The organism is Agrobacterium sp. BT-220-3, assembly GCF_025910175.1.
Classification (GTDB): domain Bacteria; phylum Pseudomonadota; class Alphaproteobacteria; order Rhizobiales; family Rhizobiaceae; genus Agrobacterium; species Agrobacterium oryzihabitans.
Genome location: NZ_JAPAIX010000010.1, coordinates 1 through 53,839, shown reverse-complemented (window position 1 = coordinate 53,839; position 53,839 = coordinate 1). Strand labels below are relative to the sequence as shown.

The 53,839-nt window shown below is 59.5% G+C and carries 65 protein-coding genes and 1 riboswitch (1 of these 66 cut by a window edge); of the genes, 18 read left to right on the top strand and 47 right to left on the bottom strand.

Annotated elements, in window-relative coordinates; translation table 11 throughout:
* Both alaS and recA read right to left on the bottom strand, forming a co-directional pair.
* Positions 1–1,243 carry the 5' portion of an alanine--tRNA ligase gene (alaS, locus tag OK142_RS20435; protein ID WP_498684829.1) on the bottom strand. It extends 1,421 nt beyond the left edge of the window, so the window shows 1,243 of its 2,664 coding nt (coding positions 1–1,243); its start codon is at positions 1,241–1,243; its stop codon lies off the left edge, out of view.
* A gap of 232 nt (positions 1,244–1,475) precedes the next feature.
* Positions 1,476–2,567, bottom strand: coding sequence for a recombinase RecA (recA, locus tag OK142_RS20430; RefSeq protein WP_003495306.1), 1,092 nt, complete (start codon positions 2,565–2,567; stop codon positions 1,476–1,478).
* A gap of 246 nt (positions 2,568–2,813) precedes the next feature.
* Here recA and OK142_RS20425 point away from each other — a divergent pair, with 246 nt between their 5' ends.
* Both OK142_RS20425 and OK142_RS20420 read left to right on the top strand, forming a co-directional pair.
* Entirely contained in the window at positions 2,814–3,755 is a 942-nt protein-coding gene (locus OK142_RS20425) for a carbohydrate kinase family protein (protein ID WP_498684828.1), read from the top strand.
* A gap of 29 nt (positions 3,756–3,784) precedes the next feature.
* Positions 3,785–4,708: a pseudouridine-5'-phosphate glycosidase gene (locus OK142_RS20420; protein WP_082182542.1), complete on the top strand. Its 924-nt coding sequence runs from the start codon at positions 3,785–3,787 to the stop codon at positions 4,706–4,708.
* A gap of 126 nt (positions 4,709–4,834) precedes the next feature.
* Here OK142_RS20420 and OK142_RS20415 read toward each other — a convergent pair whose 3' ends face one another.
* The gene (locus OK142_RS20415; protein WP_498684827.1) at positions 4,835–7,108 is read right to left on the bottom strand and encodes an OmpA family protein; all 2,274 of its coding nucleotides are present in this window, start codon (positions 7,106–7,108) and stop codon (positions 4,835–4,837) included.
* 346 nt (positions 7,109–7,454) lie between these two features.
* On the opposite strand from OK142_RS20415, the gene OK142_RS20410 reads away from it, so the two are divergent.
* From OK142_RS20410 to OK142_RS20390, 5 genes are all read left to right on the top strand, one after another.
* Positions 7,455–8,228 (top strand): ABC transporter substrate-binding protein, encoded by a 774-nt coding sequence (locus OK142_RS20410; protein WP_003495294.1) that lies wholly within the window; start codon positions 7,455–7,457, stop codon positions 8,226–8,228.
* Positions 8,229–8,341: 113 nt separating this feature from the next.
* Positions 8,342–9,145 (top strand): ABC transporter permease, encoded by an 804-nt coding sequence (locus tag OK142_RS20405; RefSeq protein ID WP_003495292.1) that lies wholly within the window; start codon positions 8,342–8,344, stop codon positions 9,143–9,145.
* On the top strand, positions 9,142–9,972 hold the full coding sequence (locus tag OK142_RS20400) for an ABC transporter permease (RefSeq protein WP_003495290.1): 831 nt from the start codon (positions 9,142–9,144) through the stop codon (positions 9,970–9,972). Before OK142_RS20405 ends, OK142_RS20400 begins: the two co-directional genes overlap by 4 nt.
* A 177-nt stretch (positions 9,973–10,149) precedes the next feature.
* Positions 10,150–10,416, top strand: coding sequence for an usg protein (locus OK142_RS20395; protein ID WP_035224318.1), 267 nt, complete (start codon positions 10,150–10,152; stop codon positions 10,414–10,416).
* An 84-nt stretch (positions 10,417–10,500) separates the two neighbouring features.
* Positions 10,501–11,325 (top strand): class I SAM-dependent methyltransferase, encoded by an 825-nt coding sequence (locus OK142_RS20390; RefSeq protein WP_082182544.1) that lies wholly within the window; start codon positions 10,501–10,503, stop codon positions 11,323–11,325.
* Between the two features lie 269 nt (positions 11,326–11,594).
* Here the strand turns inward: OK142_RS20390 and OK142_RS20385 are convergent, their stop codons facing one another.
* The 4 genes from OK142_RS20385 to OK142_RS20370 form a co-directional block, all read right to left on the bottom strand.
* A complete protein-coding gene (locus OK142_RS20385) occupies positions 11,595–12,491 on the bottom strand; it encodes an aliphatic sulfonate ABC transporter substrate-binding protein (protein WP_498684826.1) in 897 nt (298 codons plus the stop codon).
* 290 nt (positions 12,492–12,781) lie between these two features.
* The gene (locus OK142_RS20380) at positions 12,782–13,270 is read right to left on the bottom strand and encodes an Lrp/AsnC family transcriptional regulator (RefSeq protein ID WP_003507846.1); all 489 of its coding nucleotides are present in this window, start codon (positions 13,268–13,270) and stop codon (positions 12,782–12,784) included.
* Positions 13,271–13,340: 70 nt separating this feature from the next.
* Complete coding sequence (locus OK142_RS20375; RefSeq protein ID WP_498684825.1) at positions 13,341–13,994, bottom strand: uracil-DNA glycosylase family protein; 654 nt, start codon at positions 13,992–13,994, stop codon at positions 13,341–13,343.
* Positions 13,987–14,580: a thermonuclease family protein gene (locus OK142_RS20370; RefSeq protein WP_498684824.1), complete on the bottom strand. Its 594-nt coding sequence runs from the start codon at positions 14,578–14,580 to the stop codon at positions 13,987–13,989. The genes OK142_RS20375 and OK142_RS20370 overlap by 8 nt, the downstream gene beginning before the upstream one ends.
* Before the next feature lie 108 nt (positions 14,581–14,688).
* Between OK142_RS20370 and pdhS2 the strand changes: the two genes are divergently transcribed.
* On the top strand, positions 14,689–16,224 hold the full coding sequence (gene pdhS2, locus OK142_RS20365) for a two-component system sensor histidine kinase PdhS2 (RefSeq protein WP_003495275.1): 1,536 nt from the start codon (positions 14,689–14,691) through the stop codon (positions 16,222–16,224).
* Positions 16,225–16,230: 6 nt separating this feature from the next.
* Here pdhS2 and OK142_RS20360 read toward each other — a convergent pair whose 3' ends face one another.
* Positions 16,231–16,635 carry a diacylglycerol kinase gene (locus OK142_RS20360; RefSeq protein WP_003495273.1) on the bottom strand — a complete coding sequence of 135 codons (405 nt, stop codon included), beginning with the start codon at positions 16,633–16,635 and terminating at the stop codon, positions 16,231–16,233.
* 8 nt (positions 16,636–16,643) lie between these two features.
* Positions 16,644–17,666 (bottom strand): nicotinate-nucleotide--dimethylbenzimidazole phosphoribosyltransferase, encoded by a 1,023-nt coding sequence (cobT, locus tag OK142_RS20355; RefSeq protein WP_498684822.1) that lies wholly within the window; start codon positions 17,664–17,666, stop codon positions 16,644–16,646.
* Positions 17,667–17,819: 153 nt separating this feature from the next.
* Between cobT and OK142_RS20350 the strand changes: the two genes are divergently transcribed.
* The 4 genes from OK142_RS20350 (at position 17,820) to ribB (ending at position 20,594) form a co-directional block, all read left to right on the top strand.
* On the top strand, positions 17,820–18,605 hold the full coding sequence (locus OK142_RS20350) for an adenosylcobinamide-GDP ribazoletransferase (RefSeq protein WP_498684821.1): 786 nt from the start codon (positions 17,820–17,822) through the stop codon (positions 18,603–18,605).
* A gap of 19 nt (positions 18,606–18,624) precedes the next feature.
* Positions 18,625–18,819, top strand: coding sequence for a DUF1289 domain-containing protein (locus OK142_RS20345; RefSeq protein ID WP_498684819.1), 195 nt, complete (start codon positions 18,625–18,627; stop codon positions 18,817–18,819).
* Positions 18,816–19,523 carry a TIGR02281 family clan AA aspartic protease gene (locus tag OK142_RS20340; protein ID WP_498684817.1) on the top strand — a complete coding sequence of 236 codons (708 nt, stop codon included), beginning with the start codon at positions 18,816–18,818 and terminating at the stop codon, positions 19,521–19,523. The genes OK142_RS20345 and OK142_RS20340 overlap by 4 nt, the downstream gene beginning before the upstream one ends.
* A 160-nt stretch (positions 19,524–19,683) precedes the next feature.
* Positions 19,684–19,833, top strand: a riboswitch (FMN riboswitch).
* A gap of 119 nt (positions 19,834–19,952) precedes the next feature.
* Positions 19,953–20,594 (top strand): 3,4-dihydroxy-2-butanone-4-phosphate synthase, encoded by a 642-nt coding sequence (gene ribB, locus OK142_RS20335; RefSeq protein WP_498684815.1) that lies wholly within the window; start codon positions 19,953–19,955, stop codon positions 20,592–20,594.
* 200 nt (positions 20,595–20,794) lie between these two features.
* Here the strand turns inward: ribB and OK142_RS20330 are convergent, their stop codons facing one another.
* From OK142_RS20330 to OK142_RS20315, 4 genes are all read right to left on the bottom strand, one after another.
* Complete coding sequence (locus OK142_RS20330; RefSeq protein ID WP_313608538.1) at positions 20,795–21,556, bottom strand: ABC transporter permease; 762 nt, start codon at positions 21,554–21,556, stop codon at positions 20,795–20,797.
* Positions 21,553–22,479, bottom strand: a complete 927-nt coding sequence (locus OK142_RS20325; protein WP_498684813.1) for an ABC transporter ATP-binding protein — start codon at positions 22,477–22,479, stop codon at positions 21,553–21,555. Before OK142_RS20325 ends, OK142_RS20330 begins: the two co-directional genes overlap by 4 nt.
* A gap of 115 nt (positions 22,480–22,594) precedes the next feature.
* Positions 22,595–23,416, bottom strand: coding sequence for a sulfite exporter TauE/SafE family protein (locus OK142_RS20320; protein WP_216329919.1), 822 nt, complete (start codon positions 23,414–23,416; stop codon positions 22,595–22,597).
* A gap of 494 nt (positions 23,417–23,910) precedes the next feature.
* Positions 23,911–25,179, bottom strand: coding sequence for an extensin-like domain-containing protein (locus OK142_RS20315; RefSeq protein WP_498684811.1), 1,269 nt, complete (start codon positions 25,177–25,179; stop codon positions 23,911–23,913).
* A gap of 100 nt (positions 25,180–25,279) precedes the next feature.
* Here OK142_RS20315 and OK142_RS20310 point away from each other — a divergent pair, with 100 nt between their 5' ends.
* A complete protein-coding gene (locus OK142_RS20310; RefSeq protein ID WP_158001523.1) occupies positions 25,280–25,438 on the top strand; it encodes a hypothetical protein in 159 nt (52 codons plus the stop codon).
* 96 nt (positions 25,439–25,534) lie between these two features.
* Here the strand turns inward: OK142_RS20310 and OK142_RS20305 are convergent, their stop codons facing one another.
* Entirely contained in the window at positions 25,535–27,349 is a 1,815-nt protein-coding gene (locus OK142_RS20305; RefSeq protein WP_498684809.1) for a methyl-accepting chemotaxis protein, read from the bottom strand.
* Positions 27,350–27,602: 253 nt separating this feature from the next.
* On the opposite strand from OK142_RS20305, the gene OK142_RS20300 reads away from it, so the two are divergent.
* Positions 27,603–27,917: a DUF1883 domain-containing protein gene (locus tag OK142_RS20300; protein ID WP_082182554.1), complete on the top strand. Its 315-nt coding sequence runs from the start codon at positions 27,603–27,605 to the stop codon at positions 27,915–27,917.
* An 80-nt stretch (positions 27,918–27,997) separates the two neighbouring features.
* Here OK142_RS20300 and OK142_RS20295 read toward each other — a convergent pair whose 3' ends face one another.
* On the bottom strand, positions 27,998–29,314 hold the full coding sequence (locus tag OK142_RS20295; RefSeq protein ID WP_444561963.1) for a replication-associated recombination protein A: 1,317 nt from the start codon (positions 29,312–29,314) through the stop codon (positions 27,998–28,000).
* On the bottom strand, positions 29,311–30,717 hold the full coding sequence (locus OK142_RS20290; protein WP_035242340.1) for a DegQ family serine endoprotease: 1,407 nt from the start codon (positions 30,715–30,717) through the stop codon (positions 29,311–29,313). Before OK142_RS20290 ends, OK142_RS20295 begins: the two co-directional genes overlap by 4 nt.
* Positions 30,718–30,888: 171 nt before the next feature.
* On the opposite strand from OK142_RS20290, the gene OK142_RS20285 reads away from it, so the two are divergent.
* Positions 30,889–31,242: a lysozyme inhibitor LprI family protein gene (locus OK142_RS20285; protein ID WP_082182557.1), complete on the top strand. Its 354-nt coding sequence runs from the start codon at positions 30,889–30,891 to the stop codon at positions 31,240–31,242.
* A 3-nt stretch (positions 31,243–31,245) separates the two neighbouring features.
* Here OK142_RS20285 and OK142_RS20280 read toward each other — a convergent pair whose 3' ends face one another.
* Together OK142_RS20280 and ilvD are read right to left on the bottom strand one after the other, a co-directional pair.
* A complete protein-coding gene (locus tag OK142_RS20280; protein WP_498684804.1) occupies positions 31,246–32,247 on the bottom strand; it encodes a serine hydrolase domain-containing protein in 1,002 nt (333 codons plus the stop codon).
* Between the two features lie 388 nt (positions 32,248–32,635).
* Complete coding sequence (ilvD, locus tag OK142_RS20275; protein ID WP_003495241.1) at positions 32,636–34,471, bottom strand: dihydroxy-acid dehydratase; 1,836 nt, start codon at positions 34,469–34,471, stop codon at positions 32,636–32,638.
* A gap of 311 nt (positions 34,472–34,782) precedes the next feature.
* Between ilvD and msrP the strand changes: the two genes are divergently transcribed.
* Positions 34,783–35,724 carry a protein-methionine-sulfoxide reductase catalytic subunit MsrP gene (msrP, locus tag OK142_RS20270; protein WP_498684802.1) on the top strand — a complete coding sequence of 314 codons (942 nt, stop codon included), beginning with the start codon at positions 34,783–34,785 and terminating at the stop codon, positions 35,722–35,724.
* Positions 35,725–35,726: 2 nt separating this feature from the next.
* On the top strand, positions 35,727–36,374 hold the full coding sequence (gene msrQ, locus OK142_RS20265; protein WP_498684800.1) for a protein-methionine-sulfoxide reductase heme-binding subunit MsrQ: 648 nt from the start codon (positions 35,727–35,729) through the stop codon (positions 36,372–36,374).
* Here the strand turns inward: msrQ and OK142_RS20260 are convergent.
* Positions 36,328–36,756: a ribosomal maturation YjgA family protein gene (locus OK142_RS20260; protein ID WP_498684798.1), complete on the bottom strand. Its 429-nt coding sequence runs from the start codon at positions 36,754–36,756 to the stop codon at positions 36,328–36,330. The genes msrQ and OK142_RS20260 overlap by 47 nt on opposite strands.
* A 55-nt stretch (positions 36,757–36,811) precedes the next feature.
* Between OK142_RS20260 and OK142_RS20255 the strand changes: the two genes are divergently transcribed.
* On the top strand, positions 36,812–37,684 hold the full coding sequence (locus tag OK142_RS20255; protein ID WP_498684796.1) for a DUF817 domain-containing protein: 873 nt from the start codon (positions 36,812–36,814) through the stop codon (positions 37,682–37,684).
* 681 nt (positions 37,685–38,365) lie between these two features.
* Here the strand turns inward: OK142_RS20255 and rplQ are convergent.
* The 28 genes from rplQ to OK142_RS20115 form a co-directional block, all read right to left on the bottom strand.
* Positions 38,366–38,791, bottom strand: a complete 426-nt coding sequence (gene rplQ, locus OK142_RS20250; RefSeq protein ID WP_003495230.1) for a 50S ribosomal protein L17 — start codon at positions 38,789–38,791, stop codon at positions 38,366–38,368.
* Between the two features lie 120 nt (positions 38,792–38,911).
* On the bottom strand, positions 38,912–39,922 hold the full coding sequence (locus OK142_RS20245; protein ID WP_003495228.1) for a DNA-directed RNA polymerase subunit alpha: 1,011 nt from the start codon (positions 39,920–39,922) through the stop codon (positions 38,912–38,914).
* Positions 39,923–40,118: 196 nt separating this feature from the next.
* Positions 40,119–40,508: a 30S ribosomal protein S11 gene (gene rpsK, locus OK142_RS20240; RefSeq protein ID WP_003495225.1), complete on the bottom strand. Its 390-nt coding sequence runs from the start codon at positions 40,506–40,508 to the stop codon at positions 40,119–40,121.
* Positions 40,509–40,646: 138 nt separating this feature from the next.
* The gene (gene rpsM, locus OK142_RS20235; RefSeq protein WP_003495222.1) at positions 40,647–41,015 is read right to left on the bottom strand and encodes a 30S ribosomal protein S13; all 369 of its coding nucleotides are present in this window, start codon (positions 41,013–41,015) and stop codon (positions 40,647–40,649) included.
* A gap of 305 nt (positions 41,016–41,320) precedes the next feature.
* Positions 41,321–41,911 carry an adenylate kinase gene (locus OK142_RS20230; protein ID WP_035242327.1) on the bottom strand — a complete coding sequence of 197 codons (591 nt, stop codon included), beginning with the start codon at positions 41,909–41,911 and terminating at the stop codon, positions 41,321–41,323.
* A complete protein-coding gene (secY, locus tag OK142_RS20225; protein WP_003495216.1) occupies positions 41,908–43,248 on the bottom strand; it encodes a preprotein translocase subunit SecY in 1,341 nt (446 codons plus the stop codon). The genes OK142_RS20230 and secY overlap by 4 nt, the downstream gene beginning before the upstream one ends.
* Before the next feature lie 334 nt (positions 43,249–43,582).
* Positions 43,583–44,062, bottom strand: coding sequence for a 50S ribosomal protein L15 (gene rplO, locus OK142_RS20220; protein ID WP_035224073.1), 480 nt, complete (start codon positions 44,060–44,062; stop codon positions 43,583–43,585).
* Between the two features lie 16 nt (positions 44,063–44,078).
* Complete coding sequence (gene rpmD, locus OK142_RS20215; RefSeq protein ID WP_003495212.1) at positions 44,079–44,285, bottom strand: 50S ribosomal protein L30; 207 nt, start codon at positions 44,283–44,285, stop codon at positions 44,079–44,081.
* 11 nt (positions 44,286–44,296) lie between these two features.
* Positions 44,297–44,866, bottom strand: coding sequence for a 30S ribosomal protein S5 (rpsE, locus tag OK142_RS20210; RefSeq protein ID WP_003495208.1), 570 nt, complete (start codon positions 44,864–44,866; stop codon positions 44,297–44,299).
* A 119-nt stretch (positions 44,867–44,985) separates the two neighbouring features.
* Positions 44,986–45,348 (bottom strand): 50S ribosomal protein L18, encoded by a 363-nt coding sequence (rplR, locus tag OK142_RS20205; protein WP_035224069.1) that lies wholly within the window; start codon positions 45,346–45,348, stop codon positions 44,986–44,988.
* 12 nt (positions 45,349–45,360) lie between these two features.
* Positions 45,361–45,894, bottom strand: coding sequence for a 50S ribosomal protein L6 (rplF, locus tag OK142_RS20200; protein ID WP_003495204.1), 534 nt, complete (start codon positions 45,892–45,894; stop codon positions 45,361–45,363).
* 42 nt (positions 45,895–45,936) lie between these two features.
* Positions 45,937–46,335: a 30S ribosomal protein S8 gene (rpsH, locus tag OK142_RS20195; RefSeq protein WP_004442588.1), complete on the bottom strand. Its 399-nt coding sequence runs from the start codon at positions 46,333–46,335 to the stop codon at positions 45,937–45,939.
* Positions 46,336–46,347: 12 nt separating this feature from the next.
* Positions 46,348–46,653: a 30S ribosomal protein S14 gene (gene rpsN, locus OK142_RS20190; RefSeq protein ID WP_003495202.1), complete on the bottom strand. Its 306-nt coding sequence runs from the start codon at positions 46,651–46,653 to the stop codon at positions 46,348–46,350.
* Between the two features lie 33 nt (positions 46,654–46,686).
* Positions 46,687–47,241 carry a 50S ribosomal protein L5 gene (rplE, locus tag OK142_RS20185; protein WP_003495201.1) on the bottom strand — a complete coding sequence of 185 codons (555 nt, stop codon included), beginning with the start codon at positions 47,239–47,241 and terminating at the stop codon, positions 46,687–46,689.
* On the bottom strand, positions 47,234–47,542 hold the full coding sequence (gene rplX / locus OK142_RS20180; RefSeq protein ID WP_003495200.1) for a 50S ribosomal protein L24: 309 nt from the start codon (positions 47,540–47,542) through the stop codon (positions 47,234–47,236). The genes rplE and rplX overlap by 8 nt, the downstream gene beginning before the upstream one ends.
* 12 nt (positions 47,543–47,554) lie before the next feature.
* Entirely contained in the window at positions 47,555–47,923 is a 369-nt protein-coding gene (rplN, locus tag OK142_RS20175) for a 50S ribosomal protein L14 (protein WP_003495199.1), read from the bottom strand.
* A 235-nt stretch (positions 47,924–48,158) separates the two neighbouring features.
* Positions 48,159–48,395 carry a 30S ribosomal protein S17 gene (gene rpsQ / locus OK142_RS20170; RefSeq protein WP_003495195.1) on the bottom strand — a complete coding sequence of 79 codons (237 nt, stop codon included), beginning with the start codon at positions 48,393–48,395 and terminating at the stop codon, positions 48,159–48,161.
* Positions 48,396–48,406: 11 nt separating this feature from the next.
* Positions 48,407–48,607, bottom strand: coding sequence for a 50S ribosomal protein L29 (gene rpmC / locus OK142_RS20165; protein ID WP_003495193.1), 201 nt, complete (start codon positions 48,605–48,607; stop codon positions 48,407–48,409).
* A 12-nt stretch (positions 48,608–48,619) separates the two neighbouring features.
* Complete coding sequence (rplP, locus tag OK142_RS20160; protein ID WP_003495190.1) at positions 48,620–49,033, bottom strand: 50S ribosomal protein L16; 414 nt, start codon at positions 49,031–49,033, stop codon at positions 48,620–48,622.
* Positions 49,034–49,071: 38 nt separating this feature from the next.
* On the bottom strand, positions 49,072–49,803 hold the full coding sequence (rpsC, locus tag OK142_RS20155; protein WP_003495188.1) for a 30S ribosomal protein S3: 732 nt from the start codon (positions 49,801–49,803) through the stop codon (positions 49,072–49,074).
* Positions 49,803–50,192 carry a 50S ribosomal protein L22 gene (gene rplV / locus OK142_RS20150; RefSeq protein ID WP_003495184.1) on the bottom strand — a complete coding sequence of 130 codons (390 nt, stop codon included), beginning with the start codon at positions 50,190–50,192 and terminating at the stop codon, positions 49,803–49,805. Before rplV ends, rpsC begins: the two co-directional genes overlap by 1 nt.
* Positions 50,193–50,194: 2 nt before the next feature.
* Positions 50,195–50,473 (bottom strand): 30S ribosomal protein S19, encoded by a 279-nt coding sequence (gene rpsS / locus OK142_RS20145; protein WP_003507772.1) that lies wholly within the window; start codon positions 50,471–50,473, stop codon positions 50,195–50,197.
* A gap of 15 nt (positions 50,474–50,488) precedes the next feature.
* Complete coding sequence (gene rplB, locus OK142_RS20140; RefSeq protein WP_003507771.1) at positions 50,489–51,325, bottom strand: 50S ribosomal protein L2; 837 nt, start codon at positions 51,323–51,325, stop codon at positions 50,489–50,491.
* Positions 51,326–51,368: 43 nt separating this feature from the next.
* A complete protein-coding gene (locus OK142_RS20135) occupies positions 51,369–51,662 on the bottom strand; it encodes a 50S ribosomal protein L23 (protein ID WP_003495178.1) in 294 nt (97 codons plus the stop codon).
* Complete coding sequence (gene rplD / locus OK142_RS20130) at positions 51,659–52,279, bottom strand: 50S ribosomal protein L4 (RefSeq protein ID WP_003495173.1); 621 nt, start codon at positions 52,277–52,279, stop codon at positions 51,659–51,661. Before rplD ends, OK142_RS20135 begins: the two co-directional genes overlap by 4 nt.
* A gap of 12 nt (positions 52,280–52,291) precedes the next feature.
* Entirely contained in the window at positions 52,292–52,933 is a 642-nt protein-coding gene (gene rplC / locus OK142_RS20125; protein ID WP_035242322.1) for a 50S ribosomal protein L3, read from the bottom strand.
* A gap of 169 nt (positions 52,934–53,102) precedes the next feature.
* Positions 53,103–53,411 (bottom strand): 30S ribosomal protein S10, encoded by a 309-nt coding sequence (gene rpsJ, locus OK142_RS20120; protein WP_003495158.1) that lies wholly within the window; start codon positions 53,409–53,411, stop codon positions 53,103–53,105.
* Between the two features lie 310 nt (positions 53,412–53,721).
* On the bottom strand, positions 53,722–53,839 hold a 118-nt coding region (locus tag OK142_RS20115), incomplete at its 5' end, for an EF-Tu C-terminal domain-related protein (RefSeq protein WP_498684919.1).

The following is a 53,839-nucleotide window of genomic DNA, read 5'->3' as shown; positions in this document are numbered from 1 at the left end:
TATCGACGCCGATTTCGCGGGCGCGCAGCGCGTCCTGCGTCAGATCGAGCGGGAAACCATAGGTGTCGTAGAGCTTGAAGGCGGTCTCGCCGTCCAGCATGTCGCCCTTGTGCAGGGTCGAGGTCGCGTCGGACAGAAGCGACAGGCCACGCTCCAGCGTCTTGCGGAAACGGGTTTCCTCGAGCTTCAGCGTCTCGGAAATCAGCGCCTCGGCGCGCACCAGTTCCGGATAGGCGCGGCCCATCTGCTGCACCAGCGCCGGCAAAAGCTTGTAGATCAGCGGCTCGCGCGAGCCCAGAAGCTCGGCATGGCGCATGGCGCGGCGCATGATGCGGCGCAGGACATAACCACGGCCTTCATTGGACGGCAGAACGCCATCGGCGATGAGGAAAGCAGACGAGCGTAGGTGATCAGCAATGACGCGATGGCTGGCGCGCTTTTCGCCTTCGGCCGGAACGCCCGTCGCTTCAACGGAGGCCGAAATCAGCGCGCGGAACAGATCGGTGTCGTAATTGTCGTGCTTGCCCTGCAGCAGCGCGGAAATACGCTCGAGACCCATGCCGGTGTCAATCGACGGGCGCGGCAGGTCGATGCGTTCTTCCTTCGTCAGCTGCTCATATTGCATGAAGACGAGGTTCCAGATTTCGATGAACCGGTCGCCATCCTCGTCCGGCGAACCGGGCGGGCCGCCCCAGATATGGTCGCCGTGGTCGTAGAAGATTTCCGAGCAGGGACCGCAGGGACCGGTATCGCCCATGGCCCAGAAATTGTCACTGGTCGGAATGCGGATGATGCGGTCGTCGGAAAAGCCGGCGATCTTCTTCCAGAGATCAAAGGCCTCGTCGTCAGTGTGATAGACCGTGACCAGCAGACGGTTGCGATCGATGCCGAACTCCTTGGTGATCAGGTTCCAGGCGTGGGTGATCGCCTCTTCCTTGAAATAATCGCCGAAGGAGAAATTGCCGAGCATTTCGAAGAAGGTATGGTGGCGTGCCGTATAACCGACATTGTCCAGGTCGTTATGCTTGCCGCCGGCGCGCACGCATTTCTGCGCCGAGGCAGCCGTGGAATAGGGACGGCTTTCAAGACCGGTGAAGACGTTCTTGAACTGCACCATGCCGGCATTGGTGAACATCAGTGTCGGATCGTTGCGCGGCACCAGCGGGCTGGAGGGCACGACCTCGTGTCCGTTTTTCTTGAAGTAGTCGAGAAAGGTCGACCGAATTTCATTCACACCGCTCATGCCCACACACCGCTCACAGCTGGAGTCCATCACCGCCATCGGAAACGATGGCTCTATTGCAAAATCACTGGCTTTTATCGTTCGCATCCTGCCCTGTCCAGCCATGGAGGCGAAGCAAGACATATAGGCAAAGAAAAAGGGCCACGCGAAGAAAAATCGCACGGCCCCTTTTGATCTATACAAGTTCAGGCGAAGTCTCCGGGCGGAGATGCCCGGACCTTCACGAAATGCATCAGCCTTCGTCGCTGCCGTCGTCGCCTTCGCCGGCGTCCGGGCCACCATTCTGCAGGAAGCGGTCGGCGATCAGACCGGCATTCTGGCGCAGCGCCAGTTCGATCTCATTTGCCGTTTCCGGATTGTCGCGCAGGAAGGTCTTGGCGTTTTCACGCCCCTGCCCCAGACGCTGGCTGTTATAGGAGAACCAGGCACCGGATTTCTCGACGATACCGGCCTTCACGCCGAGATCGACCAGCTCACCGGTCTTCGATACGCCTTCGCCATACATGATGTCGAATTCCACCTGCTTGAAGGGCGGCGCCATCTTGTTCTTGACGACCTTGACGCGGGTCTGGTTGCCGACAACCTCTTCGCGCTCCTTGACGGCGCCGATGCGGCGAATGTCGAGGCGCACGGAAGCGTAAAACTTCAGCGCGTTGCCGCCCGTCGTCGTTTCCGGCGAACCGAACATGACGCCGATCTTCATGCGGATCTGGTTGATGAAGATCACCATGCACTTCGACTTGGAGATCGAGGCCGTCAGCTTGCGCAGCGCCTGGCTCATCAAACGCGCTTGAAGACCCGGCAGGCTGTCGCCCATCTCACCTTCGATTTCGGCCCGCGGCGTCAGCGCCGCAACCGAGTCCACGACCAGAATATCGACGGCACCGGAACGCACCAGCGTATCGGTGATTTCGAGGGCCTGCTCGCCTGTATCCGGCTGCGAGATCAGGAGGTTCTGCAAATCCACACCAAGCTTGCGGGCATAGACCGGGTCGAGCGCATGCTCGGCATCCACGAAGGCGCAGATACCGCCCTTCTTCTGGGCTTCCGCAATCGTCTGCAACGCCAGCGTGGTTTTACCGGAGCTTTCAGGACCGTAAATCTCAACGATACGCCCCTTCGGCAGGCCGCCGATACCGAGCGCAATATCCAGGCTGAGCGAACCCGTCGAAACGGTCTCCACCTCAACCACGTTTTCATTGGAACCGAGCTTCATGATCGATCCCTTGCCGAACGACCGTTCGATCTGGGAGAGCGCCGCTTCCAGTGCCTTGCTTTTATCCACCGATTTATCCTCTACGAGACGCAAAGAATTTTGTGCCATCCGAACCACCTTTAGGTTATTGAAGCCGCACAGGCAATGAAGCAGTATGGAAATGGTATGTACTCTATTTGTTCTCATTCCGCAAGGCTGAGCCAGCATATTGAAAACAAATAGGGATAAATCGTTTGTTCTGCTTTCGTTTTTCCGTGCGCGGCCCATCGCCGCAAACGGGATGCGAGGTCAGGAAGACACCATTTTAGGCCGAATCGTCCGGTCTTTCCATCCGCCAGAGAGGGAAACGCAAGCGTGAAGAAAATACTCGTTCTGGGCGGCGCGCACATAGACCGGCGTGGCATGATCGAGGCGGAAACGGCGCCCGGCGCCAGCAATCCCGGCTCCTGGATGGAAGAGGCCGGCGGCGGCGGTTTCAACGCGGCGCGCAATCTCGCCCGGCTCGGTTTTCAGGTCCGCATCATCGCGCCGCGCGGCGGCGACGTCACCGGTGAAGCCGTGGCGGAAGCCGCAAGACAGGCGGGCGTGGAAGATACGCCCTTCACCTTCCTCGACCGTCGCACGCCGAGCTACACCGCCATTATGGAACGCGACGGCAATCTCGTCATCGCGCTTGCCGATATGGATCTTTACCGGCTGTTTTCCCCGCGCCGCCTTAAAGTTCGCGCGGTGCGTGAAGCGATTACCGCGAGCGATCTTCTCCTCTGCGACGCCAATCTGCCCGAAGATACGCTGACGGCGCTCGGTCTCGTTGCCCGCGCCTGCGAAAAGCCGCTTGCGGCCATCGCAATTTCGCCCGCCAAGGCAGTGAAGCTGAAAGGCGCGCTCGCCGATATCGACATGCTCTTCATGAATGAGGCGGAGGCCCGCGCCCTGACCGGGCAAACGACAGCAAATGTGCGCGACTGGCCGGAAATCCTGCGCAAGGCCGGGCTTGTCGGTGGCGTCGTCACCCGTGGTGCAAGCGAAGTCGTGGCCTTCAATGCGACGGAAACAGCAATTCTCCACCCGCCGCTCATCCGCGAGGTAAAGGACGTGACGGGTGCGGGAGACGCCATGGCCTCCGGTTATCTCGCGGCAATCGCCGAGGGCAAAACCATCGCACAAGCATTGCGGCTGGGTGCCGCGGCAGCCGCCATCACGGTGCAATCACCCTTCGCCACCGCCCAAGACCTATCAAAAGACAGTGTCGAGGCCATGTTGGGGCTTGTCCCCGAGGCCGAAATGCTGGCATGAACCCGTTTTAAGAACCTGGAACAGACAGAATGACCCGCCCCATCTCCCCGCTCCTGCCCATCGTCTATTCGCAAGAGGTTGCCGCCGCCAAGCAGCGCGGCGCGCCGATCGTCGCCCTTGAATCGACCATCATCACCCATGGCATGCCCTATCCCGGCAACATCGAGATGGCTGAAAGCGTCGAGCAGATCATCCGCGATCAGGGCGCCGTTCCGGCAACAATCGCCGTCATTCACGGCACCCTGCATATCGGCCTCGAGAAGGACCAGCTTGAGGCGCTCGCAAAGACCACCGACGCCATGAAGGTCTCGCGCGCCGATATCGCCTTCGCGATTGCCGAGCGCCGCACCGGCGCGACCACGGTGGCCGCCACCATGATCGCCGCCGCCCGTGCCGGCATCCGCGTTTTCGCCACCGGCGGCATCGGCGGTGTGCACAAGGGCGCGGAAGAGACCTTCGATATTTCCGCCGATCTGACCGAACTTGCCAAAACCGGCGTAATCGTCGTCTGCGCCGGCGCCAAGGCCATTCTGGATATTCCGAAGACACTGGAAGTTCTCGAAACCAACGGCGTACCGGTCGTCACCTTCGGTTCGGAAGAATTCCCGGCTTTCTGGTCGCGCTCCTCCGGCCTGCCGAGCCCGCTCTCGCTCAACAGCCCGGCGGCTATCGCCAATTTCCAGGTGACCCGCGAGCAGCTGGGCATCGATGGCGGCATGCTGGTGGCCAATCCCGTGCCGGAAGAAGACGAAATTCCGCGCGAGGAAATGGAAATCTACATCAACCGCGCCATCTCCCACGCCGAGCGCGACGAGGTCACCGGCAAGGCGGTCACGCCCTATCTGCTCGGCGATATCTTCCGCCTGACGGATGGCCGCAGCCTCGAGACCAATATTGCGCTGGTGCGCAACAATGCGCAGCTTGCGGCAGAGATCGCGGTGGCGCTGAACTGAGTCTTCTCAGTCATCCTCGGGTCAAGCCCGAGGATGACGCCGAGTTGCTGGAAAGGCTCGTCAAAAACAACAAAAAGGCCCGGAGAGCTTGCGCTTTCCGGGCTTTTGTTTTTCACCTGAACCCGATCAGTTCTGGGCGACCGGCTTCACCAGCGGTGTCACGCGGCGGATGGTGACGCGGCGGTTCTGCTGTTCCGGGCCGAGCGTCTGAACCTTCAGGTAACGCTCGCCATAACCCTGCGTCGCCAGGTTTTCCGGCGGAATGCCGTAGACATCGGTCAGCACATTGGCGACGGATGCGGCGCGTTCGTCGGAAAGCACGAGGTTGCTTTCATCCGAACCGACGGCATCGGTATGGCCTTCGATGAGGAAGGTTTCGCCCGGGTTTTTCTCCAGCGCCTTGTTGATCGCATCCGCCACCTTGCGCAGCGAACGTGCCTGCGCCATCGGAATTTCGGCGCTGCCCGTGGCGAAGGTAATCGTATCGAGGTCGATACGGCGCACCTTGTCGCGGATACGGGCCGAGTAGCGCACTTCGTCCAGCGAGTAGACACGCTCCACCGGCTCGACCGGCGGCTGTTCCAGGAAGCGGTAATAGTCGCGGTCAGGATCGCTCGACGTGTCGATGATGTAGTCACGCACGGGGATGCGCAGGCGCATCGGCGGCAGGTCGAGGCCCGGATCGCGATAGACGTAGTCGCGGTCGGGATCATCCATCAGATCGGGCGCATAGAACAGCACGTATTCCCGGCCCCGGTCGTCGATGCGCGAACGCTGAATGACGTCGCCATAACGGTTGCGGATCGTTACGACCTGCGTGCCATCCCGGCGCTCCACCGTCTCGCGGACACGGCCGCCCGGCAGACGCTCATAATAAGGCTCGCCGCCATCGCGGATGAAGCGCTGGTTATCGTCGCCGCGTACAACGACGCGGTCGCCGAATTGCAGGATGATCGGCGCGTCGCGATCCCGGTCACGTGGACGGCCTTCACGCGGCTGCCATTCGCGCACGCCTTCCGGCCGCTCATATTGCGGACGGCGGTCGATGCGCTCGCCCTGCTGGGAGGTGATCGCTTCCATCTTCACGGGCGGCGGCGGGGCCTTGCCTTCGCCGGCACCGGCGCGCTGCGCTTCGGCGTCGGAGGTCGGCACTTTCACATCACCGGCCTGTTCGCGTTCACGACGGCGTTCCTCACGGGTCTGACGGTTGCCGGACCGTTCCACTTCCTTGTCGCTATCAAGGACCGCTGCACCCTTGTCGACGGGCAGGATGACCGTGTCGGCGGTCTTGGACGGATCCTTGGCGATCGCCTTGGCCTTGTCCAGTTCCTCCTTGGTCGACGCAGGCGCTTCCGTCTGCGGAATGGCGACCTGATTGGGAACGGGTTCGCCGGCAGGCGCCTGTCCGGTTGTGGCGCCACTTGGCGGCGGAGGTGTCGACGTGCCTGGCAACGGTGCTGCGGGCTCGGTTTTACCCTGGCCTTCTACCGGCGGTTTTTCGGAAGGCTGCTGACCGGGAGCAGGATTGGGCTGCGCCTCGGGAGCCGGCGGTCGCGCAGGCGTGGGCGCTTCGGTGGGTACAGGCGCTTCCTTCGCAGCGGGTTCCGGCGCGGCCGGCTTTTTCTCCGGAACAGCCTTTTCAGCCGGTTCCGATTTCTGTTCCGGGGCCTTTTCCTCTACCTGCGGCTTTTTCTCGGCTGCCGGCTCGCGGGGCTTGGCCGGCTGTTCGGCATTTTCCGGACGTGCGGCGGGCTGTTCGGCAGCCGGCTCCTTCGCGCGTTCCTTGCGCGGACGCTGTTCGCCCTCGCCCGCAGGCTGCTCTGCCCGTTCGGGTTTGCGCGGACGTTCCTTTGGCTGCTGTTCGGCCGGTGCTGCTTCAGGTGCGGCTTCACGCTGGCGTGCCGGCTGCTGCTCGCCTCCACCCTGGGGCTCCTGCGCACGTTCGGGACGGCGTGGGCGCTCCTGCGGCTGCTCGGCAGGCGCAGGCTCGGGGCGGGCCTCGCGCTGCTGCTGAGGCTCGCGCTGGGGTTCCGGCTGAGCTTCGCGCTGCGGTTCCCGTTGAGGTTCAGGACGCGGCTCGGCGGGGGCTGCCTCCTGCTTGGGCTCGGGCGGCCGTTCGCGTGGTGCTTCCGGCGCCTGTTCCTGCTTTGGAGGTTCGGCCTGCGGCTGCGCCTCTTCGGCCTGCTGGCGCTTCTTTCGCAGCTCCTCTTCCGGGTTCTGTTCCTCCGGTTGCGCCTGAGCCAATATCATCGGAGCCGCAGACTCGTGAGTCTGCGATTGCGGCATCTGCGCCTGCGCCCGCGCGGCCCCGGCAAAACCGGCGGCGGCCGGTTCCACCGCGATCGCCAGCGACATGAGGGGGAAAACCACCCCCGTCAGCAATGTGTTCTTCTTCAGCATCGGTGCTTCCTCATCTGCCAATCGTTATACATCGCTTATGTCGCGACATGTTTTAATCCGGCTGCGCGTGCAGGCGCTGGTCAACGCCTTGCACAGGCTTCGGTTCCCATGATGACCAAAGCCTTCTGTACTGGAAATGAACAGATCAAGGCGTTTTCGTGATGGCGCCGCGGCCAAATCGCGCTGGCTAATATTGCAGTTGCATTTTTTGACCAACCGGATGAATAATCTGAGCCACGCCGAAGGCCACGAAGGGTGAAAGCCATTCTGTTGCGCCTGGCGCTCAAGGCGTCCGCACTGAAAAAAACAACAGACTGCGGATGAACGACCAAAAGAGAGGATCGAAATGCCTATTTCCACCCGTCTGCTTGCAGCCGTATCGATTGCCGCCATCTCGCTGTTTTCAGGTGCTGCCCTCGCGCAGGACAAGATCGTCATCGGCACCGAAGGCGCCTACCCGCCTTTCAACAATCTTGAGGCCGACGGCACGCTGACCGGCTTCGACATCGACATCGCCAAGGCGCTCTGCGTCGAGATGAAGGCCGAGTGCACCTTCGTCACCAATGACTGGGACGGCATCATTCCGGCCCTGCAGGCCAAGAAGTTCGATGCCATCATCGCGTCGATGTCGATCACACCCGAGCGTCTCGAGAAGGTCGACTTCTCCAAGAAATATTACAACACCCCGCCGGCAATCGCCGTGCCGAAGGATTCGCCGATCAAGTCCGTCGATGATCTCAAGGGCAAGTCGCTCGGCGCCCAGGGCTCCACCACCCACTCCAACTATGCCGAAAAGCATTTTCCGGGTTCCGACCTGAAAATGTATCCGACCGCGGACGAATATAAGCTCGATATCGCCAACGGCCGCATCGACGCCGTCATCGACGATATCGTCGTCCTTTCGGAATGGCTGAAGACGGATGCCGGCGCCTGCTGCAAGATCCTGACGCCGCTTCCGGTGGATGTCGAGATCAACGGCAATGGCGCGGGCGTTGCCGTGCGCAAGGGTGACACGGCGCTTGCCGACAAGTTTACCGCCGCCATCGCCGGCATCCGCGCCAACGGCAAATATCAGGAAATCAACAAAAAATACTTCGATTTCGACGTTTACGGCCAGTAACAGGCACAGTGCTTGTTGAAATCTCGTGGCGGAAGGCTTGCCCTTCCGCCATTTTTGTTTGAAAACGTAACCATAACAATCACGGCGGCTTAAGACCGCGGGGGAAAACTGGCATGAGCGGAGCATTTTCCGCCATAGGTGCGTTCTGGACCTATGTCTCGACACTTCTCGATCCCTTCTGCGGACCGGTCGGTCTCTTCTCGCTTTTCGGAAACGGCACCCTCGTCGCCTGCGGCGATGCCGGCTGGGGCGACGAAATCGCCTTCGGCGTCAAGGTCACCATAACCCTGGCGCTTGCCACGCTGCCCGTCGGGCTGCTGATCGGTTTCCTCATCGCGCTCGCAGCGCAATCCGAGGAAAAATCGCTGAGGCTCGCGGCCGGTATCTACACCACCATCTTTCGCGGCCTGCCGGAACTCCTGACGCTCTTCATCGTCTATTACGGCATCCAGATATTGCTGCAATCGGTCGCGGGTTATGTCGGCATCACCGGCCCCGTCGAGATCAACGCCTTCGTGGCGGGCATGATCGCGCTTTCCGTGGTGTTTTCGTCCTATGCCTCCGAAGTGCTGCTATCCGCCTTCAAGGCCATCCCAAAGGGGCAATATGAGGCAGGCCACGCACTCGGCCTTTCGCGTGGCCGCACCATGGTGCTCATCATCATTCCGCAGCTGGTCAGGATCGCCCTGCCCGGCATGACCAATCTCTGGGTCATCCTGCTGAAAGACACCTCCTATGTCTCGATCATCGGCCTTGCCGATATCGTGCGCCAGACCGGCATCGCCGCCCGTGTCAGCAAGGAAGCCTTCTTCTTTTACGGTATCGCCTGTCTGCTCTATCTTATCCTCGCACTTCTCTCCTCCATCGGGATCGGCTTCATCGATCGCTGGTCACGCAAATCGGAGGCGAGCCGATGAGCCACGTTCAGGAACTCATTCCACCGCGCCCTGCCCCGGTTGCCGTCGACAAACCGCTCAATATCTCGCGCATCGCCGGTATTGCCGTCATCACGCTCTGGCTGCTGCTCGCTGCCGGGCTGCTCTTTGCCATGATCGAAGGCTGGGACTGGGCGAAATTCGAGCGTTACGGGCCGCGTTACATTGACGGCCTCATCACCACCATCACATTGGTCGGCAGTTCGATCATCCTCGGCGCCATTCTCTCGGTACCGATCGCCTTTGCCCGCATGTCGGAAAACCGCGTCCTCGGCGCGCTGGCCTATGCCTATGTCTACGTGTTTCGCAGCACGCCGCTGCTCGCGCAGCTCTTTCTGATCTATTACGGCCTCGGCAGCTTCCGCCAGGGGCTGGAAACCGTCGGCCTGTGGTGGTTCTTCCGTGAGGCGTGGTATTGCGGCCTCCTGTCGCTCACCCTCAACACCGCCGCCTATCAGGCCGAAATCCTGCGTGGCGCGATCCGCAGCGTGCCGCAAGGCCAGCACGAAGGCGCCGCCTCGCTCGGCCTCTCGAAATTCATCACCATGCGCAAGGTCATCCTGCCGCAGGCGCTCATCGTGGCGCTGCGTCCCTATGGCAACGAGATCATTCTGATGATCAAGGGCTCGGCGGTAGTCTCCATCGTCACGGTCTTCGACCTGATGGGACAGACGCGTTACGCCTTCTCCCGCACCTTTGATTATCAGGCCTATCTCTGGGCCGCGATCTTCTACCTGACGATTGTCGAGACGCTCAGACACGTCTGGGCATGGCTGGAAGCCCGCCTGACGCGCCATCTCAAGCGCTAGCGCGCGATCGCGCAGAGTTGGCAGCACTCACTAAGCAAGGCTGCCAACATTTTGAAAAATATAACTATTTTGTGACAGTCCGTGCCTTTGGCAAGCTTGGATTAACCATCCCGTGTTCCCATATCAGATACAGCGGCAATGCTGTTATCGGCAATCATGAAAACGGGAACCGCCGTCATGAACAAGGACATGGAAATGATGCTGAGGGGCTACGGCCTCACCACCGCCCAGATTTTCTATCGCATGCCGGACCATCCGCTGGTTCTTCAGACCTATGTCTGGCAGGACTATGATCTCGCCCCGGACTTCCCCGAAATGCACGGTTTCCTCAAATTCTGGCAGGAAAAGCTCGACGGACCGTTGCACTCCGTCCGCTATGTGCACCGGCAGGTAATCTCGGCGCAGGAATGGCGCGCGCTGAAAGGAGAGTTCATCCTCCACTGATCTATCGCGCCATATAAACATTGCGCCCATGCCCGTTGCGGCTTACAGCAGACTTCAACTGAAGACGCTGACGGATACCGCACGATGACGAAGAATCAGAAAATTGACGAAGAGGCGCTTGCCGAAGCCTATAACCGCGCGCTGGCGCTTGAAAAAGCAGGCGATGTGGATGCCGCGGTAAAGGCCTATGAAGAGGTTCTGGCCATCGATCCGGAAGATCACGGCGGCGCGGCCGTCCGCATCGCCGCCATGGGCCGCGGAGAGCCACCGTCGAAAGCGCCTGACGCCTATGTCGAGACCCTGTTCGACCAGCATGCCGAAGCCTTCGAAGATATTCTCGTCGAACAACTCGGTTATGCCGTGCCGATGATGGTGCGCCAGCGCCTGCAGACGCTGAAGCTCGGCCCCTTCAAGCGCCTGCTCGATCTCGGCTGCGGCACCGGCCTGACCGGCGAGGCGCTGCGCGACATGGCCGACGACATCACCGGCATCGACATTTCCGAAAACATGGTCGAGATCGCCCATGAGAAAGACCTCTACGAGACACTTTATGTCGCCGAAGCCGAGGATTTTCTCGAGGACAATGACGACGAGCCCTTCGACATCATCACCGCAACCGATGTGCTGCCCTATCTCGGCGCGCTGGAACCGCTGTTTTTCGGCGCCGCCGAAAACCTCGTCCCCGGTGGGCTGCTGATCTTCTCCTCGGAAACTCTACCGGAAGCGACCATGGCCGGACGCCCCTATATCGTCGGCCCGCACCAGCGTTTCGCCCATGCGGAAACCTATGTGCGCGAAAGACTGGCGGCGACCGGTTTCGAGGTTCTCGAAGTCACCGATATCAACGTACGCATGCAGGACGGCAACCCGACACCGGGTCATCTGGTGGTTGCGAAGCTCAAGGGCTGATGCAGCTTCGACTTCTTGCACCTCAACGTTGCCACAGGTTTCTTCTCCCCGCCGGGGAGAAGATGGCCCGAAGGGTCAGATGAGAGGGTAAGCTCTCCGCATATCCCTGCCGTCGCCCCCTAATCCCGCTGCGGCGACCTTCTCCCCGGCGGGGAGAAGAAACAAGCGGCACGCACTCGTCCTGCATGCGACGAACACGGCACTTACCTGAATCAATCTCTCAGCAATAACAGCCAGACGGTTGAAGAGACTCGACTTTCCCGCCCGCCTCAGCTCGCCTTCGGCCGCCAGACGATATCGGCGACCTTGAGCTTCTTCGGCACGATTTTCAGATCGTAGAACTCGTCGGCAAGCGCCTGCTGATAGCTGACAGCCTTATCAGGAACCAGCGAGACCCGTCCGAGATCCGCACCCGGGCGCGTCAGCGAAACCTTGGTGACATCCTCCGGAACGCCGGTGATCGCCGCCAGCGACTTCGCCGTCGCGTCAATATTGGCCTGCGCCCTTGCGCCGACATTCGCCAGCTCCTTGAGGATCAGCGGCACGAGATCGGGATTGCTTTCGACGAAATCGCCATTGGCGAGGAAGTAACTCCAGGGATCGACAATCCCCTCGGCCGTCGCGAGAACCCGTGTCGTCGGTTCTTTTTCGGCCACCGCGAAATAAGGATCCCAGATCGACCAGGCATCGATGCTGCCGCTGCGGAAGGCGGCGGCCGCATCCGGCGGGGCGAGATCCACGGGGGTTATATCATTCAGCGTCAGCCCCGCCTTCCGCAATGCTTTCACGGTGACATTGTGGGCGCTGGAGCCGCGCTTGAAGGCAACCTTCCTGCCCTTCAGATCCGCCAGCGTCTTCAGCGGCGAATCCTTCTGCACGAGGATTGCCGAGCCACCGGCCGCGCCCTTATAGGTGCCCACATAACGCAGATTGCCACCGGCGGCCTGCGCGAAGAGTGGCGGCACGTCGCCCGTCGGCCCGATATCCAGCGCGCCCGCACCAAGCGCTTCGAGCGCACCCTGGCTTTTCGCCAGCGCAATCACGCCATTTTTCTGCCAGCCGATCCGCAATGTGGTGGTTGCGGCACCAGCCCGCCGGACATGCGGCAGGAACACCGCCCCCGTCGCACCCGCAATCAGTCCCAATGTTCCGCGTCTTGTGAGCATGTGGATATCCTTCGCTGTTGCCATCCTTCAATAATAAAAGCGTAGATATTCGAGCGAATTTATCAAAATAACGCTTTGCGCGGCGGCAGCACGAAGAGAATTGAATGTGCGAATTTGCCGTTACGGGCGGAATAAGATTGTCGCGCCGCAGGGAAGCGCCCTTTGGCACACCTCCTTGCGCGACTGTGAGTCAACCCGCTTGCGCAGTTGCGGACCGACCAGACCACAAACGGAAAATGCCCTTCCCGGCAGCCGGAAAGGGCATTGATCTAAGCCTGATCAAGCGGGGATCACTCCTCGCCGGATTTCGGATTGTCGAGAAGCATGTAATCGAGCGGCAGTTCCGTCGTATATTTGATCTGTTCCATGGCAAAGGCCGACGACACGTCGCGAATCTCGATCTTGGCGATCATCCGCTTGTAGAAGGCGTCATAGGCCGCGATGTCAGGCACGACGACGCGCAGCAGATAATCGACATCGCCGCTCATGCGGTAAAACTCGACGACTTCAGGAAATTCGGACACCACCTCGGAAAACCGCTTCAGCCATTCGATGGAATGGGAAGCGGTGCGGATGGAGACAAAAACGGTGACCTTGGTGTTGACCTTGACCGGATCCAGCAGCGCCACGCGCCGACGGATGACACCGTCCTCCTCCATCTTCTGGATACGCCGCCAACAGGGCGTCGTGGAAAGGCCGACCTTCTTCGCCAGATCAGCGACAGCCAAGGTGGAATCTTCTTGCAGAATGCGCAAAATCTTACGGTCTAGGCGATCCAATGCGTCTACCCTCCTGAATTAATTTCCTTTCAATACACTAATTTTTAGAGAAAAACAGAAAATTGTTTCACTAAAGCCGCATTTCCACATGTCGGCGAAGAACCGGAAGCAACTCCTCCGTAAACCACGGGTTCTTTTTCAGCCAGCCGGTGTTGCGCCAGCTCGGATGCGGTAGCGCAAAGATGGCCGGCCCCGAATTCGAGTGAAAATAACTGCGCCAGTCGCGCACTGTCTCGGTCATGGTTTTTCGCCGCCTTTCACCCAGATGGAAGGCCTGCGCATATTGGCCAATGGCAAGGGTGAGTTCCACCTGCGGCATGGCCGCCATCACCCGCTCCCGCCATTTGGGCGCACATTCGCATCGCGGCGGCAGATCGCTGCCCTTGTCGTCATAACCGGGAAAACAGAACCCCATCGGCACGATGGCGAAACGGTCCGGATCGTAAAACGTCGCCCGGTCCACATTCAGCCACTGGCGAAGCCTGTCACCGGAAGCATCGTTGAAGGGCAGACCCGTTTCATGCACACGAAGCCCAGGTGCCTGCCCGGCAATCAGGATGCGCGCCTTCCTAGATATCACCACCACCGGCCGTGGTTCGTGCGGCAGACGATCGGAAGCACCTTTGAGCGGGGTATCACGACAGAGGCGACAGCGGGCGATCTCGGCACGCAGGCCATCCAGCCCGTCATCAGGTATCGATGGAGCCCGATCTGTCTCAGCCATTTTTCCACCCCAGAAGATGACGGACGATGGTCAAAAACCCAGCCGCTGGCGTCTCGATGTCGGCCGCACGGTGTTCGCGCCGCCATTCCGACGGTTTTTCGAATTCTCCAGCCCAGATACCGCGTGCCTCGCGACGCGCTGTCGCCTGCTCGCCGGAAAACTGGAAATAACCGGAGGCAACGGCAAAACCCGCCGCCACCATTTCCGACGAAACATCCTTCTCATCCGCCGAACAATAAACCAGCAACCGCCCGTAACGATCTCTGGAACTGCCGGAACAGGAGACTTGGGCGCCGTCCATCAACCTTCGCAGAAAGCGGCGCGCCTCCTCGCCGCAGGGCCAGCTCTCGCCGCCGCGCACGCATGTCTGCGATAGCTCGGGCGCGTCGATGCCGAGCAGCCGGAACCGCTCCCCGCCCTTTGCGAGCGTGTCGCCATCGATCACGAAGAAACGGCCGCTATGGGTCTCGCTATTGACGAGGTCCAGCTTGGCGGCAATCAGAATGCCGAGAAAAACCGTCGCCAGAAAAAGCCCGCCGTCGCGAAAGGCCGAAAAACGCCTGCGTCTGCCTCCATTTCGTCCCATGTAACAACAAACCCTTGTCAGAAATGGCAAACAAATCCTTTCACGGCAGCATCTTCTTAAGATTTTGCGCGTAGCCTGCAAGGGTTCATGTCACCCCACGTTGTAACAATGAGTAAAAGCGTCAGCACGTCCACCGACAAGATCATCGTCGACCGGTCGAAAAAACACCGCAACAAGGCGGTTTTCGACACGGTGAAGACGACACGCGAACGCCTGCAGCAGGGCGCTGGCGGAAGTGACGCTTATGAACGTGAAATGCTGACGATGCATATCGCCGAAGCCCTTCAGGGCGCGATGATCATGCCGCTCTTCATCGTACTCGCCTCCATCATCGGTTTGTACATCACCCGTGACATAGGGCTGATCATCTGGTCGCTTATCGCCCTTAGTTTCCACGCCATGTCGCTGATGCTGGCCAAAAGGGCGGCAAAACAGGAAATTACAGCGGAAAATCTGCAGCATTGGCGTAATCTCTTCCTTGGCATGCAGATCCTCATCGGCTGCGCCTGGGCGATGTTTGCGCTCGCCGAACCGGCGCGCAATGATCCGACACTCGTCCTCTTCTTCAAGGGCGCGACACTGCTGATCGCCCTTTCGCTCACTGCCATGGCCAATTTCATGCTGCGGCGGGCGACATTCATGACCTTCCTGCCGGTGCTGGCCGCTCTCTGCGTCACCTCGGCCATATCGCGCGATCCCTTCGATGTCGGCCTTGCCCTGATGTTCGGCATGGCGATCCTTTTCTGTCATCGCATCACCAGCCGGCTTTATCAGACCAGCGTCAAGCTGCTTTCGTCGCAGACTGAAAAGGACGATCTGATCGCCGAACTCGAAGTCGCCAACTCGGTCTCGGATGAGGCGCGGCGGCGCGCGGAAGAGGCGAATCTGGCAAAATCACGCTTTCTCGCCTCCATGTCGCATGAGCTCAGGACCCCGCTCAACGCCATTCTCGGCTTCTCCGAAGTCATGGCCTCGGAAGTGCTCGGTCCGCTCAATAATCCGCTCTACAAGGAATATTCCGGTGATATCCACCGCTCAGGCCAGCATCTGCTCGATCTGATCAACGAAATCCTCGACCTGTCGCGCATCGAAGCCGGCCGCTACGACCTCAACGAGGAATCGATCTCGATGCTGGAAATCGCCGAGGATTGCATCGGCATGATCCAGCTTCGCGCCCGCGCCAAGACGATCAGGATTTCGCAGCAATTCGAAAGCAGCCTGCCGCAGGTATGGGCCGATGAAAAATCCATCCGCCAGGTGATCCTGAACCTTCTCTCCAATGCGGTGAAATTCACGCCGCAGGGTGGCGAAATTCTCGTAAAGGCAGGCTGGACGGCGGGCGGCGGGCAATATGTCTCGATCAGGGATAACGGCCCCGGCATTCCCGAAGACGAAATCCCCATCGTCCTTTCGGCCTTCGGTCAGGGATCTATCGCGATCAAGAGCGCTGAACAGGGAACGGGGCTAGGCCTGCCCATTGTTCAGGCGATCCTCGCCAAACATGACGGCCAGTTCATCCTGAAGTCGAAATTGCGCGAGGGCACCGAAGGCATCGCCATCCTGCCGGCAAAGCGCGTGCTGCAAAGCCTGCCCGCCGTGGAGGAAACCCACGCCATCCAGCCGCGCCGGCGATCCTTCGCCTGAGACACCTCAGAAGAACAGCGTCGTCACCAGCGAATAAAGCACGAAAAATCCGTTTGCCATCAGAAGGCAGAAGACGGCGAAGGAGCCGAGATCCTTGGCATGCCGCCCGACCGAGGAGATTTCCGGCGAAATACGATCCACCAGTTCCTCAATTGCGGTATTGAGCGCCTCAACCGCAAACAGAAGCAGCATCAGCACCGTAAAAACGAGAAGATGCGCAAAGGGCGCGCCGGCCACCAGAAGCAGGGCAAGTCCGACGCCGAAGGCGAGAACCTCATGACGGAACGCCGCCTCCTGCCATAGCCTTCCCAGCCCCTGCACGGAATAACGTGCGGCGGCAAAAAGATGCCGCCAACCCTTTTCCTTGCGGAAGGCGGGCTCAGCTTGCTTCTTTTGCGGCGTCGCGTCCATCTTCGACCTCAATGGCTGATGCGGGTGTCCACACCCGCTGCTTCAAAGGTCGCCATGCCGGAATGGCAGGCGGCGGCGGCCTTGACGATACCGGCGGCCAGAGCAGCACCCGTTCCCTCGCCAAGCCGCATGCCAAGCGCCAGAAGCGGCGTCTTGTCAAGTTTTTCGACGGCAGCGAGATGGCCGGGTTCACCCGAGACATGGCCGATCAGGCAATGGTCGAGCGCGGAAGGATTGGCCGCTTTCAACAATGCGGCGGCGGCCGTGGCTACATAACCGTCGATCAACACGGGAATGCGCTGCACGCGCGCCGCAAGGATGGCGCCGGCAATCGCCGCAATCTCACGTCCGCCAAGACGGCGCATGATTTCCAGCGGGTCGGACAGGTGATCTTTATGGAATTCCACGGCAGCCTTCACCGCCGCAATCTTGCGCGCCATGACATCGCCTTCCGAGCCGGTGCCGGGACCGGTCCACTCTTCCGCCGTGCCGCCGTAAAGCGCCAGATTGATCGCCGCCGCGATGGTCGTGTTGCCGATACCCATTTCACCGACGCAGAGAAGATCGGTGCCGCCAGCAATCGCCTCCATGCCGAAGGCCATGGTCGCGGCGCAATCGCGCTCCGAAAGGGCCGGCTCGCAGGTGATGTCTCCGGTCGGATAGTCGAGCGCCAGATCGAATATCTTGAGACCGAGATCGTTGGAGACGCAGATCTGGTTGATCGCAGCACCGCCTGCCGCGAAATTCTCCACCATCTGCTGCGTTACCGACGTCGGATAGGGCGTGATGCCGTGACGCGTGACGCCATGATTGCCGGCAAAGATCGCCACCAGCGGACGGGTGACGGCGGGCGAACGGCCGGACCATGCGGCGAGCCACATGGCGATTTCTTCCAGACGGCCGAGCGAGCCCGCAGGCTTGGTCAATTGCGCATTGCGCTCCTTGGCCGCCACAAGCGCATGCGTGTCCGGGCCGGGAAGCTCGCGCAGCAGCGCGCGGAAATCATCGAAGGGCAATCCGCTCATGCTCATGGTATCAGTCTCTTTCGTAGCCGGGTTGGCTTTCGCATCGGCTCATGCGTCCGGAAACTTGTGTTTTCCGGCAAATCGGTCTTTGTTGCGCCTCTCATAATCGCGGATGCGCCGCGGAACAACCGGAAATGCAAGTACTGCAGCGGAGAGAGCATGAAGGCCGGGGATTTTATAACAGATGTCATGCATTCCGTTGCCTTTCTCAGCCGCCTGCCGGTTCCTTCGCGCTTTTTCAGTGATCGTGAAGACATCTCGATGCGCCGCACCGCCCGCGCCTTTCCCGCCGCCGGTCTGTTGATCGCCTTGCCCGCGGCTTTCCTTGTGGTCCTTCTCGCCGCCTTCGACGCCTCACCCCAGCTTATCGGCTGGCTCGCCATCGCCGTCACCGCCCTCATCACCGGCGCGCTGCATGAAGACGGGCTGGCCGATATGGCCGACGGTTTCGGCAGCGGCAAGGACCGGGCCCGAACGCTTGACATCATGAAGGACAGTCGCATCGGCAGCTATGGCACGATCGCCATCATCCTGTCCTTCGCGCTTCGCGCAACGGCACTTGCATCGCTGATCGAGACCCTGCCCGCCAGGACCGCCGCCGCCTGCCTGATCGCCGCACTGGTGATGAGCCGCGCCCTGATGGTGTGGCACTGGCAGGCGTTGCCGGCCGCAAAAACCACCGGCATCGCCGCCGCCGCCGGGCAGCCGGGGACAAGCGAGCGAAACATCGCGCTGGTGACCGGCCTGCTGCTGTTCGCGCTCTTCACCCTGCACGCCCTGCCCTTTGTATCGATCGTTGTCGTTCTGGCGGCGGCTTGGCTCGCGACGGCGCTATTCGGCAGGCTCTGCGTCAGCAAGATCGATGGCCACACCGGTGATACCATCGGCGCCTGCCAGCAGATCACGGAGATCGTGATTCTCATCGCTCTTGCCCTTGCGGCGTGACGGCCTGATATAGATCACCATGGAAACGCCATGCATTCACATCTGCTCTCTTGATGCGACCGACAGCCTCTGTATCGGTTGCGGCCGCACGCTGGAGGAAATCGGCGGCTGGGCGAGCTATAGCGACGAGACGCGCCGCAGGATCATGCAGGCGCTTCCGGAAAGACTGGCAAGAGCTGGCAAGGATGCCGCCAAGGAGACGCCCACCGCATGAACAGGCTGACTATCGTTCTCCTCCTGCTGGCCGTCGGTCTCGGCCTGCTTCTCGTCAATCACGACAGCGGCCGCACCTTCGGCATCGACAACGACAAGTTCGGACAGATGATCTATTTCCTGCCGATCGCCGGGCTCCTGTCCGTCGGCATTCTGGCGGGAAGGCGCGGCAGCTTCGGCACCGTCATCCGTCAGCTTGCCGTCTGGCTCGTCATCATCCTCGGCCTGGTCTCGCTCTACCTCTATCGCTACGACCTGCAATCCTTCGGCGACCGGCTGCTGGGCGGGCTGATGCCGGGCCGCGCCGTGGTGGTAACGACCTCAGGCGGCGAACAGGAGATAATACTGCACAAATCGATGAGCGGTCACTTCGAGGCGAATGTCGGCGTCAATGGCAAGACCATCCACATGCTCGTCGACACCGGTGCAAGCTCCGTGGTGCTCGCCAATGCGGATGCGGCGACAATCGGCATCGATACGACGAGCCTGCGCTACACCGTACCTGTCATGACGGCGAACGGTCGAACGGCGGCGGCCCCCGTCACCCTGTCGGAAATCGGCATCGGCCCCATCATGCGGCGCAACATCCCTGCTCTCGTCGCGCAGGACGGGCAATTGGGCCAGAGCCTGCTCGGCATGAGCTTCCTGTCTACCCTCGGCTCGCTGCAGATGCAGACCGACGAACTGAGATTGCGGGATCGGTAAAAGCTCGCCGCCGGGCGATCATTCACATTGCTCCGACCTGGTTACCTGCTTCTGAAAGGAATTTCCCCGGTCAGGAAATAATCGGATATTCTTTTCGCCGATCACCTGTCGCAGCGCAGCATTGCCCCTTGATTCCCCCTTGATTGATAAATTATGTTGGCAATGTTCTCAGGGCGGGGCGCAATTCCCCACCGGCGGTATCGGGATTTTCCCGGAGCCCGCGAGCGCTTTCGGCCTCCAAAACCGAAAGGTCAGCAGATCCGGTGAGAGGCCGGAGCCGACGGTATAGTCCGGATGGAAGAGGACAAGGCATAGGACACCCGCGCTCTGCGGGCTTCGCATTGCATTGTTCGCCCAAGGGATATTTGGCGCTTCTCGAAGCGCGAAAATGCCGCAAAACGGCATAACCCTTGAAAGGCTTGAAAGAAAATGACCATTGCTAGAATTGAAGACGCGATCAAAGCCATTTCCCGTGGCGAGATGGTGATTGTCGTTGACGACGAGGATCGCGAAAATGAAGGCGATATCATCGCCGCTTCCGACAGCATCACCCCGCAGCAGATCGCCTTCATGATGAACCATGCGCGCGGGCTCATCTGCGTCGCCATGCCGGGCGAGCGTCTCGATGCGCTCGACATTCCGCTGATGGTGTCGCGCAATACCGAATCCCTCAAGACGGCCTTCACTGTTTCCGTGGACTATATTCCCGGCACGACCACGGGCATATCGGCAGCGGACCGGGCCAATACCGTGCGTGCACTGGTGTCGGAAGGTTCGCGTCCGGAAGACTTCGCGCGTCCCGGCCATATCTTCCCGTTACGCGCCAACCCTAATGGCGTTCTCGGCCGCACCGGCCACACCGAAGCGGCCGTCGATCTGTGCCGCCTTGCCGGTAAATACCCCTGCGGCACCATTTGCGAAATCGCCAATGACGACGGCACCATGGCCCGCCTGCCGCAGCTCAAGGTCTTCGCGGAACGCCACGGCCTGCTCATCGTCACGATCAAGGACCTCGTCTCCTATCTGACGGGCGAGGTTGTGGAAGACGTGGCGCAGAAGCAGGTCGCCTGATCTGCGCTTTTCCGAATACGAAAACGCCCGGCGCAAGCCGGGCGTGAAATGGGTAACTGAAGCGCTGAAACCTCTCAGCTCCGTCATCCTCGGGTTTGACCCGAGGATCCACAACCCGGCGTAACGATGGATCCTCGGGTCAAGCCCGAGGATAACGTTGTGTGTGAGGAGCACTCAGCGATCCGTGCCGCGCTGAAACCTCAGTTGCGCAGCCTGTAACCCGTCTTGAACATCCAGCTGACGACGCCAAGGCAGATCGCGAGAAACAGCGTGATCATCGCAAGGCTGATGACGGGATTGACGTCGGCGATCTCGTAGAAGCTCCAGCGGAAACCGCTGATGAGATACAGCACCGGATTGAAATGGCTGACCGTCTGCCAGAAGGGCGGCAGCATGTCGATGGAATAGAAGCTGCCACCGAGGAAGGTCAGAGGCGGCACCACCAGCATGGGGATGAGGTTCAGCTGCTCGAAATTCGTCGCCCAGATGCCGATGATGAAACCGAACAGGCTGAAGCTCACCGCCGTCAGCACAAAGAACAGGATCATCATGAACGGATGGGCGATGGTGATATCCACGAAGAAGGATGCCGTTATCAGGATGATCGTGCCGATCATCAGGCCCTTGGTCGCCGCCGCCCCCACATAGCCGGCGACAATTTCCGTCATCGATACGGGCGCTGACAAAATCTCGTAGACCGTGCCGGTGAATTTCGGAAAATAGATGCCGAAGGAGCCGTTGCTGATGCATTGCGTCAGAAGCGTCAGCATGATGAGGCCCGGCGTTATGAACGCGCCGTAGGAAACCCCGCCAACCTCCTGAATCCGCGAACCGATCGCGGTTCCGAAGACGATGAAATAAAGCGAGGTGGAGATGACCGGCGATACCACGCTCTGCAACAGGGTGCGGCGGGTACGCGCCATTTCGAACAGGTAGATGGACTTGATGGCTTCGAAGTTCATTTCTGGCCTCCCACCAGCGAAACAAAGATATCCTCAAGCGAACTCTGCCGCGTTGAAATATCCTTGAAATGGATGTTGGCGGCGGAAAGAGCGCTGAGAAGATCGGCGATTCGTCCCTGCTCGCCATTATCCTCGATTTCATAGGTGACGGTGCAGCGGTCGTCCGAAAGCGTCAGGCCGAAAGCCGAAAGATTATCCGGCAATTTCTCGACGGGATGCGAAAGCTCGAGGAAAAGCTGCTTGCGGCCGAGCTTCTTCATCAGCGCCGTCTTTTCTTCCACCAGCAGTAATTCGCCGCCATTGATCACGCCCACACGGTCGGCGATCTCTTCTGCCTCCTCGATATAGTGCGTTGTCAGGATGATGGTGACGCCCTTGGCGCGCAGTTCTGAAACCACATTCCACATGTCGCGGCGCAAGGCCACATCAACGCCGGCGGTGGGTTCGTCAAGGAACAGAACCTTCGGCTCGTGCGCCAGCGCCTTGGCGATCAGCACGCGCCGTTTCATGCCGCCGGAAAGCTCCCGCAGCATATTGTCCTTCTTGCTCCAGAGCGACAGGGATTTCAGGATGCGCTCAATCAGCTCCGGGTTCTTCTTCTGCCCGTGCAGGCCGCGCGAGAAGCTGACGGTGTTCCAAACGGTCTCGAACTGGTCGGTCGTCAGCTCCTGCGGCACGAGGCCGATCAGGGCGCGGGTCTGGCGAAAATCCTTCACCACGTCATGCCCGCCGACAAACACCGACCCCTCGCCCGGATTGACGAGACCACAGACGATGGAGATCAGCGTGGTCTTTCCGGCGCCATTCGGCCCGAGAAGGGCAAGGATTTCGCCCTCTCTGATATCGAGGCTGACACCCTTTAACGCCTGAAAGCCATTTGCGTAGGATTTGGTCAGATTCCGTATCGAAACAATGGCATTCATCGCGAATCTTTCGAAAAACCGAGTAAGATGCACGCCATATAGGCCGTGGAACGCGCAAATGCCAGTCCAATGCCAGTCCAGGGGCCTGAACACTGCGTTCGGCAGGGAAGGAAAATCAGCCGTAGACGCTATAGAAAAACTGCGCTGCGACGAAGACCAGAAACACACCGAAGGCCCGTTCCAGCTGCTTCTTGCTGAGCGCATGCGCCAGCCGCGCGCCATAGGGCGCAACGACAAGCGTGATGGGGATCAGGAGCACCACGGCGATCCAGTTGATGAAGCCGGTGGAAAATGGCGGCAGGCCCGCATCGCCCCAGCCGGCCCAGATATAGCCCAGGAGACCCGGCAGCGAAATCAGCACACCGACACCGGAAGACGTGGCAACCGCCTGATGGATGGTGCGTCCGTAGAGCGTCATGAAGGTATTGTTCATCACCCCGCCGCCAACGCCCATCAGGCCGGAAAAAAGCCCGATGCCCGTGCCCACCAGAAACCGGCCCGGATTATTCGGCAGGTCTGAACCAAGATGCCAGCTCGCCCGGTTGAAGATCATCCGGAAGGCGAGCGCGAGCGCAATGAAGGCGAAGATCAGCCGGAGCGCGACGCTGGAGGCATGGGCGGCCACGACAGATGCGAGGATGGTGCCGAGCGGCACGGCGACGATCCAGCCCTTCAGCAGATCGATATCGACGGCGCCTTTCTGGCGATGCGTCAGAAACGAGCGGATGGAAGTCGGCACGATGATGGCAAGCGACGTGCCGAGCGACAGATGCATGCGCACCGCCTCCGGCACCTCCAGAAGGCCAAAGACATGGTAGAAGACGGGCACCAGAACCGCGCCGCCGCCGATGCCGAACAGCCCCGCCAGAAGACCGGCGATCACGCCAGCCGCCGCAAGCGCCGCGGCAAAGACCATTATCTCTGAAACAGGGGGCATGAAGGTGGGCTCCCGGGGTCCGTTGTCACAAACATGTGACCCTCATAGCGTATCAGAGACGGGCGGCAAGCCATGTTGGCCGCAGGTCAGTACGGCGCGATGTCTTTTGCCGCCTATCCCGCGCCGGATAGACCGCTTCTTGGGACCATGTCCCATTGCATGCCCTTGCAAAGACGCCGATATCCCCCCGATAAGGCAGTCTTCTTCACCGGCCTTCGGGCCGGTCTTTTTTTGCGCCACATGCTCAGGACAAGTCCACTATTTACTGTCTGGTTTAAATTCCGGACAACCCGCATTCCCTTTGAAATCGGCGACGGAGGCGAAGGGTCACCATTCTCCCGGCGTCATCCTCGGCCCTGCGCCGAGGATCTAATCACGTCGATTAAAATCAATCGGTCGCAGATGCTCGGGACAAGCCCGAGCATGACGCAGGAGAGATTTTCAAACTTTGCCACGAACCTCGACAACCTTCAAATCTACCCCGGCAGTTCGATTTAATCGCAATGCCTGTAACCTGACTTGCGGGTGCGCAGGTCGAAGTGAAAATGGTTCCAGTGATTGGGATCGCTGCCCGGCCCGAGAACGGTCGAGAAATATTTACAGCTATCGGACCTCACCGCCTTCAGCAGCGCTTTCTCGCGGAAGGCGAAGAAGCTTTTGCTGCGAACATCGATCTCCTTGCCGTTTTTCAGCGTGATGGTGCCGATATCGATGGCATTGCCGCGCGCATGTTCGGACCACGGGTTGCTGGAGCGCGAATTCATCTTGCGGCAGGAATAACCGCCCATCGGCGTGATGCGGCCAACGCCCGAGAGATAACGGAAGCGCGAGGATGGCACGAGTTCGAACTTCACCCATTTGGCGAAGGCAAGCGTGACCTGGCAATTGAGCTTCACCGCCGGGCGGATGGCAACGCCGCTGGCGAGCCCGCTAAGTTCGATAGGATAGTCGATGCCGCAGGTCGGACCATCGGCAATGCGGGCGACGTCTCGGAAAGCGACGCCGAGGCGACGCAGTTCGGAGCGGCAGGCGACTTCAGAGGACGGCATGACGCCGGGCGGCATGGTTGACCGGTTGCTTTGCAAGCCGCCGCGCGCCATGGGATCATTTGGCATCAGCATGGCGACCTCCTCCACCGGCTGGCGGCGGGAAGACGAGCCAACGGGTGGCGGCGGTATCAACCGCGATTGCCCGGCACTCTGCTGCCGGCGCGGCGGAGCGACGGCGACCGGATTATCTGTGCCTATGCCATCCACCACCGGCTGCTCCGAGACACCTTCGGCAATATCGGCATCCTGCTCTTCCGCGAGCCCACGCACCGGCTCCACGCCCAGCATGGAATCCATGTTCACTCCGCCCTCGCCTTCGGCGATCTGGCTGGAGGTAACCTGCTGGTTGGGCATGCTGGGAGAGGTCATGCTCTGGCCGCTTGCGGCCATGCGCGCCTGATGCTGGCCGTCGAGTGTGGAATATCCCTGCCCGCCCTGTGGCGATTGCAGCAGGGGATCCTGCGAGGCGTAAGGTTCCGGCATCGGCTGCGACACGGCCGCGGGATAATCGGAGGACTGCCCGACCCGCTCGGCCTGATAGACGGCTCCTGATGGCGCGCTGTAGCCCTGCTGCCGCGACGACCGGATGGCGCTGACACGCGTGGTGCCATCCACCTCGGCCGGCGGCACGAGGCCCTCCGCCGAACACGACACCATGACCGTGGAAATCATCAGCAACGTCACAAGACGACGCGGAAGGGAAACATACGCCATACGAGAACCTGTACCTTCAGCGGCCGCTACTCGCGGCAATACAGGATAAATTTTAAAGAAATGAGGTAAACGAAACCTTATTGGTTGCGGGAAATAACGAATGGTCGACTATGGCATTCAAAAAAGAAAGGGCGCAGTCAGGCTGCGCCCTATCGGCCTCGGCATTCATCTGCACGGCCTAGCTTATTTAAGCGACGCTCTCATCCTCCGTCATGCCGGCCTTGAGCCGGCATCCAGCCAGCCCAAGTCCTTGGGCTGAAAAGAGTCGTTTAGCCACGCAGACGCGTGGACTGGATTCCGGCTCAAGGCCGGAATGACGGTAGGAAATGCCCCGATCAGCCCCGTATGACAAAAATCACGCCGCCAGCGAGACCCCGCGTCCTGCCCCGTTTCCGAGTTCGAAACGGGAAAGCAATGAGCGCAGCTGGTGGCTCTCCTCGGCAAGCGTCTGGCTGGCTGCCGTCGTTTCTTCCACCATGGCGGCATTCTGCTGCGTCATCTGATCCATGTGGTTGACGGAGGTATTGATCTCCTGCAGGCCCGTCGCCTGTTCCCGCGCCGCCGTGGCGATGGAGTTGACGTGGCCTTCGACGCGGTTGACCAGTTCCACGATCTCGTCCAGCGCATCGCCCGTGGAGCGCACCAGCGCGACACCGCCGCCAACCTCTTCCGCGGAGCGATTGATAAGGGTCTTGATTTCCTTGGCGGCATTGGCCGAGCGCTGCGCGAGTTCACGCACCTCCTGCGCCACCACGGCGAAACCGCGCCCCGCTTCACCAGCGCGAGCGGCCTCCACGCCGGCATTCAGCGCCAGAAGGTTGGTCTGGAAAGCGATTTCGTCGATGACGGAAATGATCTGACCGATACGTTTGGACGAGTCCTCGATACGGCCCATGGCGTCGACGGCATTGCGCACGATCTCGCCAGAGCGACCGGCGCTCGTTTTCGTGTCCTGCACCATCTGCCGCGCCTCATTGGCCCGCTCGGAAGCGGTGCGTACCGTGGCGGTGATCTCGTCGAGAGCCGCTGCCGTCTCCTCCAGCGCCGCCGCCTGCTGTTCTGTCCGGCGCGAGAGATTGCCGGTTGCGCCGCTGATATCGGCAGCACTGTCATTGACGACATCGCCGGTTCTGGCAATCGCCTCGATGGCGCCATGCAGCGCGCCGACGGCCCGGTTGAAGTCCATGCGCAGCTTTTCATATTCGGCGCCGATATCGGCAAGCTCGACGGTCAGATCACCATTGGCGAGCGCTTCCAGCGAGTTGCCGAGCGCATTCATGGCATGGGCCTGACGTTCGGATGCGGAACGCAGGACCATCTCATTGCCGTGACGCGCCTCCTCCAGCGCCCGTTGCTGCTCCACTTCGCGGGCCTGCAGGGCGCTGCGTTCATTGACGCTGTCTCGCAGCACCAGCAGTGTTTTCGCAATCGCACCGATTTCGTTGCGACGGTCTGCGAACTGGATTTCAGCCGCACCGTCCCCGTCAGCGATACGCTTCATGCTCTGGCGGATGAGATCGATCGGCCGCGTCACGCTGCGCACGACGGCGGCGGCCACGCCAATCACCAGCAAGGCCGACAAAACACACAGCCCGATGTTGAAATAGGCATCGTTCCAGAAAACCGCCTCGAGATCATCGACATAAACCCCGGTGCCGACGATCCATCCCCAGGGCGCGAACCCGGCGACATGGGAGAACTTCTCGACGGGATCCGGCGCGCCGGGCTTCGGCCAGTAATAGTCGACAAAACCCTGACCGCCCGCCTTCACCGTATTGACGAATTCAACGAAGAGCGCCTTGCCGTTCGGATCCTTGTTGGCGGTTAGATCGGTGCCGTTCATCTCGGGCTTGATCGGATGCATCACCATCTTGGGATGCATGTCGTTGATCCAGAAATAGCCGCTGCCATTGCCATAACGCATCGCCGCGATCGTGGTCTTGGCCTGCTGCTGCGCTGCCTCCCGCGTCAAGGCGCCGCTCTGCTCCAGACGATAATATTGTTCGAGAATGGCGACAGCTGTTTCGTTCATGGATGCAAGCCCCGCTTTGCGCTCGCGCTCCATTTCATGGAAGGTTTCGAAGAGGCTGAATGTCAGCGCTGCGGTCAATATTGCCAGAAACAATGCAACGAGCGCATAAAGGCGCATAGATATCGTAACGTTTTTCATATTCCCCCCAACGCCGCTGACGGCACTTCGACCAGACGATGTTAAGGTTGAAAAATTTATTATCATTAAATACGCATGTTATACGTTAGTACTATCCCATAACGGCTTTCTGAGCCCCGCCAATACTCTTCGCAGTCGGTCAAGAACGCCACGGCAGCCCGAAATCCGACAACTGTCCTGCGGCTTTAAAGGGCTCGTTAACCCTGAGGTCCTATCCTCATCTGCCAAAATATACGGTATTGGGAGGCGCGCGATGGCACGGCCGAATTTCCGCTTTACGCATTATGACCTGAAGGAATTGCGGGCTGGGACGACCATTGAAATCTCCCTGTCGGCCGTCAACAATGTACGGCTGATGACAGGCGCGAATTTCCAGCGTTTCACCGAATTGCTCGATTTCAAATATCTCGGCGGCGTCGCGAAAAAATCGCCGATCCGCATCAGCATTCCCGAGACCTTGCACTGGCATCTGGTGATCGATGCCGAAGGGCATAGTGGTCTGGCAGAATCCTCGGTCAAGATGTTGCCAGCGCCGTCGCAGGCCATGCAGCACCGCAAAGCGTCCTGATTTCTGTTTAAAAACAAATGGATGCTACGGCTTTGCGACTCATTTTGGCAAGCGCCTGATTCTTTTTGTGAAGATGACGCTTAACGCGAACCGCGCTCGCGGCGCAGCTTCGCCCACCAGTCGAGACGCTTGCGGATTTCCCGCTCGAAACCCCTGTCGGGCGGATCGTAGAAGGTCGTGCGCCCCATTTTTTCCGGGAAATAATCCTGCCCTGAAAAGGCATCCGGCTCATCGTGGTCATAGCGATAGCCGTCGCCGTAGCCCTCACCCTTCATCAGCTTGGTCGGCGCGTTCAATATATGCTTCGGCGGCACCAGCGAACCGTTTTCCTTGGCCGCCCGCATAGCCGATTTGAAGGCGGTATAAACGGCATTCGATTTCGGCGCAGTGGCGAGATAAACGCAGGCCTGTGCCAGCGCCAGCTCGCCTTCCGGTGAGCCCAGATAGTCATAAGCGTCCTTGGCGGCATTGCAGACGGCAAGCGCCTGCGGATCGGCAAGGCCGATATCCTCCACCGCCATACGCACCAGCCGGCGCCCTAGATAGAGCGGGTCTTCGCCGGCATCGAACATGCGGGCGAGGTAATAAAGTGCCGCGTCAGGGTCCGAACCACGCACCGATTTATGCAGCGCGGAAATGAGATTGTAGTGGCCGTCCTGGCTCTTGTCGTAAACCGGGGCGCGGCGCTGCACGATGCGCGTCAGCCCTTCGGTATCGAAAGTCTCATCCTTGCGCGCGGCACGCCAAACCTCTTCGGCAAGCGTCAGCACGGCGCGGCCGTCGCCATCGGCCATGCGGATCAGGCTCGCACGTGCCTCCTCCGTTAGCGGCAGAGGCTTGCCCTCCGCCTCCTCGGCGCGCTTCAGAAGTTCGCTGAGGCTCTCCTCGTCATGCGAGCCGAAGGTCAGGACACGCGCGCGCGACAAAAGAGCGGCATTGAGTTCAAAGGACGGGTTCTCGGTGGTGGCGCCCACCAGAATGATGGTGCCATCCTCCATCACCGGCAGAAAGCTGTCCTGCTGGGCTCGATTGAAGCGATGAATCTCGTCGACGAAAAGCAGCGTCTGCCGGCCATTCATCCGCCGCGTGCGCGCAGCTTCGAAAACCTTCTTGAGATCGGCGACACCGGAAAAGATCGCCGATATCTGCTCGAAAGCCAGACCAGCCTCGCCGGAAAGCAGGCGGGCAACCGTCGTTTTACCGGTTCCGGGCGGCCCCCAGAAAATCATCGATCCAAGCGAGCCGCTATCGATCATGCGGCGCAGCACGCCCTCTTCGCCCGTCAGATGCGGCTGCCCGCTCACCTCCGCCAGCGTCTTCGGACGCAGGCGATCGGCAAGAGGCCGCCGGTTGGCGACCTCCACGGGCACTTGTGGGGCAAAGAGGTCGTCGCTCATCGCAGGAACTGCCGGATACGTTGGCCGTCGCGCAGGATTTCCACCCGCCAGAAACCGGGATTGTCATCCAGCGCCCTCTCGACCGCAGCCGTGGAGCCGATATCCGCACCGTTCAGCGACAGGATGACGTCTTTCGGCTGGAAGCCGACGCGATAGGCCGGTGAACCGCGCTTCACGTCGGTGATGACAACGCCGGTCACCTGCGAAGGCATGCGCAGCTCATCGGCAAGCTTCGGCGAGAGATTGGCGACAGTGGCACCGGCAAAGGGGTTGCGGCCCTCGAGCAGCCGCTCGTCGCGCGGCGCGGTTTCCGGCGCCGTATCAAGCGCGATGGTCACCTTTTTCTCTTTACCCTTGTCCATGACAGTCAGTTCGGCGGATTTGCCGATGCCGGCGGTCGTCAGGCGATAACCGAGTGCATCCGGATGCTCGACCTCGAAACCATTGACGGCGGTGACGACCTGCCCAGGCTCAATGCCCGCCTTTTCGGCCGGGCCGCCTTTGACGACGCTGACGACGAGCGCGCCGCGGGCGCGGTGCAGGCCGAGCGCCTCGGCGACATCGGAGGTCACGGGATCGAAGGTTGCGCCGATATAGGGCCGCTGGAAACTCGCATCTCCCCGCTCGGCGGCAGCGACGAACACCCGGACCAGATTGGCGGGAATGGCAAAACCGATGCCGTTCGACCCACCGCCCTTGGAAAAGATGGCAGTGTTGATGCCGATCAGCTCACCCGCCATGTTCATCAGCGCACCACCGGAATTGCCAGGGTTGATGGAAGCATCTGTCTGGATGAAGAAGCCGAAATCGCCCTGCGTCACCTGGTTGCGCGCAAGGCCGGAAACGATGCCGCTCGTCACCGTCTGGCCGACACCGAAGGGGTTGCCGATGGCAAGAACGAGATCGCCGACCTCAAGCGCATCCGAATTACCGAGCGACAGCACCGGAAACTGTTCCTTTGCATCGATCTGCAGAATGGCGAGGTCGATGCGGTCGTCCTTCAACAGCACCTTGGAGGAAAATTCGCGCCCATCCGCCAGCGCCACCTTGATGTCGTCGGCACCATCGATGACGTGATTGTTGGTCACGACAAGGCCACCGGCGGTCACGATCACGCCCGAACCGAGCGACGACTGCTTTTCCGTGCGGTTCGGCATCTGCTGTCCGAAGAACTGCTCGAAGAAAGGATCGCCAGCAAAGGGGGAAAGACGCCGCTGCACGACACGTTCGGCATAGACGTTCACCACAGCCCCTGCGGTACGCTTGACCAGCGGCGCAAAGGACAGCTGCATTTCCGTGTGGCTCGACGGCACGGCCCTGTTGTCCTGCGCCTGCGCGCCCATGGGCAGGAGAACGAGCGCGGCAAGAAAGCCGGTGGACAAATACTTCAACACGCTTCGCATGTGATTCCTCATGGTCATCAGTATGATGGAGTTATAACGTCAAAGCCTGTAAAGCAAAGAGCGGCAAGATGATGGCCGGCCATTTCGGTGCGGGGACAAGAGCCGGCAGTTGGAACCAACCACGCTGTTTTTCGGTTTCACCCACCAGACTGTCCTCAAAAGAGACGCCCCATGCATCTGAAACGCACACTTCTTGCCTCCAGCATCATCCTCGCCTTCTCCGCTCTTGTTTCGCCGGCCAGCGCGGCAAGCTTCGATTGCACGAAGCCCGATCTTGCAGCGGACGAAAAGGCGATCTGCGACAACCGCGCCCTCAACGACCAGGATGTGAAGATGGCCACCACCTTCGACATCCTCACCCAGCTGATGGCGATGGGCGCACGCGACACGTTGCGTGACGAACAGAGCCAATGGCTGAAGAGGCGCCAGGAATGCGCGGCGGATGTCGCCTGCCTCACCGGCGCTTACGAGGAACGTATGAACAAGCTCGGCGAAGCGTTCCAGAGCATCAACAGACCGCTTTGATTGTCACGCCACGCGGATGATGTTCTCCATCAGCTCGTGCAGCTGGTCGCGATAGCCGGTTCTGGCCGAAGGCGCGTCCTCGCGTGAGGTCATGACAACGGAAAGTCGTTTGGCGGGTACGATATAAAGCATCTGCCCGCCATAACCCCAGGCATAATAGACCGTCGAACCCGCCATCTCCTTGATGAACCAGCAATAGCCGTAACCATCGCCGTTGAAGACGGAGTTGGTGCGCTGTTGCCAGGATTGGTTGATCCAGCCTTGCGAAATCAGCCGCTCGCCGCCGGGAGTCACACCGCCCAGCCGGTAAAGCTCGCCAAACGCAAGCAGCGAGCGCGCCGTCATCGCCATCTGGTTGCCGCCGAGATAGATGCCCTGTGGATCACGCTCCCAGCCCCCGATGGCGAAACCCTCCAGCGGCCGGAACCAGTCGCGCGCCAGAGAGAGCGTCGAGCGGCCGGATGCCTTGGTCAATATCGCCGAAAGCAGATGCGTGGAGCCGGTGGAATAAAGCATGCCGCCACCCGGATCTCCGGCAAACCCAGACCCCAGAGCCATCCGCACCCAGTTGCGGCTGGCGACCCAGCGACCGTAATTCGGCCCGGACATGCGCTCCAGACCCGATTGCATGGAAAGCAGGTTGCCGATTGTCACCCTTTCCAGACGCGGATCGGGGTTCTGCGGAAAATCACCGCGTAGAATAGTGGCGATCGGCTGGTCGGCCCCATCAAGTATCTTGCGATCGATCGCCATGCCGACCAGCGCCGAAATGACCGATTTCGAGGCCGACTTGATGTTGGTGGAACCGTTGAGGCCGGCGCCATGATAGGCGCGGCTGGCCACCTCCCCGCCATCGACGCTGACGATGACGGCCTTGAGGCTCGAAAGCGCATCCGCATTCCGCAGCAATGGTTCGAAACGGACGCCGTTGCCGGCGCTTTGCGCGCGGGCAAGATGGGCAACAGGCAGGGACGCAATGAGGGCGAGTGCGGTTCGTCTTTTCATGCTGTTGAAGTTAGCAATCACCACGCCGTGGAAAAGCCCCGCTGGACGAAATCACTCCAACGTGACCGCGGGGATAGCGGGCATCCGGCCGGGAATTTTCGAATTTACAACGGTAAAACAGCAGGTTGCGTCGGCTTTAAGAATCAAGCTCTGAGGCAATTGAATCTGTTTCTGAACCGCGAGTAGCATTCGCCAAAAGCGCAATAAAAAGCCGCCCCGAAAGGGCGGCTGGTCAAGGATGATAGATCTATCCTCACATTCAACGTCTTCCTCGGGCTTGTCCCGAGGATCCATGGCGTTCACGGCTTATGGATCCTCGCCTCAAGGGCGAGGATGACGGAGGAAGGTTGCGCACCTTCGCCCTTGCCCGAAACCGCCGAAAAGGCGCTTACTCCGGCAAGATCCGAACGGCACCCTTGTCCGCGCTGGACGCAAAAGCGGCGTAGGCCTTCAGCGCCGTCGTCACGTTACGCTTGCGCGGCGCCTCCGGCTTCCAGCCACGCTCTTCCTGTTCGGCGCGACGCGACGCGAGTTCCGCATCCGGCACATTGAGGTTGATCGTACGGTTCGGAATGTCGATCTCGATGAGATCGCCCTGGCGTACGAGGCCGATGGCACCGCCCTGCGCCGCTTCCGGCGAGGCGTGACCGATGGAGAGGCCCGAAGTACCGCCGGAGAAACGACCATCAGTGATCAGCGCGCAGGCTTTGCCGAGGCCCTTGGACTTGAGGTAGCTGGTCGGATAGAGCATTTCCTGCATGCCCGGCCCGCCCTTCGGCCCTTCGTAACGGATGACGACGACGTCGCCCGCCTTGACCTCATTGCCTAGAATGCCCTTCACCGCCGCATCCTGGCTTTCGTAAACGACGGCCGGGCCGGTGAATTTCAGGATGGATTCGTCGACACCCGCCGTCTTCACGATGCAGCCGTCGAGCGCGATATTGCCGTAAAGCACGGCCAGACCGCCATCCTTGGAGAAAGGCTTTTCGACCGAACGAATGACGCCGTTGTCGCTATCCGTGTCCAGATCGTCCCAGCGCGAGGACTGGCTGAAGGCCACCTGCGTCGGCACGCCGCCCGGCGCGGCCTTGAAGAACTGCCGCACCGTTTCGCTGTTGGTGCGGGTAATGTCCCAGCGATCGATGGCGTCGCCCAGCGTCGCCTCGTGCACCGTATAGGTGTCTCGATTGATAAGACCGCCACGCTCCAGCTCGCCGAGAATACGCATGATACCGCCGGCGCGGTGAACATCTTCCATGTGCACGTCCTGCTTGGCGGGCGCGACCTTGGAAAGGCAGGGAACCTTGCGGGAAAGACGGTCGATGTCTTCCATGCCGAAATCGACGCCGCCCTCATGCGCGGCCGCCAGAATATGCAGCACCGTGTTGGTGGAGCCGCCCATGGCAATATCCAGTGACATGGCGTTTTCGAATGCCGCCTTGTTGGCAATGGTGCGCGGCAGGACGGTTTCATCATCCTGCTCGTAATAACGGCGCGCCAGATCGACGATCAGATGGCCGGCCTCGACGAAAAGGCGCTTGCGATCCGAATGGGTGGCGAGCGTCGAGCCATTGCCGGGCAAGGACAGGCCCAGCGCCTCGGTCAGACAGTTCATGGAATTGGCGGTGAACATGCCGGAACAGGAACCGCAGGTCGGGCAGGCGGAGCGCTCGATGATCTTGACGTCCTCATCGGAAATCTTGTCATCGGCGGCAGCCACCATGGCATCAACCAGATCGAGCGCCACAGTCTTGCCGTGCAGGACGACCTTGCCCGCTTCCATCGGACCACCGGAGACGAAGACGGCGGGAATGTTGAGGCGCATCGCCGCATTCAGCATGCCGGGCGTGATCTTGTCGCAGTTGGAAATGCACACCATCGCGTCGGCGCAATGGGCATTGACCATATATTCCACCGAATCCGCGATGATTTCGCGCGAAGGCAGCGAATACAGCATGCCGTCATGGCCCATGGCGATACCATCATCGACCGCAATGGTGTTGAACTCCTTGGCGACGCCGCCTGCCGCCTCGATTTCGCGGGCAACAAGCTGGCCAAGGTCCTTCAGATGCACGTGACCGGGCACAAATTGCGTGAAGGAATTGACCACCGCGATGATCGGCTTGCCGAAATCGCTGTCTTTCATGCCGGTGGCGCGCCAAAGGCCGCGCGCGCCCGCCATGTTGCGGCCGTGGGTTGTCGTTCTGGAGCGATAGGCTGGCATGGTGTTTTCCTCGATCTCATGGCAGAAAGGCGCATTTCCGCCGAAGCGGTCAAATGACCCCTGCCCCATTTTGCGGTTTTTCTAGCGCAAACCGCAAGCCCTGTCACTGTCACCTTCGGGCAAAACAGTACGGTCCGGTACGGTACGCTTCATCTATGCCCGTAATTCTGGCGGCATCTCATCACAAATTCGCGATTTCCGCCGTCCCATCGTTGTTTTTACACAGAGCGCTGAAACATATCTGTGCAGCGACCGTATTGGCTATCATAATCGATTTATCGCCGATGCACCCGGCTTTTGTGGAGGTTTGAATGCCCGCCTATCGTCCGCCCGTAATCGCGGCAAGAGAAATCACGCCAAAGAATGTCTACCTCTCCAGACGCGGCTTCCTCTGCACGGCGGCAGGGCTTGCGGCAGTAGGGCTGGCTGGCCGCGAGGCGATTGCCGCACCGCTGTCGGCAACAGCCGGTGCGTACAAGCTGGATGAAAAGCTCACCCCGCTCGATGCGGTCACCAGCTACAATAATTTCTACGAATTCGGCGTTGGAAAATCCGACCCCAAGGAAAACTCCGGCAAATTCAAGCCCAATCCCTGGACGGTGAAGGTGGACGGCCTCGTCTCCAAGCCGCAGGAATTCGGCATTGAAGACCTCATGAAATATCCGCTGGAGGAGCGCACCTATCGCATGCGCTGCGTCGAGGGCTGGTCGATGGTCATTCCATGGATCGGCTTCCCACTCGCCGCCCTTCTCGACAAGGTGGAGCCGCTCGGCAGTGCGAAATATGTGTCCTTCGAAACCGTGGTGCGGCCCGAGGAAATGCCGGGCCAGAGCGGCCTCTTCCAGCCTCTGTCCTGGCCTTATGTCGAGGGCCTGCGCCTCGATGAAGCGCGCCATCCTCTCACCATCCTCGCCGTTGGCCTTTATGGCGAGACATTGCCGAACCAGAATGGCGCGCCGATCCGCCTCGTCGTTCCCTGGAAATATGGTTTCAAGGGTATCAAATCCATCGTGCGGATCTCGCTTGTCGAGGAACAGCCGGAAACCACCTGGAAAAACTCCAACGCCCGTGAATATGGCTTCTATTCCAACGTCAATCCGCATGTCGACCATCCCCGCTGGAGCCAGGCAACGGAACAGCGCATCGGCGAAGGCGGCTTTTTCGGCACGCAGAACCGCCCGACCCTGATGTTCAACGGTTATGATGAGGTGGCAAGCCTTTATACCGGGCTGGATCTGAAAGCGAATTACTGACCATGGCCTTCGCCCTGCCACTTCCCTCGCTGCCGAAGCGTTACCAGCCGGCGGCCATCTGGTCGCTTTATGTCATCGGCCTCTGTCCTGGCCTCTGGTATTTCTATCTCGCCGCAACCGGCGGCCTCGGCTTCAATCCGGTCAAGGATTTCGAGCACCTGCTCGGCATCTGGGCGCTGCGCTTCCTGTGTCTGGGCTTGCTCGTGACGCCGCTGCGCGACCTGTTCAACATCAATCTCATCGCCTATCGCCGCGCGCTGGGGCTGATCGCCTTCTATTATGTGCTGGCCCATTTCACCGTCTATCTGGTGCTGGATCGCGGCCTGATCATCAGCTCCATCGCCGGTGATATTCTGAAGCGGCCCTATATCATGCTCGGCATGGCCGGGCTTCTCATGCTCATTCCGCTGGCGCTCACCTCCAACCGCTGGTCCATCCGCAAGCTCAGCAGCCGCTGGAACACACTGCACAAACTCGTCTATCTCGTGCTCATCGTCGGCGTGCTGCATTTCGTGCTGGCGCGGAAATCGATCACGCTGGAGCCTGTGTTTTATATCAGCACGATGGTTATCCTGCTCGGCTATCGGCTGGTACGGCCCTCGATCATGTCGATGAAGAGGGCCAAACGCGCCAGACCCGTGCGGCCATAATGGCGGCGGCCCCAATCCCCGCGACATAACAGACTATATTCCACAGCGAAAAAACACGGCCGAGCAGCAAAGCGCCGGCCGTCGTTGCGCGAAACGCATCCAGCGCCGGGAAATGAACAAGCCGGACGAGTTCTACAAGAACGACGGTAAGAATGGCGATATGAACCTCATAGCCGTGCCAGCGGGAGGGAAAGGCGGCCGCCAGCAGCAGATACACCATCGCTCCCCAGAGCACGGATCCGCCATATTTTACCGCCACGAACGGCAGTCCCACGTCGTAACCGAACCTGCGCAGGCAAAGGCCGCAGACGACCACCACCATAGCCCCCGCCAGAAGCCGGATGCGGGCGAAATAAGATGGGGATACGCGCGGCAGGCCCATACGGGTTCCTTCGGGTTTTCGTATGAAAGGTAACGAACTGAGATCGGGGACGGAAATGAGCACAGCAACAAGCCCGGCCGCAAGCCGCCTCTCCGTCTTGGACAATCTGCTCTGCGATACCTATCCCTGGGGCGAACTCAAGGGCATCAGGCGTTTTATCGTCGAGTTTCTGTATTTCGGCATCAAGGAAGCCCGCGCCTGCATGTTCGCGGGCTTGTTCTTCGTCTCCATCTTCGTGGTACCGCATGGCGGTGTGCTTGGCATTCCCCGATATGACGTGCTGCTGATCATTGCGCTCGGCATCCAGTTCTTCATGATCTGGAGCAGGCTCGAAACGCTTGACGAGGCCAAGGCCATCCTGCTGTTCCATATCGTCGGCTTCGCACTGGAAGTGTTCAAGACATCGAGCGCCATCCAGTCATGGTCTTATCCGGATTTCGCCTACACCAAAGTGCTAGGCGTACCGCTGTTTTCCGGCTTCATGTATGCCGCTGTCGGCAGCTACATCATTCAGGCATGGCGCCTGCTGGATGTGCGCATACGCCACTATCCCACCTACTGGATGGCAACCTTGATCGGCATCGCCATCTACGCCAACTTCTTCACCCATCACTTCATCGGCGATTACCGCTGGTACATCGCCGCCTGCGCCATCGGCCTCTATTCCCGCGCAACGGTGATCTTTCGTCCCTATGACCGGGACCGAAAGATGCCGCTGCTCCTCGCCTTCATCCTGATCGGCTTTTTCGTCTGGCTGGCAGAAAACATCTCCACCTTCTTCGGCATCTGGAAATACCCCGATCAAATCGGCGCCTGGTCCGTCGTCCACATCGGCAAGTGGAGTTCATGGTCGCTGCTGGTCATCATGACTTTCACGATCGTCGCACATCTCAAGCATATCAAGGCCCGCATTCATATTCCGGACTGAGAAAGATGAATTACTCCAAGGCATCTTCAAGTCTCGCAAGTTTCACAACTGAGCGCGTAGGCCTGAAATCCAACAAGAAAACTGGCGGCCCTATATTCGCATTCCTAATAATCGCTTTGGCCGGTTGTGGTGTAGATTCACCTGATCGTTTGCGCAGCGATATCCCCGGACGGCGTCCCCGCTGGTGAGACGATCTATTACAATACCAGATGGTTTGAATGCGCTGTAGCCATTTACAAGCTCGACTCCGTTTTCATGGATGAGGTCCGTCGGAACGGATTGCTTTCTCTAAACAAAGCAACATCCGCGCCCTGGGCTGAGGCGCCGGTACTGAGGGCGACCTACGCCATGGATCGATGGATCGCTGATTTTGCAAGTAGTTTGGATTGCATCCAAGACCAGAAGCTGCAGACACTCTTTGAGCGAGCATCAGCCAGCAGTGGCTATTTTCAAGTCCAGCGAACAAACTCGATAACCCTAATCGCGCCTGATGAGGGTTTAATGATGGTTGGTGGATACGAGTAGTAGCATCCCTGGGGTATGGATTTAACGATACCCTCCCCAACCTTTCGCCGCGACTGCAAAACCTTAATCATTGTGTCGGTTAAGATCTGAACGCAAAAAGCCGGGCGATCTCTCGCCCGGCCTTTTTAACTCACGACGCCTGAACGGCGTCAGACCTTATGCAGCTTCGGCTGCAGCAGCTTCAGCGGCAACGCGAGCCTTGTCGGCTGCGCCCTTGGCGTCAACGTCGCGCTCGACGAATTCAACGACGGCGAGAGCCGCGTTGTCGCCCTGGCGGAAGCCGGCCTTCATGATACGCAGGTAGCCGCCGTTGCGGGTTGCGTAACGCGAAGCGATCGCGTCGAACAGCTTGCGAACAGCGTCCTGATCCTTGATCTGCGAGATCGCCTGACGACGAGCGTGCAGGTCGCCGCGCTTGCCGAGGGTAACGAGACGCTCGACGATCGGGCGGATTTCCTTCGCCTTGGGAAGCGTCGTTACGATCTGCTCATGGGTGATGAGCGAAGCAGCCATGTTGGCAAACATTGCCTTACGGTGGCTGGCGGTTCTATTGAGCTTGCGGCCTGAATTTCCGTGGCGCATTGCTATTCTCCTTCTACGCAGGTTCCTTCTCTAAGGCCTGCCGTTTCCTGGCACATGCAGGTGACTTACCTGCTGTTTGACGGGGAAAGGCAGTCTTTAAAGGGTCTGCCTTTTTGATTGTTAGTACTGGTCTTCGTAACGCTTGGCGAGATCTTCGATGTTCTCAGGCGGCCATGCCGGTACTTCCATACCGAGGTGCAGGCCCATGGAAGCGAGAACTTCCTTGATTTCATTCAGCGACTTGCGACCGAAGTTCGGCGTGCGAAGCATTTCGGCTTCGGTCTTCTGGATCAGGTCGCCGATGTAAACGATGTTGTCGTTCTTCAGGCAGTTTGCCGAACGAACCGACAGCTCCAGCTCGTCGACCTTCTTGAGAAGCGCCGGGTTGAACGCAAGTTCGGTGACCGATTCTTCTTCTGCTTCCTTCTGCGGCTCGTCGAAGTTGACGAAGACGCCCAGCTGGTCCTGAAGAATGCGAGCGGCAAAGGCAACGGCATCTTCGCCGGAAACCGAACCGTTGGTCTCGATCGTCATGATCAGCTTGTCATAGTCGAGAACCTGGCCTTCACGGGTGTTTTCCACCTTGTAGGACACTTTCTTGACCGGAGAATAGAGGCTGTCCACCGGAATGAGGCCGATCGGGGCATCTTCCGCGCGGTTGCGCTCAGCCGGTACGTAACCCTTGCCGTTGTTGACGGTGAATTCCATGCGGATTTCAGCGCCATCGTCCAGCGTGCAGATCACGTGGTCGGGGTTCAGGATCTCGATGTCGCCAACCGTCTGGATGTCACCAGCGGTTACGGCACCCGGGCCCTGCTTGCGCACGACCATGCGCTTGGAATCGTCACCATCCATCTTGATGGCGATTTCCTTGATGTTGAGCACGATATCCGTCACATCTTCCCGAACGCCGGGAATGGAGGAGAATTCGTGCAGAACACCGTCGATCTGCACGGCCGTCACAGCGGCGCCGCGCAGAGAAGACAACAGAACGCGACGCAGCGCGTTGCCGAGGGTAAGACCGAAACCACGCTCCAGCGGCTCGGCAACCAGCGTTGCCTTGGTGCGGCTGGACGAGGTGAACTCGACCTTGTTCGGCTTGATAAGTTCCTGCCAGTTCTTCTGAATCATCTTTAAACCTTCCGTTCGCCGCCACCATCCAATCGTGACGGACCGAGCATGAAAACACTGAGAGGAACCTAATTCAGTGGTTCATCAGTGGGTTCTTGAGCGCAAGTCCGTCGATTGAAATCGACGCGCACACGCCAGATACACGAAAATTCCGCCTGACCTGAGGACAAGGCGGAATTTCCGAACCACGGTCGCGTCAGACGCGGCGCTTCTTGCGCGGACGGCAACCGTTGTGCGGGATCGGCGTCACGTCGCGAATGGAAGTGATCATGAAACCGGCAGCCTGCAGAGCGCGAAGTGCCGATTCACGGCCGGAACCCGGACCGCAAACTTCAACTTCAAGCGACTTCATGCCGTGTTCCTGAGCCTTCTTCGCGCAATCTTCAGCAGCGATCTGGGCAGCAAACGGAGTCGACTTGCGCGAACCCTTGAAGCCCTTGGCACCAGCAGACGACCAGGCAATGGCATTGCCCTGTGCGTCGGTGATGGTGATCATCGTGTTGTTGAAGGTCGAGTTGACGTGCGCGACGCCCGACGTGATATTTTTACGTTCGCGACGGCGAACACGTGCGGCTTCCTTGGCCATTTTATACCTTTCATTGATCTCTTCACCGCCGTAACACCAGCGGCTACACCGGCGATTGACCCGTATCCGGGCTTCACGCCAAACTCAGAAAGGCTGGCGCAGACCGCACCAGCCTCCCCTTTCCGGAGAACCGGAAAATTACTTCTTCTTACCAGCGATAGCCTTCGCCGGACCCTTGCGGGTGCGGGCGTTGGTGTGCGTGCGCTGACCGCGGACCGGAAGGCCACGACGGTGACGCAGGCCGCGGTAGCAGCCGAGGTCCATCAGACGCTTGATGTTCATCGACGTGTCGCGACGCAGGTCGCCTTCGACCTGGTAGTCGCGGTCGATGGCTTCGCGGATCTGAAGAACTTCAGCATCCGTCAGCTGATGGACGCGCTTGTCAGCCGGAAGACCGACCTTTTCCATGATTTCCTGCGCGAATTTCGGACCGATCCCGTGAATGTAGGTCAGCGCAATAACAACGCGCTTCGCGGTCGGGATGTTGACGCCAGCGATACGTGCCACGTCTCTTCTCCTTGGTTCCAGTTGCCATCCGGCAAGTGGTGATTCCATTCGAGCGGCCGACACGACCGCCAGTTCAAAATTGATGTCCGTGACAAGTCAAAACGACCGAACCCGGATCTCCCTTCCCTAAGGGAAATCCGCGCCAGTCGCTTGGGATGTCGCGAGTTGGCGCGGTGTTTAACGGAATCAGCGCAAAAAAGCAACCGGCTCCGCCAAGATTCTTTTACGATCCAAAGGATCTGCTCGATCCGGAGAGCGGGATATCGGGCAAAACCGACAAGGCTTTTACCATCCCGCACCGGCCATCAGGCCGAAGCCTTCTCCAGAACGCCTTCGATGGCTTCAGTAACGGCATCGACATCAGCCATGCCGTCGAGCGTCACAAGCTCGCCCTGCTCGCTGTAATAGTTCGACAGCGGCGCGGTCTTTTCGCGATATTCCGTCAGCCGCTTGCGGAAGGCTTCCGGATTGTCGTCGGAGCGAACCGTGCCGCCGGCGGCGACGGTTTCCGCGACCCGGTTTTCGATTCGGCGAATCAGCGCCTCTTCGTCCACCTTCAGTTCAATCACGGCATCAAGGGCAAGATTCTTCTTGCGCATGTTCTCGGCAAGCGCCTTGGCCTGCGGAACGGTGCGCGGATAGCCGTCGAGAATAAAGCCCTTGGCACAGTCAGGCGCTTCAATGCGCTCGGAAACGATCTGATTGACGATATCGTCGGACACGAGCCCGCCGGCATCCATAACCGCCTTGGCTCGTTTGCCGATTTCGGTGCCCGCGCTGACCGCAGCGCGTAGCATGTCACCGGTGGAAAGCTGCGGGATCCCGTACTTGTCAGTCAGGCGCTTGGCCTGGGTTCCCTTGCCCGCACCCGGCGGACCCAAAAATATCAGTCTCATCGTCCCCTCTTTCCTCCACGCAACTTCGACTTCTTGATCAGCCCTTCATATTGCTGCGCGATCAGGTGACCCTGAATCTGCGCAACCGTATCAAGAGTTACACTGACAACGATCAAAAGCGAAGTACCACCAAGGGCTAACGGAATGCCCGTACGTGCGATAAGTGTCTCAGGAAGGATACACACGAAGACCAGATAAATCGCGCCGACCACCGTGATGCGGGTCAGGACGTAATCAATGTACTCCGCGGTGCGCTCGCCCGGACGAATGCCCGGAATGAAGCCGCCATGCTTCTTGAGATTATCGGCCGTGTCCTTCGGATTAAAGACGATAGCCGTGTAGAAAAACGCGAAGAACGCGATCAGCAGGCCGTACAGCGCCATGAACAGCGGCTGCCCATGCTGCAGCGACGCGATGATGGACGTCGCCCAGCCCGGCAGATTGGTGTTTCCGGCGAAGCCGGCAGCCGTCGCGGGCAGAAGAAGCAGCGAGGATGCGAAGATCGCGGGAATGACGCCTGCCGTGTTGAGCTTCAGCGGCAGGTGCGACGTATCGCCCTGGAACATCCGGTTGCCGACCTGTCGCTTCGGATATTGTATCAGCAGGCGACGCTGGGCGCGCTCCACGAAAACAATCAGTGCGATGACGCCGATGGCGACGACAACGACCATAAGGATGAGCGTGGTCGACAGCGCGCCGGTGCGGCCGAGTTCGAGCGTGCCGGCGAGCGCCTTGGGCAGACCTGCGGCAATGCCCGCAAAGATGATCAGCGAAATACCGTTGCCGATACCGCGCGAGGTGATCTGTTCACCGAGCCACATCAGGAACATCGTGCCGCCAAGCAGCGTGATGACGGTGGAAACGCGGAAGAACCAGCCCGGATCGACCACAAGGCCAGCACCGCTCTCGAGGCCAACTGCAATACCGTAGGCCTGCAGCGTGCCGAGCAGCACCGTGCCGTAGCGCGTGTACTGGTTGATGATCTTGCGGCCGGCTTCGCCTTCCTTCTTCAACGCTTCGAGCGAGGGCACGACCGAGGTCATGAGCTGCACGATGATCGAAGCGGAGATGTAAGGCATGATGCCGAGCGCGAAGATCGCCATACGCTCGACGGCGCCACCCGCAAACATGTTGAAAAGACCGAGAATACCGTTGGCCTGACCCTGGAAGGCCTGCGCATAGGCTTCAGGGTTCAGGCCCGGAAGCGGAATATGGGTGCCGAGACGGTAGACGAGAAGTGCGGCAAGAGTAAACCAGAGACGTTTTTTCAGATCCTCCGCCTTAGCGAAGGTCGAAAAATTCAGGTTCGAAGCCAGTTGTTCCGCTGCTGAAGCCATAAATTTCTCCGAACGACCCTTGCCGGCCAGGAAAACCGGCCAATGCGGAAAGGTCTAAAAGATACCGGTTCAAAAACCGGGCTTCGGACGAACACGGCTTTGCGCCGCCATCATGCCTCACCCTGTTTTTTTATGTCCTATCCCCTCCCCTATGGAAGTTCAAGAACTGTGAGGCTCTCCCTGCAGCACTTTATGCCGCATGCGGGCCGCTTGAAAGCCGAACCGCGAAGAGTTTGCCTTGATGCCTCTATAAATCGATTTAGATCGAAAGCACCAGTGGCCAGGGAGCGCAAACGCCCGGAGCGACGAGCCTCGGGCGTCTGAAGTCTATATATTACTCGGAGGCTTCTGCTGCAACTGCGAGAAGCTTGATCGAGCCGCCAGCCTTTTCGATCTTTTCGATTGCGGGCTTGGAAGCACCGGCAACTTCGAAAGCGACCTTGGCCTTCAGTTCGCCGTCCGCGAGAATGCGAACGCCGTCCTTGGCGCGACGGATAACGCCGGCAGCCTTGAGAGCAGCAGCATCGATCGTTGCGGAAGCGTCGAGCTTCTTGGCGTCGATGGCGGTCTGAATGCGACCGAGCGATACGACAACATATTCGGAAGCGAAGATGTTGTTGAAACCGCGCTTTGGCAGACGACGGTAGATTGGCATCTGACCGCCTTCAAAACCGTTGATGGCGACGCCCGAACGAGCCTTCTGACCCTTCACACCGCGACCACCGGTCTTGCCCTTGCCGGAACCGATACCGCGACCTACGCGGATACGATCCTTGGAGGCGCCTTCGTTGTCTCTGATTTCATTGAGTTTCATGATAGGTTACTCCGTCTCACTTCTCGTCAACGACGCGAACGAGATGCTGGACCGCACGGATCATGCCGCGAACCGCAGGAGTATCTTCCAGGGTGCGCTGACGATGCATCTTGTTGAGACCCAGACCGACCAGCGTCTGACGCTGGATTGCCGGGCGGCGAATAGGGCTGCCGATCTGTTCGACCGTAACAGTCTTCTTGGCTTCAGTAGTCTTCTTGGCCATGATCCAGCTCCTTATTCTTCAGAAGCGTTGCCGGAGGCGGCACGGCGAGCCTGAAGCGTTGCATACTTGAGACCGCGCTGTGCAGCGATGTCCTTCGGATGAACCTGATGCTTCAGAGCGTCGAACGTTGCGCGAACCATGTTGTACGGGTTCGAAGAACCGGTCGACTTGGCAACAACGTCGTGAACACCCAGGGTTTCGAAAACGGCGCGCATCGGACCACCGGCGATGATACCGGTACCGGCCTTGGCCGAACGCAGCAGAACCTTGCCTGCGCCGTGACGGCCATTGACGTCGTGATGCAGCGTGCGGCCATCGCGCAGCGGAACGAAGATCAGATCGCGCTTGGCGCTCTCGGTAGCCTTACGGATGGCTTCCGGAACTTCGCGAGCCTTGCCGTGACCGAAGCCAACGCGGCCCTTCTGGTCGCCGACGACGACGAGAGCGGCGAAGCCGAAGCGACGGCCACCCTTAACAACCTTTGCAACGCGGTTGATCGCGACCAGCTTGTCGACGAATTCGCTATCGCGCTCTTCACGGTTCTGGCGATCGTCGCGAGAACCTCTTTTTTCCTGTGCCATTGTCCTTGTCCTTTTTCTTTTACGGGTGGAACGGCAAACGAAAAGACCACCGGCCTCTTTGAGGAGACCCGCATGGCCCGGTGAAATTCCGCCCGGATCGTTGTCCGGGCGGAAAAAAATCAGAAGTTCAGGCCGCCTTCGCGGGCAGCTTCAGCCACGGCCTTGATGCGGCCGTGATAGATGAACGCGCCACGGTCGAATACGACATCCTTGACGCCAGCCTTGACGGCGCGCTCGGCAACGAGCTTGCCTACGACAGCTGCTGCTGCAACGTCGGCGCCGGTCTTGAGCGAGCCGCGCAGATCTGCTTCGAGCGTGGAGGCAGACGCAAGCGTCTTGCCAGCAACATCATCGATGATCTGGGCGTAGATGTTCTTCGACGAGCGATGAACCGACAGGCGCGGGCGGCCATTGGCAACCGCCTTGATCTGGCGGCGCACACGGCTCGCGCGACGTGCAAGTGCTTCTTTCCTGCTAGCCATTTCGCGTGATCCTTACTTCTTCTTGCCTTCTTTGCGGACGATACGCTCTTCAGCGTACTTCACGCCCTTGCCCTTGTAGGGCTCGGGACCGCGGTATTCGCGGATTTCCGCGGCTACCTGACCGACCTGCTGCTTGTTGATGCCGGAAACGATGATTTCCGTCGGCTTCGGAACGGCAATGGTGATGCCGACCGGAGGCTCGTAAACAACGTCGTGGGAGAAGCCGAGAGCCAGCTGCAGGTTCTTGCCCTGCATGGCGGCACGGTAACCAACGCCGTTGATTTCGAGCTTGCGCTCATAGCCGTCCTTAACACCCTTGAAGATGTTCTCGATCATCGTGCGGGACATGCCCCACTTCGAGCGAGCTTCCTTGGTGCCGTTAGCCGGCGTCACGGAGACGCCGTTATCTTCGAGCTTCAGCTGAATGTCGTCATTAGCGACGAAAAACAGTTCACCCTTCGGGCCCTTAGCAGTGACCTTCTGGCCGTCGACATTGGCCGTAACACCTGCTGGAACCGGAACGGGCTTTTTACCGATACGAGACATTATTCAATCCTGTCTGTTCGTTATGGAGATCCTGCTTTGGCCTTAGAAGACCGAGCAAAGAACCTCGCCACCAACGTTCTGTTCGCGAGCTTGGTGATCGGCCATCACGCCCTTCGGGGTCGAAAGGATGGTGATGCCGAGGCCGTTCGCGACCTGCGGAATGGACTTAACCGAGACATAAACTCGGCGGCCCGGCTTGGAAACGCGGCCGATCTCACGGATCACGGATGCGCCTTCGTAGTACTTCAGTTCGATGGTGAATTCGGACTTGCCGTTTTCGAAATCGACCTTGGAATAACCGCGAATGTAGCCTTCAGACTGAAGCACGTCGAGAACGCGTGCGCGCAGGCTGGAAGCAGGCGTGCTTACCGACGACTTGCGGCGAGCAGCACCATTGCGGATGCGGGTGAGCATATCACCCAAAGGATCAGTCATGGTCATGTGCCCGTCTCCTTACCAGCTCGACTTGACAATGCCCGGCACCTTGCCGGAATTGCCCAGCTCACGAAGCGCGATACGCGACATCTTGAGCTTGCGATAGAACGCGCGCGGACGGCCCGTTACTTCGCAGCGGTTGCGGATACGCGTCTTCGAGCCGTCACGCGGCAGCGAAGCGAGCTTCAGAGTGGCCTTGAACCGGTCTTCGATCGGAAGGGACTGGTTCATCACGATCGCCTTCAGTGCAGCGCGCTTGGTGGCCTGCTGGGCGACCGACTTGCGGCGGCGCTTGTTCTTTTCAACTGCGCTTGTTTTCGCCATATCGGAGTTCCTTTTCTACGCTCGTCGTTACGGTTAGTGACGGAACGGGAAGTTGAACTCTGTAAGCAGAGCCCGAGCTTCGTCGTCCGACGTCGCCGTCGTGCAAACGATGATGTCCATGCCCCACATCTGATCAACCTTATCGTAGTTGATCTCAGGGAACACAATGTGTTCCTTGATGCCCATGGCGAAGTTGCCACGGCCGTCAAAGCTCTTGGGGTTCAGACCCCGGAAGTCGCGAACGCGCGGCAGCGCGATGTTGACCAGACGATCAAGGAATTCGTACATGCGTGCGCCACGAAGGGTAACCTTCGCACCGATCGGCATGCCTTCGCGAACCTTGAAACCAGCGATCGAGTTGCGAGCGCGGGTAACGACCGGCTTCTGGCCGGCAATTGCAGCCAGATCGCCGGCAGCAATCGTGGGCTTCTTGGAATCGGCAGTCGCTTCGCCAACACCCATGTTGATCACGATCTTTTCAAGCTTCGGGATCATCATCACGTTGGCGTAGGAGAACTTCTCCTGCATGGCGCCACGGATACGGGAAACGTATTCCGTCTTGAGACGCGGCTCGTACTTATCAGCCATCGATCACTTCTCCCGAACGCTTGGCCACGCGGACCTTCTTGCCATCCACAACAGAGAAGCCAACGCGGGTCGGCTTGCCATCCTTGTCGACGATGGCGATGTTGGAGATGTGCAAGGATGCTTCCTTGTTGATGATGCCAGCTTCCTGTGCCTGGGTCTGGCGCTGGTGACGCTTCACCATGTTTACGCCACGCACAACGGCACGGTCTTCTTTCGGCATCACCTGGATTACTTCGCCGGTACGGCCCTTGTCCTTACCGGTCAATACGACAACCTTGTCGCCTTTACGAATTTTCTGCATCGCTATAGCTCCTTACAGCACTTCTGGAGCCAGCGAGATGATCTTCATGTGGTTCTTGGCGCGAAGTTCGCGCGGAACCGGTCCGAAGATGCGGGTGCCGATCGGCTCTTTCTTGTTGTCGATAAGAACGGCTGCGTTGTTATCGAAACGGATGACGCTGCCGTCAGCGCGGCGGATGTCCTTGGCGGTGCGAACGACAACCGCCTTCATCACGTCGCCCTTCTTGACGCGGCCGCGCGGAATAGCTTCCTTGATGGAAACGACAATGATGTCGCCAACAGAAGCATATTTGCGCTTCGAGCCGCCCAGCACCTTGATGCACATGACACGACGTGCGCCGGAATTATCCGCCACGTCGAGGTTTGTTTGCATCTGAATCATGTCAGGTCGCCTTCTTGTTGTTACCGGAACGGTTGGGCAAACTCTCCCGAGCGAGCCCCCTGCCCCAGCTTATGAATATATCTTCGTCTTGCGCGGAAATGTCGTGACAGGGTGGTTTCCCGAGGGACCTTCCGTGCGCATCAAAGCAAAAGACGCTCGATTCACGAGCGTCCTTGCGGTGCTTCATACAGGATTTCGCGCCAAGTACAAGAGACCTGGCGCGATTCTGTTGAAATTAAGCCTGGGCGGAAACGACCGTCCAGCGCTTGTCCTTGGAGATCGGTGCGCATTCCTCGATGGAAACGACATCGCCGACCTTATACTGATTATTTTCGTCGTGCGCCTTGTACTTCTTCGAACGGCGAACGGTCTTCTGAAGCAGCGGGTGAGCGAATCGACGCTCAACGCGGACAACGACAGTCTTCTCGTTCTTGTCGGACACTACGACGCCCTGCAGAATGCGTTTCGGCATATTATTTTTCCTTAGGCCTTGGCTTCTGCCGCCTTCTGGCGGGCAATGGTTTTAACGCGGGCGATGTCCTTGCGGACTTCGTTGATGCGCGAGGACTTCTCCAGCTGGCCAGTTGCCTTCTGGAAGCGCAGGTTGAACTGCTCCTTCTTCAGATCGGCGAGCTTGTCCTTGAGCTGGTCGGCGCTGAGGCCGCGAACTTCATCGGCTTTCATGTGCCTTGCTCCTTACTCTGCGATGCGCTGTACGAAGCGCGTCTTGACCGAGAGCTTGGCAGCGCCGAGACGAAGCGCCTCGCGGGCGATCTCCTCGGACACACCGTCGATCTCGAACATCATACGACCGGGCTTGACCTTGCATGCCCAGTAATCGACCGAACCCTTGCCCTTACCCATACGAACTTCGGTCGGCTTTGCCGTTACCGGAACGTCGGGGAATACGCGGATCCACACACGACCTGCGCGCTTCATGTAACGCGTGATCGCGCGGCGGGCCGCTTCGATCTCGCGCGCGTTCACGCGGTTCGGTTCCTGCGACTTCAAGCCGAATTCACCGAATGCCAGGTCAAAGCCGCCCTTGGCGACGCCCTTGATGCGTCCCTTGAACTGCTTACGGTACTTAGTACGCTTTGGCTGCAACATTTTCTTACTTCTCCGAGCTTATCTTTCGCCAGCGTCAATCAAGCGTTTTCGCGACGACGATCGGGACGATCGCCACGCTCGCGGCTTGCAGGGCCCTGCGCATCGCCTTCGAGACCGCGACGCTCAGAAGCCATCGGATCGTGCTCAAGGATTTCGCCCTTGAAGATCCAGACCTTGATGCCGCAGATACCGAATGCGGTTTCCGCTTCAGCCGTGCCGTAATCGATGTCCGCACGCAGAGTGTGCAGCGGAACGCGGCCTTCGCGGTACCATTCGGTACGAGCGATTTCTGCGCCACCGAGACGGCCGCCGCAGGTGATCTTGATGCCTTCGGCGCCAAGACGCATTGCGGACTGAACAGCACGCTTCATCGCACGGCGGAAAGCCACGCGGCGCTCGAGCTGCTGAGCGATCGACTGGGCAACCAGCGTCGCGTCGATTTCCGGCTTGCGCACTTCAACGATGTTGAGGTGCGTTTCGGAGTTGGTCATCTCGGAAAGCTTCTTGCGAAGCTTCTCGATGTCCGCGCCCTTCTTGCCGATGATCAGACCCGGGCGAGCCGAGTGGATCGTAACGCGGCACTTCTTGTGCGGACGCTCGATGACCACCTTGGCGATACCGGCCTGCTTGAGTTCCTTGATCAGGTAAGCCCGGATCTTCAGGTCTTCATGCAGAAGCTTGCCGTATTCAGCAGTGTCAGCGTACCAGCGGCTGTCCCAGGTACGGTTGATGCCGAGGCGGAAGCCGATCGGATTGATTTTCTGACCCATTATGCGGCCTCCCCTTTTTCCTCAACTTCACGAACAACGATCGTGAGGTGAGAGAACGGCTTTTCAATGCGGGAAGCACGACCACGGCCACGGGCGTGGAAACGCTTCATGGTGATGGACTTGCCAACATAGGCCTCGGCGACGACGAGAGCGTCGACGTCGAGGTCATGGTTGTTTTCCGCATTGGCAATCGCAGATTCAAGCGTCTTCTTGACGGTGCCTGCAATGCGCTTGCGGGAGAATTCGAGCTCGGCGAGAGCGCGATCTACCTTCTTGCCACGGATAAGAGCGGCAACCAGGTTGAGTTTCTGGGGGCTGACGCGGAGCGTACGGGCAATGGCCTGAGCCTCATTGTCCTTCAGCCGGCGTTCGGTCTTAGCCTTCGCCATGATTACTTCCTCTTTGCCTTCTTGTCCGCGCCGTGACCGTAATAGGTACGGGTCGGAGAGAATTCACCGAACTTGTGTCCGACCATGTCTTCATTGACAGAGACGGGCACATGCTTGCTGCCGTTGTAGACGCCAAAGGTCAGACCGACGAACTGCGGCAGGATCGTGGAGCGACGGCTCCAGATCTTGATTACTTCGTTGCGTCCGCTTTCGCGCACCTTCTCAGCCTTAGTGAGAAGATAGCCGTCAACAAACGGACCTTTCCAAACTGAACGAGCCACTTGAGACTTCCTCTCTTACTTCTTGCGCTGATGGCGCGAACGCATGATGAACTTGTCGGTCGACTTGTTCGAACGGGTGCGCTTGCCCTTCGTGGGCTTGCCCCACGGAGTAACCGGGTGGCGACCACCCGACGTGCGACCTTCACCACCACCGTGCGGGTGGTCGACCGGGTTCATGACGACGCCGCGAACGTGCGGACGCTTGCCACGCCAACGCGAACGACCGGCCTTGCCGTCGTTGATGTTGCCGTGATCCGAGTTCGAAACAGCGCCGATCGATGCCAGGCACGAGCCGTGCACCAGACGCTGTTCGCCCGAGTTGAGACGCAGGATGGCCATACCGGCATCGCGGCCGACGAGCTGGACATACGTACCAGCGGAGCGAGCGATCTGACCGCCCTTGCCCGGCTTCATCTCGACGTTGTGGATGATCGAACCGACCGGGATGTACTGAAGCGGCATGGTGTTGCCGGGCTTCACGTCCACTGCCTTGTCGGAGGCGATCACCTTGTCACCGGCAGCGAGACGCTGTGGCGCGAGAATGTAAGCCTGTTCGCCGTCGGTATACGTAACCAGCGCGATGAACGCGGTGCGGTTGGGGTCGTATTCCAGACGCTCAACGGTGCCTTCAACGTCGAACTTGCGACGCTTGAAGTCAACCAGACGGTAGGTCCGCTTGTGACCGCCACCCTGGAAACGGACGGTGATCCGGCCCTGGTTGTTACGGCCACCCTTGGAGCTGAGGCCCTGGGTGAGAGCCTTTACCGGCTTGCCCTTGTAGAGCGAAGCGCGGTCCACGATAACCAGCTGACGCTGGCTCGGCGTGGTCGGATTGAAACTTTTCAATGCCATATTCTTGTTCCCTTTTGGGTCTTTGCCCGCTTGGGCCTAACCTTTAGAGTCCGGTGGACACGTCGATGGATTGACCTTCGGCGAGCGTTACGACGGCTTTCTTGACGTCCTTCAGCTTACCGGCGAACCCACGGAAACGACGGGTCTTACCCTTGCGGATAAGCGTGTTCACAGCCGTGACTTTGACGCCGAAGAGAGCTTCCACGGCAGCCTTGATCTCAGGCTTGGAAGCGCTTTTGGCGACGTTGAATACGACCTGGTTCTGTTCGGATACCAGCGTCGACTTTTCCGTGATCGAAGGAGATACGATCACATCGTAGTGGCGAAGATCCGTCATTTGAACCGCTCCTCCAGAGCCTCTACAGCAGCCTTGGAAAGCACCAGCTTGCCACGGCGCAGGATGTCGTAAACATTGATGCCCTGTACCGGCAGAACGTCCACATTCGGAATGTTCTGGGCTGCGAGCTTGAAGTTGCCATCAAGTTCGGCGCCACCGATAACGAGGGCGTTGGTCAGGCCAAGCGAAGCGAAGCTGCCCAGCAGAGCCTTGGTCTTTGCTTCAGATGCAACGAGCTGATCAACGATGATCAGTTCTTCAGCCTTCAGCTTTGCAGACAGCGCGTGACGAAGCGCAAGCGCACGAACCTTCTTCGGAAGATCGTGTGCGTGGCTGCGAACGACCGGGCCGTGGGCCTTGCCGCCGCCGCGGAACTGCGGTGCGCGAGCCGAATGGTGACGAGCGCGGCCCGTACCCTTCTGCTTGTACATCTTAGCACCGGTACGGGAAACTTCCGACCGGTTCTTGGACTTGTGAGTTCCCTGCTGCTTCTTGGCAAGCTGCCAGCGAACCATGCGGGCCAGGATGTCCTGGCGGGGATCGAGGCCGAAAATTTCGTCCGACAGAGAAACCTTGCCGGCGTCTTTTCCCTCGAGGGTCTTGACGTTCAATTCCATGATAAGGCTCCCTTACTTCGCAGCCGACTTGACGGCGTCGCGGACAACAATCCAGGAACCCTTCGAACCGGGAACGGCACCCTTCACGAGGATCAGGCCACGGTCTTCATCGGTCGAAACGACTTCGAGGTTCTGGGTCGTAACGCGCGTCTGGCCCATATGACCAGCCATGCGCTTGCCCTTCCACACGCGGCCCGGATCCTGGTTGTTACCAGTCGAGCCGTGTGCGCGGTGCGATACGGAGTTACCGTGCGAAGCGCGGCCACCACCGAAGTTGTGACGCTTCATAGCACCGGCAAAACCCTTACCGATCGTGGTTCCTGTCACGTCGACCAGCTGGCCGGCCTGAAAATGAGTTGCGGTCAGTGTTGCACCGATGTCGATCAGGTTCTCGGGGGAAACCCGGAACTCGACGAGCTTAGCTTTCGGTTCGACATTGGCAGCGGCAAAATGACCGCGAAGAGCCTTCGTCGTGTTCTTGACCTTGGACTGGCCGGCACCGAGCTGAACTGCGGTGTAGCCATTCTTGTCTTCCGTGCGCTGGGCAACGACTTGTACGTTATCCAGTCGCAATACTGTTACAGGGATATGTTCACCTGCGTCGTTGTAGACGCGTGTCATACCCACTTTCTGTGCAATCACACCTGAACGCATTGGTTCATCCTCTTGCGAGCCTTGAAGGGAAAACCCTCTCTGGCCTTTGTTAAGGAGTACCCTTCGACACCTCACGATGTTTCCGGTCTCCGGTTTGGAAGTCGTTGGATGTCTCCACGTACCTTCCTTGTTATTTCAGCCCTCACCTTTGGATGGGTCGGGCCGGGTCTTAGAGCTTGATTTCCACGTCAACGCCAGCAGCGAGGTCGAGCTTCATCAAAGCATCGACAGTCTGCGGGGTGGGGTCAACGATATCGAGAAGACGCTTGTGCGTCCGCATTTCGAACTGTTCACGGCTCTTCTTATCAACGTGAGGAGAGCGGTTGACGGTAAACTTTTCGATGCGGGTGGGGAGCGGAACCGGGCCGCGAACGCTGGCGCCGGTGCGCTTTGCGGTCGACACGATTTCACGGGTAGAGGCATCGAGGATCCGGTGATCGAACGCCTTGAGGCGGATACGGATATTCTGGCCGGTCATTCGTCTTGTCCTTGTTCTTTGTTATTCGTTTCCGCACGCGGAAACACATGAACTTCTATTGATCGTGGCGCCGCAGATTTTCAAAAATCGAGAGGGATGCCCCTGCACCCCAATCATTTCAGTTGTCTGTATTGCTAAAACACCGCGTTCCGCAATTGCTTGCGAATCCAGCGGTGAGTGTGAGTGCGCGTTTACGCGCTTTCACCGAATTTTTCAAGCACTAAAAATGCAACGCCGCCAGGCTTTTTATCAAAAGTCCGGCGGCGGTGTTTGTGACACCGCCGCCGGGCCTGAATTTCAAAAGGCGAAATTACTCGACGATCGAAGCGACGATGCCGGCGCCGACGGTACGGCCGCCTTCGCGGATAGCGAAGCGCAGCTTTTCTTCCATCGCGATCGGAACGATCAGCTCGACTTCAACGGTGACG

What these genes read in the sequence shown, in the direction of transcription:
- rplE (WP_003495201.1), bottom strand. Translation starts at nt 47,241, where the DNA reads ATGGCTGATAAGTACGAGCCGCGTCTCAAGACGGAATACGTTTCCCGT.
- OK142_RS20350 (WP_498684821.1), top strand. Translation starts at nt 17,820, where the DNA reads ATGAAGGCCGGGGATTTTATAACAGATGTCATGCATTCCGTTGCCTTT.
- OK142_RS20295 (WP_444561963.1), bottom strand. Translation starts at nt 29,314, where the DNA reads ATGAGCGACGACCTCTTTGCCCCACAAGTGCCCGTGGAGGTCGCCAAC.
- OK142_RS20305 (WP_498684809.1), bottom strand. Translation starts at nt 27,349, where the DNA reads ATGAAAAACGTTACGATATCTATGCGCCTTTATGCGCTCGTTGCATTG.
- rpsJ (WP_003495158.1), bottom strand. Translation starts at nt 53,411, where the DNA reads ATGACCGGCCAGAATATCCGTATCCGCCTCAAGGCGTTCGATCACCGG.
- OK142_RS20300 (WP_082182554.1), top strand. Translation starts at nt 27,603, where the DNA reads ATGGCACGGCCGAATTTCCGCTTTACGCATTATGACCTGAAGGAATTG.
- rplB (WP_003507771.1), bottom strand. Translation starts at nt 51,325, where the DNA reads ATGGCATTGAAAAGTTTCAATCCGACCACGCCGAGCCAGCGTCAGCTG.
- rpsN (WP_003495202.1), bottom strand. Translation starts at nt 46,653, where the DNA reads ATGGCGAAAACAAGCGCAGTTGAAAAGAACAAGCGCCGCCGCAAGTCG.
- rpsQ (WP_003495195.1), bottom strand. Translation starts at nt 48,395, where the DNA reads ATGCCGAAACGCATTCTGCAGGGCGTCGTAGTGTCCGACAAGAACGAG.
- rplN (WP_003495199.1), bottom strand. Translation starts at nt 47,923, where the DNA reads ATGATTCAGATGCAAACAAACCTCGACGTGGCGGATAATTCCGGCGCA.
- OK142_RS20320 (WP_216329919.1), bottom strand. Translation starts at nt 23,416, where the DNA reads ATGCCCCCTGTTTCAGAGATAATGGTCTTTGCCGCGGCGCTTGCGGCG.
- OK142_RS20375 (WP_498684825.1), bottom strand. Translation starts at nt 13,994, where the DNA reads ATGGCTGAGACAGATCGGGCTCCATCGATACCTGATGACGGGCTGGAT.
- ribB (WP_498684815.1), top strand. Translation starts at nt 19,953, where the DNA reads ATGACCATTGCTAGAATTGAAGACGCGATCAAAGCCATTTCCCGTGGC.
- OK142_RS20285 (WP_082182557.1), top strand. Translation starts at nt 30,889, where the DNA reads ATGCATCTGAAACGCACACTTCTTGCCTCCAGCATCATCCTCGCCTTC.
- OK142_RS20390 (WP_082182544.1), top strand. Translation starts at nt 10,501, where the DNA reads ATGACGAAGAATCAGAAAATTGACGAAGAGGCGCTTGCCGAAGCCTAT.
- msrQ (WP_498684800.1), top strand. Translation starts at nt 35,727, where the DNA reads ATGGCCTTCGCCCTGCCACTTCCCTCGCTGCCGAAGCGTTACCAGCCG.
- rplP (WP_003495190.1), bottom strand. Translation starts at nt 49,033, where the DNA reads ATGTTGCAGCCAAAGCGTACTAAGTACCGTAAGCAGTTCAAGGGACGC.
- rpsH (WP_004442588.1), bottom strand. Translation starts at nt 46,335, where the DNA reads ATGACCATGACTGATCCTTTGGGTGATATGCTCACCCGCATCCGCAAT.
- rpsC (WP_003495188.1), bottom strand. Translation starts at nt 49,803, where the DNA reads ATGGGTCAGAAAATCAATCCGATCGGCTTCCGCCTCGGCATCAACCGT.
- rpsE (WP_003495208.1), bottom strand. Translation starts at nt 44,866, where the DNA reads ATGGCACAGGAAAAAAGAGGTTCTCGCGACGATCGCCAGAACCGTGAA.
- rplD (WP_003495173.1), bottom strand. Translation starts at nt 52,279, where the DNA reads ATGGAATTGAACGTCAAGACCCTCGAGGGAAAAGACGCCGGCAAGGTT.
- OK142_RS20255 (WP_498684796.1), top strand. Translation starts at nt 36,812, where the DNA reads ATGAGCACAGCAACAAGCCCGGCCGCAAGCCGCCTCTCCGTCTTGGAC.
- recA (WP_003495306.1), bottom strand. Translation starts at nt 2,567, where the DNA reads ATGGCACAAAATTCTTTGCGTCTCGTAGAGGATAAATCGGTGGATAAA.
- rplQ (WP_003495230.1), bottom strand. Translation starts at nt 38,791, where the DNA reads ATGCGCCACGGAAATTCAGGCCGCAAGCTCAATAGAACCGCCAGCCAC.
- OK142_RS20340 (WP_498684817.1), top strand. Translation starts at nt 18,816, where the DNA reads ATGAACAGGCTGACTATCGTTCTCCTCCTGCTGGCCGTCGGTCTCGGC.
- OK142_RS20310 (WP_158001523.1), top strand. Translation starts at nt 25,280, where the DNA reads ATGGTCGACTATGGCATTCAAAAAAGAAAGGGCGCAGTCAGGCTGCGC.
- pdhS2 (WP_003495275.1), top strand. Translation starts at nt 14,689, where the DNA reads ATGAGTAAAAGCGTCAGCACGTCCACCGACAAGATCATCGTCGACCGG.
- rpmD (WP_003495212.1), bottom strand. Translation starts at nt 44,285, where the DNA reads ATGGCCAAGAAGACTACTGAAGCCAAGAAGACTGTTACGGTCGAACAG.
- msrP (WP_498684802.1), top strand. Translation starts at nt 34,783, where the DNA reads ATGCCCGCCTATCGTCCGCCCGTAATCGCGGCAAGAGAAATCACGCCA.
- rplF (WP_003495204.1), bottom strand. Translation starts at nt 45,894, where the DNA reads ATGTCTCGTATCGGTAAAAAGCCCGTTCCGGTTCCAGCAGGTGTTACG.
- OK142_RS20280 (WP_498684804.1), bottom strand. Translation starts at nt 32,247, where the DNA reads ATGAAAAGACGAACCGCACTCGCCCTCATTGCGTCCCTGCCTGTTGCC.
- OK142_RS20360 (WP_003495273.1), bottom strand. Translation starts at nt 16,635, where the DNA reads ATGGACGCGACGCCGCAAAAGAAGCAAGCTGAGCCCGCCTTCCGCAAG.
- OK142_RS20345 (WP_498684819.1), top strand. Translation starts at nt 18,625, where the DNA reads ATGGAAACGCCATGCATTCACATCTGCTCTCTTGATGCGACCGACAGC.
- OK142_RS20400 (WP_003495290.1), top strand. Translation starts at nt 9,142, where the DNA reads ATGAGCCACGTTCAGGAACTCATTCCACCGCGCCCTGCCCCGGTTGCC.
- OK142_RS20325 (WP_498684813.1), bottom strand. Translation starts at nt 22,479, where the DNA reads ATGAATGCCATTGTTTCGATACGGAATCTGACCAAATCCTACGCAAAT.
- OK142_RS20230 (WP_035242327.1), bottom strand. Translation starts at nt 41,911, where the DNA reads ATGAGACTGATATTTTTGGGTCCGCCGGGTGCGGGCAAGGGAACCCAG.
- ilvD (WP_003495241.1), bottom strand. Translation starts at nt 34,471, where the DNA reads ATGCCAGCCTATCGCTCCAGAACGACAACCCACGGCCGCAACATGGCG.
- rplX (WP_003495200.1), bottom strand. Translation starts at nt 47,542, where the DNA reads ATGCAGAAAATTCGTAAAGGCGACAAGGTTGTCGTATTGACCGGTAAG.
- OK142_RS20135 (WP_003495178.1), bottom strand. Translation starts at nt 51,662, where the DNA reads ATGACGGATCTTCGCCACTACGATGTGATCGTATCTCCTTCGATCACG.
- OK142_RS20395 (WP_035224318.1), top strand. Translation starts at nt 10,150, where the DNA reads ATGAACAAGGACATGGAAATGATGCTGAGGGGCTACGGCCTCACCACC.
- OK142_RS20405 (WP_003495292.1), top strand. Translation starts at nt 8,342, where the DNA reads ATGAGCGGAGCATTTTCCGCCATAGGTGCGTTCTGGACCTATGTCTCG.
- rplC (WP_035242322.1), bottom strand. Translation starts at nt 52,933, where the DNA reads ATGCGTTCAGGTGTGATTGCACAGAAAGTGGGTATGACACGCGTCTAC.
- OK142_RS20370 (WP_498684824.1), bottom strand. Translation starts at nt 14,580, where the DNA reads ATGGGACGAAATGGAGGCAGACGCAGGCGTTTTTCGGCCTTTCGCGAC.
- OK142_RS20420 (WP_082182542.1), top strand. Translation starts at nt 3,785, where the DNA reads ATGACCCGCCCCATCTCCCCGCTCCTGCCCATCGTCTATTCGCAAGAG.
- rplR (WP_035224069.1), bottom strand. Translation starts at nt 45,348, where the DNA reads ATGGCTAGCAGGAAAGAAGCACTTGCACGTCGCGCGAGCCGTGTGCGC.
- OK142_RS20385 (WP_498684826.1), bottom strand. Translation starts at nt 12,491, where the DNA reads ATGCTCACAAGACGCGGAACATTGGGACTGATTGCGGGTGCGACGGGG.
- rplV (WP_003495184.1), bottom strand. Translation starts at nt 50,192, where the DNA reads ATGGCGAAGGCTAAGACCGAACGCCGGCTGAAGGACAATGAGGCTCAG.
- cobT (WP_498684822.1), bottom strand. Translation starts at nt 17,666, where the DNA reads ATGAGCATGAGCGGATTGCCCTTCGATGATTTCCGCGCGCTGCTGCGC.
- OK142_RS20290 (WP_035242340.1), bottom strand. Translation starts at nt 30,717, where the DNA reads ATGCGAAGCGTGTTGAAGTATTTGTCCACCGGCTTTCTTGCCGCGCTC.
- OK142_RS20245 (WP_003495228.1), bottom strand. Translation starts at nt 39,922, where the DNA reads ATGATTCAGAAGAACTGGCAGGAACTTATCAAGCCGAACAAGGTCGAG.
- OK142_RS20260 (WP_498684798.1), bottom strand. Translation starts at nt 36,756, where the DNA reads ATGGGCCTGCCGCGCGTATCCCCATCTTATTTCGCCCGCATCCGGCTT.
- OK142_RS20330 (WP_313608538.1), bottom strand. Translation starts at nt 21,556, where the DNA reads ATGAACTTCGAAGCCATCAAGTCCATCTACCTGTTCGAAATGGCGCGT.
- rpmC (WP_003495193.1), bottom strand. Translation starts at nt 48,607, where the DNA reads ATGAAAGCCGATGAAGTTCGCGGCCTCAGCGCCGACCAGCTCAAGGAC.
- OK142_RS20410 (WP_003495294.1), top strand. Translation starts at nt 7,455, where the DNA reads ATGCCTATTTCCACCCGTCTGCTTGCAGCCGTATCGATTGCCGCCATC.
- rpsK (WP_003495225.1), bottom strand. Translation starts at nt 40,508, where the DNA reads ATGGCCAAGGAAGCCGCACGTGTTCGCCGTCGCGAACGTAAAAATATC.
- rplO (WP_035224073.1), bottom strand. Translation starts at nt 44,062, where the DNA reads ATGAAACTCAATGAAATCAGAGACAACGAAGGCGCCTCCAAGGATCGT.
- OK142_RS20315 (WP_498684811.1), bottom strand. Translation starts at nt 25,179, where the DNA reads ATGGCGTATGTTTCCCTTCCGCGTCGTCTTGTGACGTTGCTGATGATT.
- OK142_RS20415 (WP_498684827.1), bottom strand. Translation starts at nt 7,108, where the DNA reads ATGCTGAAGAAGAACACATTGCTGACGGGGGTGGTTTTCCCCCTCATG.
- secY (WP_003495216.1), bottom strand. Translation starts at nt 43,248, where the DNA reads ATGGCTTCAGCAGCGGAACAACTGGCTTCGAACCTGAATTTTTCGACC.